General features: G+C 65.0%; 60 protein-coding genes and 1 tRNA gene (1 of these 61 cut by a window edge). 20 read left to right on the top strand and 41 right to left on the bottom strand.

Going from position 1 to position 55,351, the window contains the following annotated elements; genetic code table 11:
• Both AC1DT6_RS11185 and mutM read right to left on the bottom strand, forming a co-directional pair.
• On the bottom strand, positions 1–727 hold the 5' portion of the coding sequence (locus tag AC1DT6_RS11185) for a dynamin family protein (RefSeq protein WP_441627018.1). The gene continues 1,217 nt to the left of window position 1, outside the view; the window shows 727 of its 1,944 coding nt (coding positions 1–727); the start codon lies at positions 725–727; its stop codon lies off the left edge, out of view.
• Positions 728–1,000: 273 nt separating this feature from the next.
• On the bottom strand, positions 1,001–1,915 hold the full coding sequence (mutM, locus tag AC1DT6_RS11180; protein WP_441627016.1) for a bifunctional DNA-formamidopyrimidine glycosylase/DNA-(apurinic or apyrimidinic site) lyase: 915 nt from the start codon (positions 1,913–1,915) through the stop codon (positions 1,001–1,003).
• 139 nt (positions 1,916–2,054) lie between these two features.
• Between mutM and AC1DT6_RS11175 the strand changes: the two genes are divergently transcribed.
• The 7 genes from AC1DT6_RS11175 (at position 2,055) to pth (ending at position 8,353) form a co-directional block, all read left to right on the top strand.
• Positions 2,055–3,947, top strand: a complete 1,893-nt coding sequence (locus AC1DT6_RS11175; protein WP_441627014.1) for a tetratricopeptide repeat protein — start codon at positions 2,055–2,057, stop codon at positions 3,945–3,947.
• Positions 3,948–4,031: 84 nt separating this feature from the next.
• Positions 4,032–4,646 carry a lipoprotein insertase outer membrane protein LolB gene (lolB, locus tag AC1DT6_RS11170; protein ID WP_045241344.1) on the top strand — a complete coding sequence of 205 codons (615 nt, stop codon included), beginning with the start codon at positions 4,032–4,034 and terminating at the stop codon, positions 4,644–4,646.
• Positions 4,643–5,521, top strand: coding sequence for a 4-(cytidine 5'-diphospho)-2-C-methyl-D-erythritol kinase (gene ispE / locus AC1DT6_RS11165; protein WP_477114678.1), 879 nt, complete (start codon positions 4,643–4,645; stop codon positions 5,519–5,521). The genes lolB and ispE overlap by 4 nt, the downstream gene beginning before the upstream one ends.
• Before the next feature lie 60 nt (positions 5,522–5,581).
• Positions 5,582–5,658, top strand: a tRNA-Gln gene (locus tag AC1DT6_RS11160).
• Between the two features lie 99 nt (positions 5,659–5,757).
• Complete coding sequence (locus AC1DT6_RS11155) at positions 5,758–6,711, top strand: ribose-phosphate pyrophosphokinase (protein ID WP_477114677.1); 954 nt, start codon at positions 5,758–5,760, stop codon at positions 6,709–6,711.
• Positions 6,712–6,828: 117 nt separating this feature from the next.
• Complete coding sequence (locus tag AC1DT6_RS11150; RefSeq protein ID WP_183032821.1) at positions 6,829–7,425, top strand: 50S ribosomal protein L25/general stress protein Ctc; 597 nt, start codon at positions 6,829–6,831, stop codon at positions 7,423–7,425.
• 334 nt (positions 7,426–7,759) lie between these two features.
• Positions 7,760–8,353, top strand: a complete 594-nt coding sequence (pth, locus tag AC1DT6_RS11145) for an aminoacyl-tRNA hydrolase (protein ID WP_441627008.1) — start codon at positions 7,760–7,762, stop codon at positions 8,351–8,353.
• Between the two features lie 99 nt (positions 8,354–8,452).
• Here pth and AC1DT6_RS11140 read toward each other — a convergent pair whose 3' ends face one another.
• The 5 genes from AC1DT6_RS11140 to AC1DT6_RS11120 form a co-directional block, all read right to left on the bottom strand.
• Positions 8,453–8,713 carry a YfhL family 4Fe-4S dicluster ferredoxin gene (locus tag AC1DT6_RS11140; protein WP_035861094.1) on the bottom strand — a complete coding sequence of 87 codons (261 nt, stop codon included), beginning with the start codon at positions 8,711–8,713 and terminating at the stop codon, positions 8,453–8,455.
• Between the two features lie 68 nt (positions 8,714–8,781).
• Complete coding sequence (gene coaD / locus AC1DT6_RS11135) at positions 8,782–9,267, bottom strand: pantetheine-phosphate adenylyltransferase (RefSeq protein ID WP_035861092.1); 486 nt, start codon at positions 9,265–9,267, stop codon at positions 8,782–8,784.
• 191 nt (positions 9,268–9,458) lie between these two features.
• Positions 9,459–10,112: a 16S rRNA (guanine(966)-N(2))-methyltransferase RsmD gene (gene rsmD / locus AC1DT6_RS11130; protein WP_441627005.1), complete on the bottom strand. Its 654-nt coding sequence runs from the start codon at positions 10,110–10,112 to the stop codon at positions 9,459–9,461.
• A gap of 72 nt (positions 10,113–10,184) precedes the next feature.
• The gene (locus AC1DT6_RS11125) at positions 10,185–11,546 is read right to left on the bottom strand and encodes a M16 family metallopeptidase (protein WP_477114676.1); all 1,362 of its coding nucleotides are present in this window, start codon (positions 11,544–11,546) and stop codon (positions 10,185–10,187) included.
• Positions 11,547–11,566: 20 nt separating this feature from the next.
• The gene (locus AC1DT6_RS11120; RefSeq protein WP_441627001.1) at positions 11,567–13,093 is read right to left on the bottom strand and encodes a M16 family metallopeptidase; all 1,527 of its coding nucleotides are present in this window, start codon (positions 13,091–13,093) and stop codon (positions 11,567–11,569) included.
• Positions 13,094–13,153: 60 nt separating this feature from the next.
• Between AC1DT6_RS11120 and ftsY the strand changes: the two genes are divergently transcribed.
• Positions 13,154–14,335, top strand: coding sequence for a signal recognition particle-docking protein FtsY (gene ftsY / locus AC1DT6_RS11115; RefSeq protein WP_441626999.1), 1,182 nt, complete (start codon positions 13,154–13,156; stop codon positions 14,333–14,335).
• A gap of 81 nt (positions 14,336–14,416) precedes the next feature.
• On the opposite strand, the gene maiA is transcribed toward ftsY, so the two are convergent.
• A complete protein-coding gene (gene maiA, locus AC1DT6_RS11110; RefSeq protein WP_441626997.1) occupies positions 14,417–15,064 on the bottom strand; it encodes a maleylacetoacetate isomerase in 648 nt (215 codons plus the stop codon).
• Positions 15,065–15,068: 4 nt separating this feature from the next.
• On the bottom strand, positions 15,069–15,770 hold the full coding sequence (locus AC1DT6_RS11105; protein WP_477114675.1) for a fumarylacetoacetate hydrolase family protein: 702 nt from the start codon (positions 15,768–15,770) through the stop codon (positions 15,069–15,071).
• Between the two features lie 210 nt (positions 15,771–15,980).
• Between AC1DT6_RS11105 and AC1DT6_RS11100 the strand changes: the two genes are divergently transcribed.
• From AC1DT6_RS11100 to ybiB, 5 genes are all read left to right on the top strand, one after another.
• Positions 15,981–16,628 (top strand): ANTAR domain-containing response regulator, encoded by a 648-nt coding sequence (locus AC1DT6_RS11100; RefSeq protein ID WP_045241354.1) that lies wholly within the window; start codon positions 15,981–15,983, stop codon positions 16,626–16,628.
• 324 nt (positions 16,629–16,952) lie between these two features.
• Positions 16,953–18,272 carry a CmpA/NrtA family ABC transporter substrate-binding protein gene (locus tag AC1DT6_RS11095; RefSeq protein ID WP_045241387.1) on the top strand — a complete coding sequence of 440 codons (1,320 nt, stop codon included), beginning with the start codon at positions 16,953–16,955 and terminating at the stop codon, positions 18,270–18,272.
• A gap of 233 nt (positions 18,273–18,505) precedes the next feature.
• Positions 18,506–19,300, top strand: coding sequence for a nitrate ABC transporter permease (gene ntrB, locus AC1DT6_RS11090; RefSeq protein WP_235184883.1), 795 nt, complete (start codon positions 18,506–18,508; stop codon positions 19,298–19,300).
• A gap of 34 nt (positions 19,301–19,334) precedes the next feature.
• Positions 19,335–20,138: an ABC transporter ATP-binding protein gene (locus tag AC1DT6_RS11085; protein WP_441626993.1), complete on the top strand. Its 804-nt coding sequence runs from the start codon at positions 19,335–19,337 to the stop codon at positions 20,136–20,138.
• Positions 20,139–20,252: 114 nt separating this feature from the next.
• Positions 20,253–21,263: a DNA-binding protein YbiB gene (gene ybiB, locus AC1DT6_RS11080; RefSeq protein WP_441626991.1), complete on the top strand. Its 1,011-nt coding sequence runs from the start codon at positions 20,253–20,255 to the stop codon at positions 21,261–21,263.
• 17 nt (positions 21,264–21,280) lie between these two features.
• Here the strand turns inward: ybiB and AC1DT6_RS11075 are convergent, their stop codons facing one another.
• On the bottom strand, positions 21,281–22,156 hold the full coding sequence (locus AC1DT6_RS11075; RefSeq protein WP_441626989.1) for a pirin family protein: 876 nt from the start codon (positions 22,154–22,156) through the stop codon (positions 21,281–21,283).
• Positions 22,157–22,545: 389 nt separating this feature from the next.
• On the opposite strand from AC1DT6_RS11075, the gene rpoH reads away from it, so the two are divergent.
• Positions 22,546–23,442 (top strand): RNA polymerase sigma factor RpoH, encoded by an 897-nt coding sequence (gene rpoH / locus AC1DT6_RS11070; protein ID WP_477114674.1) that lies wholly within the window; start codon positions 22,546–22,548, stop codon positions 23,440–23,442.
• A gap of 114 nt (positions 23,443–23,556) precedes the next feature.
• Here rpoH and AC1DT6_RS11065 read toward each other — a convergent pair whose 3' ends face one another.
• The 5 genes from AC1DT6_RS11065 to AC1DT6_RS11045 all read right to left on the bottom strand — a co-directional run bounded on the left by AC1DT6_RS11065 (position 23,557) and on the right by AC1DT6_RS11045 (position 27,911).
• Entirely contained in the window at positions 23,557–24,186 is a 630-nt protein-coding gene (locus tag AC1DT6_RS11065) for an SCO family protein (protein ID WP_045241358.1), read from the bottom strand.
• A 148-nt stretch (positions 24,187–24,334) separates the two neighbouring features.
• The gene (locus AC1DT6_RS11060; protein ID WP_035861055.1) at positions 24,335–25,270 is read right to left on the bottom strand and encodes a heme o synthase; all 936 of its coding nucleotides are present in this window, start codon (positions 25,268–25,270) and stop codon (positions 24,335–24,337) included.
• On the bottom strand, positions 25,267–26,370 hold the full coding sequence (locus AC1DT6_RS11055) for a COX15/CtaA family protein (RefSeq protein ID WP_441626986.1): 1,104 nt from the start codon (positions 26,368–26,370) through the stop codon (positions 25,267–25,269). Before AC1DT6_RS11055 ends, AC1DT6_RS11060 begins: the two co-directional genes overlap by 4 nt.
• Positions 26,371–26,377: 7 nt before the next feature.
• Positions 26,378–27,034 (bottom strand): cytochrome C oxidase subunit I, encoded by a 657-nt coding sequence (locus tag AC1DT6_RS11050; RefSeq protein WP_477114673.1) that lies wholly within the window; start codon positions 27,032–27,034, stop codon positions 26,378–26,380.
• Positions 27,035–27,167: 133 nt separating this feature from the next.
• Complete coding sequence (locus AC1DT6_RS11045) at positions 27,168–27,911, bottom strand: SURF1 family protein (RefSeq protein ID WP_477102596.1); 744 nt, start codon at positions 27,909–27,911, stop codon at positions 27,168–27,170.
• An 84-nt stretch (positions 27,912–27,995) separates the two neighbouring features.
• Between AC1DT6_RS11045 and AC1DT6_RS11040 the strand changes: the two genes are divergently transcribed.
• On the top strand, positions 27,996–28,205 hold the full coding sequence (locus AC1DT6_RS11040; protein ID WP_035861044.1) for a twin transmembrane helix small protein: 210 nt from the start codon (positions 27,996–27,998) through the stop codon (positions 28,203–28,205).
• A gap of 168 nt (positions 28,206–28,373) precedes the next feature.
• Here AC1DT6_RS11040 and AC1DT6_RS11035 read toward each other — a convergent pair whose 3' ends face one another.
• The 8 genes from AC1DT6_RS11035 to AC1DT6_RS11000 all read right to left on the bottom strand — a co-directional run bounded on the left by AC1DT6_RS11035 (position 28,374) and on the right by AC1DT6_RS11000 (position 35,109).
• On the bottom strand, positions 28,374–29,234 hold the full coding sequence (locus tag AC1DT6_RS11035; RefSeq protein ID WP_441626980.1) for a cytochrome c oxidase subunit 3: 861 nt from the start codon (positions 29,232–29,234) through the stop codon (positions 28,374–28,376).
• Between the two features lie 130 nt (positions 29,235–29,364).
• The gene (locus AC1DT6_RS11030) at positions 29,365–29,577 is read right to left on the bottom strand and encodes a DUF2970 domain-containing protein (protein WP_035861042.1); all 213 of its coding nucleotides are present in this window, start codon (positions 29,575–29,577) and stop codon (positions 29,365–29,367) included.
• A 31-nt stretch (positions 29,578–29,608) separates the two neighbouring features.
• Positions 29,609–30,223 (bottom strand): cytochrome c oxidase assembly protein, encoded by a 615-nt coding sequence (locus AC1DT6_RS11025; RefSeq protein ID WP_477114672.1) that lies wholly within the window; start codon positions 30,221–30,223, stop codon positions 29,609–29,611.
• Positions 30,224–30,240: 17 nt separating this feature from the next.
• Positions 30,241–30,372 carry a cytochrome oxidase small assembly protein gene (locus tag AC1DT6_RS11020; RefSeq protein ID WP_276265928.1) on the bottom strand — a complete coding sequence of 44 codons (132 nt, stop codon included), beginning with the start codon at positions 30,370–30,372 and terminating at the stop codon, positions 30,241–30,243.
• Positions 30,373–30,432: 60 nt separating this feature from the next.
• Positions 30,433–32,037: a cytochrome c oxidase subunit I gene (ctaD, locus tag AC1DT6_RS11015; protein ID WP_035861038.1), complete on the bottom strand. Its 1,605-nt coding sequence runs from the start codon at positions 32,035–32,037 to the stop codon at positions 30,433–30,435.
• A gap of 23 nt (positions 32,038–32,060) precedes the next feature.
• Positions 32,061–33,326: a cytochrome c oxidase subunit II gene (gene coxB / locus AC1DT6_RS11010; RefSeq protein ID WP_477114671.1), complete on the bottom strand. Its 1,266-nt coding sequence runs from the start codon at positions 33,324–33,326 to the stop codon at positions 32,061–32,063.
• 58 nt (positions 33,327–33,384) lie between these two features.
• The gene (locus AC1DT6_RS11005; RefSeq protein ID WP_441627092.1) at positions 33,385–33,894 is read right to left on the bottom strand and encodes a DUF2244 domain-containing protein; all 510 of its coding nucleotides are present in this window, start codon (positions 33,892–33,894) and stop codon (positions 33,385–33,387) included.
• A gap of 264 nt (positions 33,895–34,158) precedes the next feature.
• Complete coding sequence (locus tag AC1DT6_RS11000; RefSeq protein WP_477114670.1) at positions 34,159–35,109, bottom strand: methyltransferase domain-containing protein; 951 nt, start codon at positions 35,107–35,109, stop codon at positions 34,159–34,161.
• Between AC1DT6_RS11000 and AC1DT6_RS10995 the strand changes: the two genes are divergently transcribed.
• On the top strand, positions 35,098–36,030 hold the full coding sequence (locus tag AC1DT6_RS10995; RefSeq protein ID WP_477102595.1) for a double zinc ribbon domain-containing protein: 933 nt from the start codon (positions 35,098–35,100) through the stop codon (positions 36,028–36,030). The genes AC1DT6_RS11000 and AC1DT6_RS10995 overlap by 12 nt on opposite strands.
• Positions 36,031–36,158: 128 nt before the next feature.
• Positions 36,159–36,629: a tRNA (uridine(34)/cytosine(34)/5-carboxymethylaminomethyluridine(34)-2'-O)-methyltransferase TrmL gene (gene trmL / locus AC1DT6_RS10990; protein ID WP_441626972.1), complete on the top strand. Its 471-nt coding sequence runs from the start codon at positions 36,159–36,161 to the stop codon at positions 36,627–36,629.
• A 20-nt stretch (positions 36,630–36,649) separates the two neighbouring features.
• Here trmL and AC1DT6_RS10985 read toward each other — a convergent pair whose 3' ends face one another.
• The 5 genes from AC1DT6_RS10985 to AC1DT6_RS10965 form a co-directional block, all read right to left on the bottom strand.
• Positions 36,650–37,657 (bottom strand): Bug family tripartite tricarboxylate transporter substrate binding protein, encoded by a 1,008-nt coding sequence (locus AC1DT6_RS10985; RefSeq protein WP_441626970.1) that lies wholly within the window; start codon positions 37,655–37,657, stop codon positions 36,650–36,652.
• A 140-nt stretch (positions 37,658–37,797) separates the two neighbouring features.
• Complete coding sequence (locus AC1DT6_RS10980) at positions 37,798–38,814, bottom strand: NAD(P)H-dependent glycerol-3-phosphate dehydrogenase (protein WP_441626968.1); 1,017 nt, start codon at positions 38,812–38,814, stop codon at positions 37,798–37,800.
• A gap of 107 nt (positions 38,815–38,921) precedes the next feature.
• Entirely contained in the window at positions 38,922–39,440 is a 519-nt protein-coding gene (gene secB, locus AC1DT6_RS10975) for a protein-export chaperone SecB (RefSeq protein ID WP_441626966.1), read from the bottom strand.
• A gap of 160 nt (positions 39,441–39,600) precedes the next feature.
• Positions 39,601–39,858, bottom strand: coding sequence for a glutaredoxin 3 (gene grxC / locus AC1DT6_RS10970; RefSeq protein ID WP_477114669.1), 258 nt, complete (start codon positions 39,856–39,858; stop codon positions 39,601–39,603).
• 135 nt (positions 39,859–39,993) lie between these two features.
• On the bottom strand, positions 39,994–40,407 hold the full coding sequence (locus AC1DT6_RS10965) for a rhodanese-like domain-containing protein (protein WP_441626963.1): 414 nt from the start codon (positions 40,405–40,407) through the stop codon (positions 39,994–39,996).
• Positions 40,408–40,547: 140 nt separating this feature from the next.
• Here AC1DT6_RS10965 and gpmA point away from each other — a divergent pair, with 140 nt between their 5' ends.
• The 3 genes from gpmA (at position 40,548) to AC1DT6_RS10950 (ending at position 43,874) form a co-directional block, all read left to right on the top strand.
• The gene (gene gpmA / locus AC1DT6_RS10960) at positions 40,548–41,294 is read left to right on the top strand and encodes a 2,3-diphosphoglycerate-dependent phosphoglycerate mutase (protein WP_477114668.1); all 747 of its coding nucleotides are present in this window, start codon (positions 40,548–40,550) and stop codon (positions 41,292–41,294) included.
• 165 nt (positions 41,295–41,459) lie between these two features.
• Positions 41,460–43,052 (top strand): S41 family peptidase, encoded by a 1,593-nt coding sequence (locus tag AC1DT6_RS10955; RefSeq protein ID WP_441626959.1) that lies wholly within the window; start codon positions 41,460–41,462, stop codon positions 43,050–43,052.
• Between the two features lie 51 nt (positions 43,053–43,103).
• Entirely contained in the window at positions 43,104–43,874 is a 771-nt protein-coding gene (locus tag AC1DT6_RS10950) for a HesA/MoeB/ThiF family protein (protein ID WP_477114667.1), read from the top strand.
• A gap of 7 nt (positions 43,875–43,881) precedes the next feature.
• Here the strand turns inward: AC1DT6_RS10950 and mnmH are convergent, their stop codons facing one another.
• From mnmH to AC1DT6_RS10885, 13 genes are all read right to left on the bottom strand, one after another.
• Positions 43,882–44,994 (bottom strand): tRNA 2-selenouridine(34) synthase MnmH, encoded by a 1,113-nt coding sequence (gene mnmH / locus AC1DT6_RS10945; RefSeq protein ID WP_441626955.1) that lies wholly within the window; start codon positions 44,992–44,994, stop codon positions 43,882–43,884.
• Entirely contained in the window at positions 44,994–46,061 is a 1,068-nt protein-coding gene (gene selD, locus AC1DT6_RS10940) for a selenide, water dikinase SelD (protein WP_441626953.1), read from the bottom strand. The genes mnmH and selD overlap by 1 nt, the downstream gene beginning before the upstream one ends.
• Positions 46,062–46,336: 275 nt before the next feature.
• Positions 46,337–46,816: a bacterioferritin gene (bfr, locus tag AC1DT6_RS10935; protein ID WP_035861007.1), complete on the bottom strand. Its 480-nt coding sequence runs from the start codon at positions 46,814–46,816 to the stop codon at positions 46,337–46,339.
• A gap of 111 nt (positions 46,817–46,927) precedes the next feature.
• The gene (locus AC1DT6_RS10930) at positions 46,928–47,224 is read right to left on the bottom strand and encodes a (2Fe-2S)-binding protein (RefSeq protein WP_045241377.1); all 297 of its coding nucleotides are present in this window, start codon (positions 47,222–47,224) and stop codon (positions 46,928–46,930) included.
• A gap of 244 nt (positions 47,225–47,468) precedes the next feature.
• A complete protein-coding gene (ptsP, locus tag AC1DT6_RS10925) occupies positions 47,469–49,244 on the bottom strand; it encodes a phosphoenolpyruvate--protein phosphotransferase (protein ID WP_477114666.1) in 1,776 nt (591 codons plus the stop codon).
• Positions 49,245–49,381: 137 nt separating this feature from the next.
• On the bottom strand, positions 49,382–49,651 hold the full coding sequence (locus tag AC1DT6_RS10920) for an HPr family phosphocarrier protein (protein ID WP_035861002.1): 270 nt from the start codon (positions 49,649–49,651) through the stop codon (positions 49,382–49,384).
• On the bottom strand, positions 49,620–50,075 hold the full coding sequence (locus tag AC1DT6_RS10915) for a PTS sugar transporter subunit IIA (RefSeq protein ID WP_035860999.1): 456 nt from the start codon (positions 50,073–50,075) through the stop codon (positions 49,620–49,622). Before AC1DT6_RS10915 ends, AC1DT6_RS10920 begins: the two co-directional genes overlap by 32 nt.
• A gap of 90 nt (positions 50,076–50,165) precedes the next feature.
• Positions 50,166–51,119: a glutathione synthase gene (gene gshB, locus AC1DT6_RS10910; RefSeq protein WP_441626948.1), complete on the bottom strand. Its 954-nt coding sequence runs from the start codon at positions 51,117–51,119 to the stop codon at positions 50,166–50,168.
• An 86-nt stretch (positions 51,120–51,205) separates the two neighbouring features.
• On the bottom strand, positions 51,206–52,501 hold the full coding sequence (gene gshA, locus AC1DT6_RS10905) for a glutamate--cysteine ligase (RefSeq protein ID WP_035861103.1): 1,296 nt from the start codon (positions 52,499–52,501) through the stop codon (positions 51,206–51,208).
• Positions 52,502–52,794: 293 nt separating this feature from the next.
• Positions 52,795–52,992, bottom strand: a complete 198-nt coding sequence (locus tag AC1DT6_RS10900; RefSeq protein WP_477114665.1) for a hypothetical protein — start codon at positions 52,990–52,992, stop codon at positions 52,795–52,797.
• A 28-nt stretch (positions 52,993–53,020) separates the two neighbouring features.
• Positions 53,021–54,553: an ammonium transporter gene (locus AC1DT6_RS10895; RefSeq protein ID WP_477114664.1), complete on the bottom strand. Its 1,533-nt coding sequence runs from the start codon at positions 54,551–54,553 to the stop codon at positions 53,021–53,023.
• 31 nt (positions 54,554–54,584) lie between these two features.
• Positions 54,585–54,923, bottom strand: a complete 339-nt coding sequence (locus AC1DT6_RS10890) for a P-II family nitrogen regulator (RefSeq protein WP_006159494.1) — start codon at positions 54,921–54,923, stop codon at positions 54,585–54,587.
• Positions 54,924–54,987: 64 nt separating this feature from the next.
• The coding region (locus AC1DT6_RS10885; protein WP_477114663.1) for a TorF family putative porin at positions 54,988–55,351 on the bottom strand (364 nt) is incomplete at its 5' end.

Raw genomic sequence — 55,351 nt, 5'->3', positions numbered from 1 at the left:
CATCGGCGGCGAGCATAAACACCACGACATGCGCCTCCGGAATCAGGCGCAATGTCAGTTCCGGCTCGGTGCCGATCGCGTTGAGACCCGGTGTGTCAAGGATTACCAGACCCTGGCGCAGCAGCGGATGCGGGAAATTGATAACTGCATGGCGCCAGCGGGAAATCTCCACCATGCCGTCGGCATCGAGCGCGTAGGCGGCGTCGGGATCGTTCTCGTTATACAAGCCGAGCGATTCCGCCATCTCCCGGGTGACGCGGTTGGTCTCGATCACGTGCCGGAACGCATCGAGCATCCCATCCGGCGACGAGGGATCGAGCGGCACGGTATGCCAGTGCGCGTCGACGTCGAGGAAATCAGCAGTGGAGGCTTCCTGCAGGCGCGTCTCGATCGGCAGCAGGCGGATGCACGGCGCCTCGGCCTCGTCGTAGCGCAGCTCGGTCGGGCACATCGTGGTGCGCCCGGCGGATGACGGCAGGATGCGCCGGCCATAGTCTGCAAAGAAAATGGCGTTGATCAGTTCGCTCTTGCCCCGCGAGAACTCCGCGATGAAGGCTACCTTGAGCCGGTCGCTCTTGAGCACGCCCTGGATGCGCTGGACGCGTTCGTCGGCCTGGGCGTCGTAGAGATCGTGCTGCTGCAGCCAGGAGCGGAATTCGGCCAGGGAATTGAGCACCCCGGTTCTCCAGGCGCCGTATTGTTCGAATTGAAGGGCGAGGGTTGTCATTGGCACTGGGATCGGCTTGGCGAAAAGCCCCCGCGACGGCGCTGCAGGCCTGGCGTCTTGATGTCCGATAGCCTGCACCCGGGCGGTGWCATGGTGTCTTTGTAACACTTTTTTACTTTGTTGAAGATACAGGTTTCCGGGGGATTTTTGTGAAATTCGAGTCGCCTGCGGGCCTCGCTGTTGCGCCGGCCCATCGGCCCGGTGCAACAGCATCGGGAAGTTACTCAATAAACACTTCGGTGCGGCGTCGGCCTTGAGGAGGGCGGCGCGGTTTCAGCGCTGGCAGGTAGGGCAATAGAAAGTCGAGCGCTGTCCCTGGACGATCTGCCGGATAGTGGTGCCGCAGACCCGGCAGGGATGCCCGGCACGGTCATACACGGCGCAATCCAGCTGGAAGTAGCCGCTGCTGCCATCGCTGCCGACGAAGTCGCGCAGCGTGCTGCCGCCGCGCTCGATGGCACGGGCCAGCGTGTCCCGCACCGCGACGGCAAGGCGTTCACAGCGCGCCAGGGAGAGCCGGCCAGCCGGCGTGGTGGGACGGATGCCGGCGGCAAACAGGCTCTCCGACGCATAGATATTGCCTACGCCCACCACGATGTCTCCCGCCAGGAGCACCGTCTTGATGGCTGCGCTGCGCCCGCGCCCGAGGCGGTACAGCCAGGCTCCGTCGAAGCGCGGATCGAAAGGCTCGACGCCAAGGTTGCGCAGCAGCGGATGTGTTGGCAACTGCGACTCTTCGAGCGGGCTCCAGAGCACAGCGCCAAAGCGGCGCGGGTCGCGAAAACGAAGCACCAGGCTGGTGCCGGTATCGGCGTGCGTGTCGGCGGGGTCCGCGAGGATCAGGTCGAGGTGATCGTGACTGCCCGCCGGCGGCGCTTGCGGCAGCACCCGCAAGGTACCCGTCATGCCGAGGTGGATCAGCAGCCAGCCCCGGTCATCTACTGGCGGCAGGCAAGGAGAGCCATCCGGAAAAAGGCTGGCCGCAGCCTGGCGCACACACTCCAGCAGCAGGTATTTGCCGCGCCGTTCGATGCGAGCGATCACCCGGCCGGTCAGTTGTGACTCGATATCCGGTTCAACCGGCCAGCGCAGGCCGCGATGGCGCACCACCACGTCGGCTATGCGCCGCCCCACCACGTGCGGCAGCAAGCCGCGGCGGGTCACTTCGACCTCCGGCAACTCTGGCATCGAACCTCTCCCTTTTGTGCCACTCCAACCGCCAGAGACCCAGTCATACTGGTGCCATGCGGATCAGCAAGGCATTGTAGCGGCAGGCTACAATGCCTTTAACATTCCCATCGCATTGAGTGCTGGAGCACCCACCCACATGTCGGACCGCCTGGACCGTACCCCGATGACCATCGCTCAAATTCTTCCTACCCGGCGCTCTACCCGGCGGCCGCTGCGTCACAGGCTCGCAGCCACGGCTGCGGCCGCGCTTGCGGTCTGCGCCATGGCGCCGCTTGCCAGCCATGCCGCGCCCCCGGAGGGCAGGCCCGCGATGAAGGTGGCGGCGGAAGCCATCACGCCAGTCCGCTCGAACCCGTTGCCGCCGAAGATGCCGCTGCCGGCGGTGCCGCTGAGCGCCGACATCCTGTACCGGGTCCTGGCGGCGGAAATCTCGGCCCAGCGCGGCGTGGTCGGTCCGGCTTACCAGACTTACCTGGAACTGGCCCGCAATACGCGCGACCCGCGCTTTGCCCAGCGCGCCACCGAGATCGCCTTCAATGCACGTAGCGCGCAGCAAGCGCTCGACGCTGCGCGCCTGTGGACCGAACTCGCGCCCACATCGGCTGGTGCGCGGCAAGTCCTTTCCACCCTGCTGGTCCTGAGCGGCCGCTGGGACGAAGCCGAACCCTTGCTGGCCCTGCAGCTCAATGGCGTGCCGCCAAGCCACCGGCCGGAGGCGATCCTGCAGATGCAGCAGCAGCTTTCGCGAACCAGCGATCCCGCCGGTGCCGCCGCCCTGCTGCAGCGCCTGACAGCGAGCGACGCCCGCTCTGCCGAAACCCACCTTGCCCTGGCCCGCGCCAAGGAAGCCGCCAACGACATTCCCGGCGCCCTGGCCGAACTCGACGAAGCCCAGCGCATCCGCCCCGACTATGAAGCCGCCGCGCTGATGGCGGCCGAATTGCGCGCCGACAGCGCACCGGACGAGGCCATCGCCGGCCTGAAGTCGTTCGTCGGCAAGGCCCCTGCTTCGGTCAACGGCCATATCACGCTGGCGCGCCTGTACTTGCAGCAGAACGACCTGCAAGCCGCCCGCGCCGAGTTCGAGACCCTGCGCAAGATAGCGCCCAAGGACCCGCGCGTGCCGCTCGCCCTTGGCCTGACCAGCCTGCAGTCCAAACGCTATGACGAAGCTGAGCAGTACCTGAAAGAGTATCTGCAACTGGCCGAGCAGGTGCCGGCCGCCAGCCCCGATATCGCCTACCAGTACCTGGCGCAGATCGCCGAGGAAAAGAAGGACTACCCCGCCGCCGTTGCGTGGCTCGACCGCATCGACGACAGCCGCCTGGCGCCCGCGGCCGCCGTCAAGCGCGCCCAGCTGCTTGGGCGCATGGGCAAGCTCGACGACGCACAGGCCGTGTTCAACGATATGCTGGCCGATGCCGAGGATATCGCCGAGCCCGACCAGCGCGCGCAGCGCATGACCGCGATCCGGCAGGCCGAGGTTGGCATGCTGATCGATGCCAAAGCCTACGACCGCGCCCGCAAGGTGCTGGAGGAGCGCGTCGCTGCCGAGCCCGACAATTCGGACTGGGTCTACGAGCTGGCCATGCTCGACGAGCGCGAGAAGCGCTACGACAGCATGGAAAAGCGGCTGCGCCGGGTGATCGCGATGCAGCCCGACGCAAAGCAGGGCTACAACGCGCTCGGCTACTCCCTTGCGGACCGTAACGTGCGCCTGCCGGAAGCCCTCCAGTTGCTGGAGAAGGCCTCCGCGCTGGGACCGGACGATCCTTACATCATGGATAGCCTGGCCTGGGTCAAATTCCGCCTGGGCCAGTTGCAGCCAGCTGCCGAACTGCTCCGGAACGCCTACGCCAAGGCGCCCGAAGCGGAAATCGGTGCCCACCTGGGCGAGGTGCTGTGGCAACTCGGCCAGCAGGATGAAGCACGCAAGACCTGGAACGAAGCCGCCAAGATCGAGCCGGACAACGTCATCCTGATCGACACGCTGCGGCGCTATAACGTGCCGCTCTCCGCGCTCAAGTAATCTCCCGATTCATCCGACAGCCCGCAAACCTCCGCCGGGCCGGACGCCCGGCGCCCGGCTGCGCCGGTGCGGGCGCAAGACTACATGCATAAATCCCGACGCCTAGCCCTGCTCTGCCTGAGCGCCCCCGTCTGGCTTGCCGCCTGCGCCAGCATCACGCCAACGCGGCAGTTCGACGCCGGCGAGACCGCCAGGGCGCGCGACCTCAGCGGACGCTTCGCCGCCAACTACGTGCGCTACGGCCGCGAGGAAGGCGTACAGGGCAGCTTTCAATGGCACGAGCAAGGCCGCAACGTGCGGCTGGACCTGATCTCGCCGCTGGGGCAGACCCTTGCCGTGGTCACGTCCACCCCTTCCGGCGCGACGCTCGACCTCCCCAACCAGCCCCCGCGCAATGCGCCTGAGGTGGATACCCTGCTGGAAGAGGCGCTTGGCTTCTCGCTGCCGGTGGCCGGCATGCGCGACTGGCTGCACGCGCGCCCCGCGCCGGGCAGCCCGGCGCGCACCACCCGCGACGATAGCGGGCGGCTGGCCACCCTGGCGCAGAACGGCTGGACAGTACGCTATGTGGCGTGGCAGGAAACCCCTGCCGCGGCAACCGCAGCCACGGCGCTGCCGCGCCGTATCGACCTGGCACGCGATGGCGACGGCAGCCCGCTCTCCGTGCGCCTTGTGATCGATCCGGAGCAAGCGCAATGAATACTGCCCGTACCCTGCCCCCCGCTGAACTGCGCGGCTGCCCCGCTCCCGCCAAGCTGAATCTCTTCCTGCACGTGACCGGGCGTCGTGACGATGGCTATCACATGTTGCAGACGGTGTTCCAACTGGTGGACTGGAGCGATACGCTGGACTTCCACCGCCGCGAAGATGGCCGCATCGAGCGCACCACCGAGGTAGCCGGCGTCCCGGCCGAGACCGACCTGATCGTGCGCGCCGCACGGGCGCTGCAGCAGGCCAGCGGAACCCGCTTTGGCGCCGACATCGCCATCGCCAAGCGGCTGCCGATGGGTGGCGGCATTGGCGGCGGCTCTTCGGATGCGGCCACCACGCTGCTGGCCCTGAACCACCTGTGGGGGCTGCACCTGGACCGCGATGAACTCAAGCGCATCGGCCTCGCGCTGGGCGCGGACGTGCCGTTCTTCCTGCATGGGGAAAACGCCTTCGCCGAGGGTGTTGGCGAGGAACTGACGACGGTCGCGTTGCCCGAAAGCTGGTTCGTGATCATCCACCCGCGCCAGCATGTTCCTACCGTTGCAATTTTTTCGGACGAGCGCTTGACAAGGGATACGCCCATCAGCATAATAGCGGACTTCACTGGATGCACAAACAAGTTCGGTTTCGGTCGCAACGACCTGGAAGCGATAGCAACAGTGAAGTTCGGCGAAGTTGCCCGAGCCCTTGAATGGCTGAGACAATACAGTCCCCATGCAAGGATGACCGGTTCCGGAGCCTGCGTGTTTGCGCGATTCAACGATTCGCAAACGGCGCAGCAGGTACTAGACCGGTTGCCTCCCGAATGGGATGGCAGGTGTGCGAAGAGTTTATCGCACCACCCGCTCGCAACGCTCGCATAAATAGTTTTTCGTTCGGCGTCGCAGGCAGTTGAATGTGACGATGGACGTGCCCGGTTGTGTAGGGGAGTCGCCAAGTTGGTCAAGGCACCGGATTTTGATTCCGGCATTCGAAGGTTCGAATCCTTCTTCCCCTGCCATTACATTCCTATAGTGTCCTTATGGACCCGCACGACAAAGCTGCCGGCACTAGCCGGCAGCAATCTTTCCCCCCTCCAGCAGCAAGACAGGTGCACCGAATGAGCAGCGAAGGCTTGATGGTTTTTACCGGCAACGCCAACCCCAAACTCGCGGAGGCTGTCGTGCAGCACCTCGGCATCCCGCTCGGGAAAGCCCAGGTCGGCCGGTTCTCCGACGGCGAAGTCCAAGTTGAAATCCAGGAAAATGTTCGCGGCAAGCACGTTATCGTGCTGCAGTCCACCTGCGCGCCGACCAACGACAACCTGATGGAACTGATGGTGATGGTCGATGCGCTCAAGCGCGCCTCGGCACGCAGCATCACTGCCGCCATGCCCTATTTCGGCTATGCCCGCCAGGACCGCCGCCCGCGTTCGGCGCGCGTCGCGATCTCGGCCAAGGTGGTAGCCAATATGCTGGAAGTCGCCGGCGTCGAGCGCGTCCTGACCATGGACCTGCACGCCGACCAGATCCAGGGCTTCTTCGATATCCCGGTTGATAACATCTACGCCTCCCCGGTTCTGCTGGGCGACCTGCGCGAGAAAAACTACGGCAATCTGCTGGTGGTCTCGCCCGACGTCGGCGGCGTGGTGCGCGCCCGTGCGCTGGCCAAGCAGCTGAACTGCGACCTGGCCATCATCGACAAGCGYCGTCCSMRSGCCAAAGTGGCTGAAGTGATGAACATCATCGGTGAAGTCGACGGCCGCAACTGCGTGATCATGGATGACATGATCGACACCGGCGGCACGCTGTGCAAGGCCGCCCAGGTACTGAAGGAGCGCGGCGCGCTGAAGGTATTCGCTTACTGTACCCATCCGGTGCTGTCCGGCGGCGCGGCTGCCCGTATCGCCGACTCCGAACTGGATGAAGTGGTGGTGTGCGACACCATTCCGCTGCGCGACGATGCGATCCAGTCCGGCAAGATTCGCCAACTGTCGACCGCATCGCTGCTGGCGGAGACTTTCACCCGGATCGTCAAGGGCGACTCGATCATGTCGCTGTTTGCCGATTCCTGATAGAATTCAAGGCTTTACCGCGTTTGCGGCCGTTTTTCGGGGACACCCCGGTTACGGTGCAGGCGCGATTCATCGGGCTGTCTGGTCGCGGACAGCCCTCTTACATTTGGAGTCATCATGAAAGTAGTAGCCTTCGAGCGTAGCGTACAGGGAACGGGTGCGAGCCGCCGCCTGCGCAACGCCGGCAAGACCCCCGGCATCATCTATGGCGGCGCAGCCGAGCCCAAGATGATCGAACTGGATCACAACGCGCTGTTCCATGCGCTGAAGAAAGAAGCATTCCACTCGTCGATTCTCGACCTCGAAGTGGAAGGCAAGGCTGAAAAGGCCCTGCTGCGCGCTTTCCAGATGCACCCGTTCAAGCCGCTGGTCCTGCACGTCGACTTCCAGCGCGTGTCGGCCACCGACAAGATCCACGTCAAGGTGCCGCTGCACTTCATGAACCAGGAAAACGCCCCGGGCGTGAAGCTGGGCCATGGCATCGTCAACCACATCCTGAACGAACTGGAAGTGTCGTGCCTGCCGGCCGACCTGCCTGAGTTCATCGAAGTGGACCTGGGTAACGCGGAACTGGGCCAGACCCTGCACCTGTCCGACGTGAAGCTGCCGAAGGGCGTGAGCGCCATCACCCACGGCGACGAAAACCCTGCTATCGCCAGCATCTCGCTGCCGGCCGGCGGCGTTGCTGCAGCCGAAGAAACGCCTGCTGCCTGAGTACCCTGAACGCGGCCTTCGGGACGTGCAACAGGACGGCTCTCGCAGCCGCAAGAAAAAACCGCCGGCGCGTCCGGCGGTTTTTTTTCGTGCGCCCAATCGAGTATCCTTGGCCCCTGGCAGCCCCTGCGCGATGCGAAGCGAGCCGTGAATGTTTGCCCATCCCGTATGGGGCGCCTTCTTTGCCTACGTTCTTGGCGTGACAAGAAAGTAGGTCGCCGCCCCGCAGGGGTGGTGAAACTGCCTTTGATTTTAGGCTTTTAGGCCTATGACACTGCAGTTAAGCAGTCGCAGTCAGATCCGCCTGAGTCCTCCCAACCAAGCAGTCCAACCCATGATCAAACTCATCGTCGGTCTCGGCAACCCCGGGGCGGAATACGAAGCCACCCGCCACAACGCCGGCTTCTGGCTGGTCGACCAACTGGCCCGCATGGGCGGCGCCACCCTGCGCGTTGAAGGCCGCTTCCACGGCCTGGCCGCGCGCGCGCGGCTATGGGACCAGGACATCTGGCTACTCAAGCCGTCCACGTTCATGAACCGCTCCGGCCAGTCAGTGGTATCGCTGGCGCGTTTCTACAAGATCCTGCCTGACGAAATCCTGGTAGCCCACGACGAAATGGACATGCCGCCCGGTACCGTCAAGCTCAAGCGCGGCGGCGGCGCCGGCGGCCACAACGGACTCAAGGACATTGCCGCGCACCTGACAACGCAGGACTACTGGCGCCTGCGCATCGGCGTGGGCCATCCGCGCAACTCGGCAAGCGGTGGCGGCGAGCGGGAGGATGTGATCAATTATGTATTGAAGCCGCCGCGCCGCGAGGAGCAGCAGGCCATCGACGAAGCCATCGACCGTAGCCTGGCGCCGCTGGCGCTGCTGGCCAGGGGCGAAAACGAACGCGCCATGCTGGAGTTGCACACCACCCGCTGAAGGCGCTTCGCAAGCAGCAAACCGCAGGCGGACCAATAAAAAAGCCCCGTCACCTCTCGGTGACGGGGCTTTTTTGTGCCGCAGGGCGCAATGCCCGCGTCAAGCCACCCGCTTGGCCGCCGTCAGCAGACGATAGCGCTGCATCAAGGTATCGCGCGTCTCGACCCGGTTGGGGTCGTTCGGGATGCAAGCCACCGGGCAAACCTGCTGGCATTGCGGCTCATCGAAGTGTCCGACGCATTCCGTGCATTTGTTGGGGTCGATCTCATAGATCTCGGGCCCCATCGAAATAGCTTCGTTTGGGCACTCGGGCTCACAAACGTCGCAGTTGATGCAGTCGTCGGTGATCATCAGTGCCATGGTGTTTCCTTTAAGCCAGACATGCCCGCGCCCGACTGGCCGCGGCCGACATGTCCCGAAGCTCTATTTTATTCCGGTTTGGCAATCTTCTCCTGAAGCCAGCGCTCGACCGACGGGAATACGAACTTGCTGACATCGCCGCCCAGCACCGCGATCTCGCGCACGAACGTGCCCGAGATGAACTGGTATTGGTCCGAGGGCGTCAGGAACATGGTTTCCACGTCCGGCAGCAGGTAGCGGTTCATGCCCGCCATCTGGAACTCATACTCGAAATCGGAGACGGCACGCAAACCCCGCACGATCACCCGCGCATTGTTCTTGCGCACGAAATCCTTGAGCAGGCCGGAGAAACCTTCGACTCGCACATTGGGATAGTGTCCCAGGACTTCGCGAGCGATGCCTATGCGCTCTTCCAGCGAAAAGAATGGGCGCTTGTTGGGGCTATACGCCACGCCGACCACGAGTTCATCGAAGATATTGGACGCTCTGCGCACCAGATCCTCGTGGCCCCGGGTCATTGGGTCGAAAGTGCCGGGATAGACCGCGACGACCATGCTTCCTCCTTATTCTGCCCGCTGCCGGTCCTGGATGGACCGATCGACCCCGCCCGCTATGGTTGAGGGCTGGGGCCAAGGCTGCGTGACGAGCGTTGGCAACAGCGGCGTAGTGTAACTCTAAACGCGGTACTTGGAAGCCATTGCAACACGCTTTCGCGGCAGTGCCGCATCTAGCGTGCGATGGCCGGTCATGCCGCGTCCGCGCCCCCGAATCGATTATTCCTGTGCTGCAGCAAATGGAAATGCACCGCGCCCGCGCGGGCATGCCGCACGATCTCCAGCGCCGCCGGCACTGGGGCATCCGGGCCGGTCAACGCACGATCGGTTTCCACATAGACGGCACCGCCCGGCCGCGACAGCCGTGCCGCATGCTCCAGCGCAGGGCCCAGCCAATCCTCGGCAAACGGCGGATCGAGAAAAACCACGTCGAAGCTCGCTGACGGCATCTGCGCCGCCGTAGCAAATGCATCACCCTGCACAACCCGGATCTGCTGGGCGTCGAGGCGATACTGGTTGTCGCGCAATTGCTTGGCCACGCGCGGGTTGGCCTCCACCATTGTGACCTGCCGCGCACCGCGCGAAGCGGCTTCGAAGCCAAGTGCCCCAGAACCCGCAAACAGGTCGAGGCAGGCCAGCCCCGACATGTCCTGGCCGAGCCAGTTAAACAGAGTTTCACGCACGCGGTCGGGCGTGGGACGCAGCCCTTCGGCGTGGAGTACGGGCAGCGGCGTGCGCTTCCACTTGCCGCCGATGATGCGGACCTGCGCGGGTGCCTGCCGCGGCGAGGGGGAAGAGTTTCGCCCGCTGGCAGCGGGCGAGGGAGATCGGGTACGCGAATTCATGCCGTGATTGTAGAGCCTGCGGGTCAGATCGCGCGAGCGCCAGGGACCGAAGCGCCCGCACCACTCACGCCCTCATTCCGGCCCGCCCACGATCACAGTCGCCATGGCGTCGGGACGCACGTGACGCTGGAAGGCTTCCTTGACCTGGGCTCGCGTGATCTTGCCGATCTGCCTGGTCCAGGTATCGAGGTAGTCCAGCGGCAACCTGTACCAGCCGATATTGGCCACATTGGTCAGCAGCTTGCGGTTGCTGTCGATGCGCAGCGGGAAGCCATTGATGAGATTGTCCTTGGCGGCCTTCAGTTCGGCGTCGGTGGGGCCTTCCGCCACGTATTGCGCCAGCACCTTGCGCACCAGGGCCAATGCCTCGTTGGTCTGCGCCTTCTTGGTTTGCAGGCCGATGCCGAAGGGCCCTGCCTGCTTGGCCGGGGCGAAGTAGCTGTCGACACCATAGGTCAGGCCGCGCTTCTCCCGTACCTCATCGGTCAGGCGCGAGCTGAACCCACCGCCGCCGAGGACGTAGTTGCCTACCAGCAGGGCGAAGTAATCGGGATCGCCACGCGCGATGGCGGGCTGGCCAATCGTCACGGTGGCCTGTTGCGCCGGATGCGGCACTCGCTGCTCGCTAGCCGGGATCGTTGGCTGCACGGGCGGCATCGCAGGCGGCGTGGCTCCCGCGGGCAGGCCGCGGGTTAGCTGCTCGGCGATGGTCTCGGCCTGCTTGCGGTCGATGGCGCCGATCAGCGTCACGACAGCACGCGATGGCGCGTAATTGTCCCGCCAGAAACGCTCGATATCGGCCCGTGTGATCGATTCGACCGACGCCGCGGTCGGCGAAACGCCATACGGATGGGCGGGATAGATCGCCTTCGACACCATCTTGTCGGCAATCACCCCCGGCTTGGTGTCAGCCTCGCGGATCGCCGTGATCAGGCGTTGCTTCTCGCGCGCCACCACGGTGTCCGGGTAGGCCGGGGCCTTGATCAACTGACCAGCCAGCGCAAGCGACTGGCTGAGCTCCGGCTCGGAGGTCAGCGTGCGCAGGCCGATACCGCCCCGATCGCTGCTGGCGGCACCGCCGAAATCGGCGCCCGTGTCGGCGAAGGCGTCGGCAACCTGCGCTTCGTTGCGCGCTGGCTGGCCGTCCTGCGCGGCGGCGCCCTTGTCGAGCAGGGCTGACGCGAGCGTGGCAAGGCCGGCCTTGCCCGGCGGGTCATAGCGGCTGCCGGCGTCGAAATCGATATTGACGTCGAGCATGGGGATGGACGGGCTGCGCACGAAATACACGCGGGCGCCGGTAGAGGTGGTCCATTGTTCGATCGGGATGGCAGCCAGCGCGGCCTGCGAAGCGATCAGGGCAAGCGCGCCGAAGGCAGCGCCTGCGATACGGCGCAGCACGCGCGGCGACGGGATCGTCGGGGCAAAGAGAGACATCGTCGGTCCTCTGAAAGGCTTTAGCGGAGCGAGCCGGCGTCAACCGGTGCCTTTGGCTTGTTCGGGTCGATGGGTTGCGGCAGCAGGGTCGCCACGGTCAGGTTATCGTCGTTGAAGTACTTGCCGGCCACCGCTTGCACCTGCGCAGGCGTGACTTCCTTGACCTTCTCCAGCATGCGGTCGAGCTTGCGCCAGGAAATGCCTGAAATCTCGGCCACGCCGATTTCCATGCCCTGGCCGAACACCGAGTCGCGCTTGTAGATCTGCGCCGCCACGACCTGCGCCTTGACGCGCTTGAGTTCTTCAGGCGAAACCCCTTCGCGGGCGATGCGGGCGATCTCGTCGCGCAGCGCGCGCTCGATCTCCTCGGTGGTGTGGCCATTGGCCGGCGTGCCATCGAGCACCATGATGGACTCGCCGCGATTGATGCTGTCGTAGCCCACGTTGACGTCGTCGGCAATGCGGCGCTCGCGCACCAGGTCTCGCGTCAGGCGGGCATTGTCGTAGCCGTTCAGCACGGCCGACAGGACCTCCAGCGCGTAGGGATCGACGTCCTTCTCGACATCGTGCAGGCGCGGCACCTTGTACGCCATCACGATGTACGGGTTCTCCGCGGGAGCCTTGACCCAGATCCGCTTGATGCCCTTCTGCACCGGCTCCAGCTGGTCCTTGCGCAACGGCAGGGGACGCGCCTTGAGCTTGCCGTAGATGCGTTCAGCAAGCGTCCTGACCTCGGCCGCCGTGACGTCGCCGGTAACGACGAGCAGGGCGTTGTCGGGCACGTACCAGTTCTTGTACCAGGCCTGCACGTCCTCGACGCGCATGTTGACGAGGTCAGCCGGCCAGCCGATCACGGGATGGCGGTAGGGCGCCGCCGTGAACACGGTGGCCAGCAACTGCTCGTAGACGGTGCCGCGCGCGGAGTCGTCGGTGCGCAGGCGCCGCTCTTCCATCACGACCTTCATCTCCCGCTCGAACTCATCCTTCTTGATGATGAGATTGGCCATGCGGTCGGCCTCGAGCTCCATCATCCTGGGCAGATACTGTTTGCTGATCTGCTGGTAGTACAGGGTGAAGTCGCGGTTGGTCAGTGCGTTCTCGCGCCCACCCAACGCCGCTATCTGCTTGGAAAACTCCCCCGGCCCGACCTTTGGTGTACCCTTGAACATCATGTGTTCAAGCATGTGCGCCACGCCAGTGGTGCCGCTGACCTCGTCCATGCCGCCCGCGCGGTACCAGATCTGGTGTGCTACGGTGGGCGCGCGGTGATCTTCCTTGACGATGACCCGCATGCCGTTGGACAGCTTGAATTCGGTGGTATTGGCCTCCGCCGCGGCGTTTTGGGACGCGGCGGCCTGTCCGGTGGACAGCGGCGGCGCCACCACGCCGGTCTGCGCGTAAGCGGCGCCGAACCAGGGCATGGCGATCAACAGGAGGGTGGGAATAAGGCGCCGGGAGAAAGCGGCCGGGCGAATAGCGCCGGCGCCGGCAAGAGGCGATGCGGTACGGGCGGCGCCCGACCTGGACCTGACAGCACAATGGTTCATGCGACCCCGTCTGCTAGAATTTTGGCGATTGATTCTACCGGGGTATTGACCCCTTTCCCAATGTTTAGTTTCTGGAAGAAGCGCAAGGCCGAACCGGCCAGCGCGCCACCCGAGGCGCAGGTCCCCGCGCCCGTTGCAGCGCCCGCACCAGCGCCCGCCGGTGCGTCAGCCCCGGTTCCCGCTGCTGTACCCGGCCCGGCCGCCGCCCCTCCAGCCCCGTCAGCGCACGCGCCGGCCGTCAGCGCGCCGGCCGCCCAACCGGTTTTCTCACCCGTCGTCCCGCCTGCCCATGCCGCTATCGGGGATATGGTCCTGACACCGCCACCGGCCGCCACCGCCGAGGCCAAGCGCGGCTGGATGCAGCGCCTGCGCACCGGCCTGTCCAAAACCAGCCGCAACCTGGGCACGCTGTTTGTCGGCGTCAAGGTGGACGAAGACCTGTTCGAGGAGCTGGAAACGGCCCTGATCATGGCGGACACGGGCGTCGAGGCAACCGAACACCTGCTGAGCGCGCTGCGCCGCCGCGTCAAGAACGAACGCATCGAGACCTCCGAGGGCGTCAAGATCGCACTGCGCGAACTGCTGGCCGACCTGCTGCGCCCGCTCGAGAAAACCATGGTGCTGGGCCGCGAGCAACCGATGGTGATGATGATCGCCGGTGTCAACGGCGCCGGCAAGACCACCAGCATCGGCAAGCTGTGCAAGCACTTCCAGAGCTATCACCAGTCCGTGCTGCTGGCGGCCGGCGACACCTTCCGCGCCGCCGCGCGCGAGCAATTGACGATCTGGGGCGAGCGCAACAATGTGACCGTGGTCTCGCAGGAGAGCGGCGACCCGGCCGCGGTGATCTTCGACGCGGTCAACGCGGCGCGCGCACGCGGCATCGATATCGTGATGGCCGATACCGCGGGCCGCCTGCCCACGCAGTTGCATCTGATGGAGGAGCTGAAGAAGGTCAAGCGCGTCATCGCCAAGGCGATGCCGACCGCGCCCCACGAGTCGCTGCTGGTGATCGATGCCAATACGGGCCAGAACGCGCTGTCCCAGGTCAAGGCCTTCGACGATGCGCTGGGGCTGACCGGGCTGATCGTGACCAAGCTCGACGGCACCGCCAAGGGCGGCATCCTGGCCGCGATCGCGCGCCAGCGGCCGGTGCCGGTCTACTTCATCGGCGTGGGCGAAAAGGTCGAAGACCTCCAGCCCTTCAATGCCGATGAATTTGCCGAAGCGCTGCTGGGCTGAACGCGGCGGCAACGAAAAGCCCCGCAACTGCTTGCGGGGCTTTTTCTTTACGCCTGCCAGCGCCGGACCTGCGCGCCAGGCTTACTCGGCGTCCGGCTGCGCCTTGGGCTCGGCCTGCTGGAACGCGGGCAGCGCCATGCAAGACTCGAACACCTTGGCAATCGCCGGATAGCGGCCAACATCGATATTGAAACGCTGCGCGTTGAACACCTGCGGCACCAGGCAGATATCGGCCAGCGTCGGCGTATCGCCGAAGCAGAAACGCCCTGCCTTGCCCGAGCGCACCAGGTTGGTATTCACCGACTCGAAACCCAGTTCGACCCAGTGGCGGTACCAGGCGTCCTTGGCTTCCTCCGCCACGCCCAGCGTGTGCTTGAGGTACTTCAGCACGCGCAGGTTGTTCAGCGGATGAATTTCGCACGCGACCTCAAGCGCCACCGCGCGAATGTAGGCACGATCCAGCGCGGTGCCCGGCAGCAAGGGCGGCTCGGGATGCGTCTCGTCGAGGTACTCGACCATCGCCACCGACTGGATCAATACCTGGTCATCGTCGACCAGGGTCGGCACCAGCGCATCGGGATTGAGCGAGCGGTAGGCCGGCAGCAGTTGCTGGCCGCCGTCGCGCAACAGATGCACCGGCACATACTCATAAGGCAGGCCCTTGAGCCGCAGCGCGATGCGCACCCGGTACGACGCCGAGCTGCGAAAGTAGCTGTAGAGCTTGAACATAGGCTCAGACCACCTTGACGGTCAGTTCGCCCACGCCTTCGATCTTGCACTGCATGATGTCGCCCTTCACCACCGGGCCCACGCCTTCTGGCGTGCCGCTATAGATCAGGTCGCCGGGCTGCAGCTCAAACAGCCTGGAGAGATAAGACACCATCTCGGGCACCGACCAGATCAGGTCCGAAAGATCGCCGCGCTGCTTCTCGACGCCATTGACGGACAGCGTCACCGCGCCCTTCTCCGGATGGCCGATGGCGGACACCGGCACAATCGAGCCGATGGGGGCGGACTTGTCGAAGGCCTTGCCGGTTTCCCATGGGCGGCCGGTTTTCTTGGATTCGTTCTGCAAGTCGCGGCGCGTCATGTCGAGGCCGAGGGCATAGCCGAACACGTGGCTGGCGGCGTCCGCCTCGGCGATGTCCTTGCCGCCCTTGCCGATGGCGACGACCAGTTCCACTTCATAGTGGCAGTTGCCGGTGCCCTGCGGATAGGGGAAGGTGCCTTCGCTGCCGTCGGCCACGTAGCTCACCGCGTCGGCGGGCTTGCAGAAGAAGAACGGCGGCTCGCGGTCGGGATCCGAACCCATTTCACGCGCATGCGCGGCATAATTGCGGCCCACGCAGTAAACCCGGCGCACCGGGAACTGAGCGCTGCTGCCGCGCACGGGCACGCCGTTGGGCGCCGGCGGGGCAAATACGAATTCGGTCATCCTTCTCTCCAGACTTGTGCACTGTGTTTTAGGCTACGCACCGGCATGCGGCGTCGCCAGCAGACGCCCCGCCGCGCAGCAGGGCAATAGCATACACCGGCGGTTCCCGCCGCGTATGCCGGCAAACCATTGAATCCGGGAAACCCCGCAATACAATTAGAAGCATCTCGGCGCGAATCTTGCATGGCACGAGAGATCCCAAGTGACGCCATGAACCGACGCCCCCCAGCCCCTCCCAGTCCGACGAGTCCCGCGCCCGCCTCCGCCGCGGGTTCGCGCACGCTGCGCATCCTGCTGGTGCGCGATCCCCACGACGCCGACCCGCTCAACGTCGAGACGATCCATGCCGGGCTGGTGTCGGCGGGCTTCACCGACATCGAGACGGTGGACGCCGACCTGCGGCTCCCCGACGCGATCGCCGCGCGGCAGCCGGACCTGATCATCATCGCCTCGGAATCGGCGGCGCGCGATACAGTCGAGCACGTATGCGTCTCCACCCAGCACGCGCCGCGCCCCATCGTGCTCTTTACGGACAACGACGACGCCCAGCGCATCAAGGCCGCGCTGACGGCAGGCATTACCGCCTACATCGTCGACGGGCTGCGCGCCGATCGCGTGAAGACCGTGCTCGACGTGGCGTATGCGCGCTTCGAACTGGATCAGGAGTTGCGCGCCGAGCTGGATGCCACACGCCTGCAGCTGGCCGAGCGCAAGGAAGTCGAACGCGCCAAGGGCCTGCTGATGAAAGAGCGCGGCATGAGCGAGGAAGAGGCTTATAAGCGGCTGCGCAGCATGGCCATGGAGCGTGGCATCAAGCTCGTCGAAGCGGCACGGCGCGTCATCGATGTAATGAGTTAAGGCGCGGGCGACGCCCCGCACGCGCTTGGTGCAATGCACAAGGATGGCGCTGCCGCCCTACCGCCCGCGCACCGGTACCGCCCGCCGCCCTGCCCCTTCGGGCCAGGGCGTCACCGCGTTCGCGCGAATATTGACTGCACCCTGCATAACAAGCTTGGCACGCGGCTTGCATAATCCAGACATCGGCCAACGACGGCCGATCACAAACCGATGTGCGCCGCCAACGACGGCCGCGCCGCATCACGGGACAACGGCGTCCTGAACTGCCCCGCATTCTTGGCGAAAGCGGCGCGGTTCAGGACGCTTTTCATTTGGAGCCGTGGAATGCCCTCTCGCCTGAAGATTGCCAAGCCGCTGCACGCCGCGGTTGCCACCGACGCCAGCGCCGCCGGCGCCGATGCGGTACCCGCCAGCAGCGGCCGCCGCCGCGCCCTGGCCACCATCGCCGGCGCCAGCGTGATCACGCTGGTCGACCCGCTCGTGCGCGCCGGAGCCTGGGCAGCCGGCTCGGATGCGCCGGAAAAGCCGGAAGTGCGGATCGGCTTTATCCCGCTGACGGACTGCGCTTCGGTAGTGATGGCCGGCACGCTCGGCTTCGACAAGAAATACGGCATCAAGATCACGCCCACCAAGGAAGCCTCCTGGGCCGGCGTGCGCGACAAGCTGGTCAACGGCGAACTCGATGCGGCACACGTGCTGTACGGCCTGATCTACGGCGTGCAGCTCGGCATCGGCGGGCCCAAGAAAGACATGGCCGTGCTGATGAACCTGAACCACAATGGCCAGGCCATCACGCTGTCGTCCAAACTGGCGGAAAAAGGCGTCAAGGACGGTGCCAGCCTGAAAGCGCTGATGGCCAGGGAAAAGCGCGATTACACCTTCGCCCAGACCTTCCCCACTGGCACCCACGCGATGTGGCTGTACTACTGGCTGGCCGCCAACGGCATCAACCCGATGCAGGACGCCAAGGCCATCACCGTGCCGCCGCCGCAGATGGTGGCCAATATGCGCGTGGGTAACATGGACGGATTCTGCGTGGGCGAGCCCTGGGGCGCGCGCGCAATCGCCGACAAGATCGGCTTTACCGCCGAGACCACGCAGGCGATCTGGAAGGATCACCCCGAAAAGACCCTGGGCACCACCGCCGAGTTCGTGCAGAAGTACCCCAATACGGCCCGCGCCATGGTTGCCGCCGTGCTGGAGGCATCGAAGTACATCGATGCCTCGGCCTCCAACCGCCGCAAGACCGCGGAAACGATTGCCGCCAAGTCCTATGTCAACACGGATATGGACATCATCCTGGACCGCATGCTTGGCCGCTACAGCAATGGCCTGGGCAAGACCTGGGACGATCCCGACTCGATGAAGTTCTACCAGGACGGCAGCACCAACTATCCCTTCCTCTCCGACGGCATGTGGTTCCTCACGCAGCACAAGCGCTGGGGCTTGCTCAAGGACCACCCCGACTACCTGGCGGTGGCGAAGAAGGTCAACCGCATCGACGTCTACAAGCAAGGTGCCGCGGCCGCGCAGGTGCCAGTACCCAAGAGCGACTTCCGTACCGCGAAGCTGCTGGACGGCGTGGTGTGGGATGCCAGCAAGGATCCGAAGGCCTACGCCGACGGCTTCAAGATCAAGGCCTGAGCCCTGCGCGATTTCGCCTGATATCGCGCCGGCCGCACCGTTCGCCTGCCGAGTGATTTCGATTTGATTGCCGCTTGAACGCCGGCGTGGCGACACGCCGGCCCCTGAAGGAGCCTGACGTGAATGCACTTGCCCAGCCGGCCGCCCATGCCGGCACCCAAGCCGCGCCCGCAGACAGCGGCAGCCCCGCCGATCTCGCCGCGCCTGGCGACCAGCGGGCTCATGAACGCGCTCTGCGCAGTGCGGCACGGCGCGATGCCTTCGCGGCCATCGTGCTGAAGCTGATGCCGCCTGTTGCCGGCTTTGCGCTGTTCCTGCTGGTCTGGCACGGTATCGCCACGATGATCCCCGCCATCCCCACGCCGGCCGCTACCTGGCATGCCGCCGTGCCCTTGTTTGCCGACCCCTTCTACCGCAACGGCCCCAATGACCAGGGCATCGGCTGGAACGTGCTGGCGTCGCTGGCACGGGTCGCGGCAGGCTTCGGGCTGGCGGCGCTGATCGGCATCCCGGCCGGCTTCGCGCTGGGCCGCTTCGCTTTTCTCAACGCCATGATGGCGCCCATCATCAGCCTGCTGCGCCCGGTCTCGCCGCTGGCATGGCTGCCGATCGGGCTGCTGCTGTTCAAGTCTGCCAACCCGGCGGCGATATGGGCCATCTTCATCTGCTCGATCTGGCCGATGGTGATCAACACCGCGGTGGGCGTGACGCGCGTGCCGCAGGATTACCTGAATGTCGCGCGCGTGCTCGACCTGTCGGAGTGGAAGGTGTTCACACGCGTGCTGCTGCCGGCCGTCCTGCCTTACATGCTGACCGGCGTGCGGCTGTCGATCGGCACGGCCTGGCTGGTGATCGTGGCCGCGGAGATGCTGACCGGTGGCACCGGCATCGGCTTCTGGCTGTGGGACGAGTGGAACAACCTGAAGGTGGAGCACATCGTCATCGCGATCTTCATCATCGGCGTGGTCGGGCTGCTGCTCGAATACGCATTGCTGAGCCTGGCGAAGCGTTTCAGCTACGGCAACTAAGACGGCTACCGCGCGCAGCGCCAAGGAGAACCTCATGGAAAAGTTCGTCCGTATCGAAAACGTCGGGCAGACCTTCAAGACCAAGAAGGGGCCGTTCGTCGCCCTGCGCGATGTCAACCTGTCCATCGCCAGCGGCGAGTTCATCACGCTGATCGGCCACTCCGGCTGCGGCAAGTCCACCTTGCTCAACCTGCTGGCCGGACTGGACCGTCCCAGCGCCGGCGCACTGATCTGCGCCGAGCGCGAGATCGCCGGGCCCGGCCCGGATCGGGCGGTGGTGTTCCAGAACCACTCGCTGCTGCCCTGGCTGACCTGCTTCGAAAACGTCTACCTTGGCGTGGAACGCGTGTTCGGCGGCAGCGAAACCAAGGCGCAACTGAAGGCGCGCACCCACGACACGCTGGCCATGGTCGGGCTCACCCATGCCGAATCCAAGTATCCGCAGGAAATCTCGGGCGGCATGAAGCAGCGCGTGGGCATCGCGCGGGCGCTCGCGATGGAGCCCAAGATGCTGCTGATGGACGAGCCCTTCGGCGCGCTGGATGCGCTCACCCGCGCGCACTTGCAGGACGAACTGATCAAGATCGTGGCCAAGACCCGCAGCACGGTGGTGATGGTGACCCATGATGTGGACGAAGCGGTGATGCTGGCCGACCGCATCGTCATGATGACCAACGGCCCGGCCGCCACGATCGGCGAAGTGCTGAAGGTGGACCTGCCACGGCCGCGCGAGCGCATGGCGCTGGCCGACGACAAGAACTATCACGCGTGCCGGACCGCGGTGCTGGACTTCCTGTATCGCAAGCAGCGCAATCCGGCGCTGAAGGAAGCCGCCTGAGCGGACGCCGGCAAGCGGGCGCGGCGGCATGGCAGGCCGGCATTGGCCAATGCGATGGGCACGGCCCGTCCGCTCCGCTATCATGAACCTCAAACCACATCGCCCCAGCCCGCCATGACCACCACGCCTGCCACGCCCTCCGCCCCGACTTTCGCCGCGGCGAAGTACATCAAGGAAATCGGCCGGGGCGTCAACGGCGCCCGCGCGCTGCCGCGCGAGGACGCGCAGGCCTTGTTCGATGCCATGCTGGCCGGCCGCGTGGCCGATATCGAGCTGGGCGCGGTGCTGATGGCCTATCGCATCAAGGGCGAAGCCCCGCACGAGTTGGCCGGCATGCTCGATGCCGCGCACGCGCACTGCCTGCCGCTGGCGGCGCCGCCGGACCGCATTGTTGTGACCATCCCAAGCTACAACGGCGCGCGCAAGCAGCCCAACCTGGTACCGCTGCTGGCCCTGCTGCTAGCGCGCGAGGGCATTCCCGTGCTGGTGCACGGCAGCCGCCAGTTCAACGGGCGCGTGACCAGCCTCTCGCTATTCGAGGCGCTGGGCATCGCGCCGTGCAGTTCCGTGGCGCAGGCCGAAGCCCAGCTTCGCAGCAAGGACAGCCAGCCGGGCCCGCTGGCGGTGCTGCCGATCGACGTGCTGTCGCCGGCGCTGGCCGCCATGCTCGACAGGCGCATGCAGATCGGCTTGCGCAACTCCGCGCACACGGTGGTCAAGATGCTCCAGCCGGTCGGCACCCACTCCCCGGCGGAAGCGCTGCGCCTGTACAGCTACACCCATCCCGAGTACCGGGAAACGCTGACTGACTACTTCTCCCGTGAGCCGGCCAATGTGCTGCTGGCGCGCGGCACCGAAGGCGAAGTGGTGGCCGATGCGCGGCGCGGCAGCCGCATCGACTGGCTACACGACGGACATCAGCGCACACTGGTCGATCCCACCGCGGGCTCCATCACCGAAGTGCCGGAATTGCCACCCGGCAGCGACGTGGACCAGACTGCGGCCTGGATCCGCCTCGTGCTGGACGGCAAGGCACCCGTCCCGGCTCCGATCGCTACGCAGATCGAGGCGATCCGCGACTGCCTGCAACAGGGAACGCGCGTGACCTGGGCCAGCCCGGTCTGAGGCAGGCCCGGGCGCTTTCAGCGCTTGCGCTGCGGCAGCGGGATGCGATCGTCCTCGCCGGGCACGCGCGGGAACTGGTCATCCTCCCAGCGCTGGGAGGCCGCCTCGATCGCTTCCTTGCTGCTGGCGACGAAATTCCAGAAGATAAAGCGGTGCCCGTCCGTCGGATCGCCGCCTAGCAGCATCACGCGCGAAGGCGCCTGCGCGGTCAGCGTCACTGGCACGCCAGGCACCAACACCGCCAAATGGCGTTCCGGCAATATTTCGCCATCCAGCGCAACGCTGCCGTCCACCGGATAGATGCCACGTTCGGCATGCTCCGGCGGAATCTCCAGGCTGGCACCCGCATCCAGTTCGATGGCCACATAGAGCGTGCGGCTGAACACCTTCACGGGAGCCTCCGCGCCAAAGGCATCTCCGGCGATCACCGTCATCCGCACCCCGGGGCGCTCCAGCTTGGGCAGCGTTGCGGCGGGGTGATGATGGAAGGACGGTTCGACGTTTTCGAACTCCTTTGGCAACGCCACCCAGGTCTGTATGCCATGCAGGCGCGGCCCGGCATCGCGGGCGGCCTGCGGCGAGCGTTCCGAGTGCGCGATGCCCTTTCCCGCCGTCATCCAGTTCACGTCGCCCGGCCTGATCACCTGCTTGCTGCCAAGGCTGTCGTGGTGAAGGATCTCGCCTTCGAACAGGTAAGTGACGGTCGCCAGCCCAATATGTGGATGCGGACGCACGTCCGCACCTTCCCCCGGAGGCATCGCCACGGGTCCCATATGGTCGAAGAAAATAAACGGCCCGACGGTCTGCGTTGCCGCCGCGGGTAGCAGCCGGCTGACGGCAAAGTCGCCAAGGTCACGCGTGTGCGGCTTGAGCAAGTGTTCGATAGCAGACATGAATTCTCCCCGGTTCGGTCGATGCTTGCGGATAGCGCAAATGAAAAGAGTGTAGCCGCTGTAGAAACACTGCATCTCATTTGGCGATAGAACCGAAGGGCGCGTGGTCCCTCTAATCCATGTCGGATCGTTCGAGGGCTCGCATGAGATAGTGGCCACGCCACATCACGCAAAGCCCCTCGCAGGAAACGCTATGTGAAAACAGATTTCGATTATCAGGAACTATCAACCCTATAACTACTCCAACTTAGCAGTCCACCGGCTTGAGTGCTAATATGTGTTGCAATGCAGTGCGTAGCCCCCATGGGTTGGCGTACGCGGGCAACCCACCCGCCGGATGCAAAAGGAGCAATCGAGTGAACGCGGTCCTATCTGCTGACCAAACCCAAATGACCAACCGTCTGCCCACGGTGCCCCAAGGTACCGGCACGTTTGCGCTGACGCTTCCCGGAACGCTGGGAAATCTGGACAGCTATATCCAGGCTGTCCACCGTATTCCCCTGCTCACCCCCGAGGAAGAGCAGCGGCTCGCGCGCGAGCTGCGCGAGCATGACTCCGTTGACGCTGCGCGCCGCATGGTGCTGTCGCACCTGCGCCTGGTGGTGTCCATCGCCCGCCAGTACCTCGGCTACGGCCTGCCCCATGCGGACCTGATCCAGGAAGGCAATATCGGCTTGATGAAGGCCGTGAAGCGCTTCGACCCGGACCAGGGCGTGCGCCTGGTGTCGTATGCGATGCATTGGATCAAGGCCGAGATCCACGAATACGTGCTGAAGAACTGGCGCATGGTCAAGGTGGCTACCACCAAGGCCCAGCGCAAGCTGTTCTTCAACTTGCGCAGCCACAAGCAGGGTGCCCATACCTTCACCCCGGAACAGATCGACGCGGTTGCGCGCGAGCTGAACGTCAAGCCGGAAGAAGTGATGGAGATGGAAACCCGCCTGTCTGGTGGTGACCTGGCGCTGGAAGGCCAGATCGACGACGGCGAAGAGGAATTCGCTCCCATCGCCTACCTGGCCGACAACCACAACGAACCCACCCGCGTGATCGAGGCCCAGCGCCACGACCGCATGCAGGTGCAAGGCCTGGAGGAAGCGCTGTCCAAGCTCGACGACCGCAGCCGCCGCATCATCGAAGCGCGCTGGCTGCAGGTCAACGACGACGGGTCCGGCGGTTCCACGCTGCACGAACTGGCTGAGGAATTCGGCGTCTCGGCCGAACGTATCCGTCAGATCGAAACCGCGGCGATGAAGAAGATGAAGGGAGCGCTGCAGGCATTTGCCTGAGGCACGCCGGGCGGCGGCGGGCATTTCACCCCCGCCCTTTTCCCGAAAGCAACAGGGCCGGTCTCGCGACCGGCCCTGTTTCATTTTGTCTACCGGTTACACCGGCCACGCCCCTCAGGAAGCAAGCAGTTGCTTGATGTCGTGCGCAATTGGCTCCGGTCCCTGGCCATGGCGAATGAACAGCCGCAGCTTCCCGCTGGGGTCGAACACATAGCTGCCCGCCGAGTGGTCCATGGTGTAGTTGGACGGCGATGTGCCTGGCACCTTGGCGTAGAACACCTTGAAGTCCTTGGCGACCTTCTGCAGCGCGGCGTCGTCGGCCGGGCGCATACCCAGGAAGCGCGGATCGAAGGCCGGCACGTATTGCGCCAGCAGCGCCTGCGTATCGCGTTCGGGATCGACCGTGACAAAGAGCACCTGCACCTTGTCGGCATCCGGCCCCAGTTGCTCCATGACCGCCTTCAACTCCGCCATGGTGGTCGGGCACACGTCGGGACAATGCGTATAGCCGAAAAACATCACCACCGCCTTGCCCTTGAAGTCCGCGATCGAGCGCACCTTGCCGTTGTGATCGGTGAGGACGAAGTCCTTGCCGAATTCACTGCCGCCGGTGATATCGACGTTCTTGAATGACGCGCGCTGCTGGCCGCATGCAGCAAGCAGCAGCGAGCACAACGCCAGCAGGCACAACCGGCGGAAGGTGGCGAAAGTGGGCAGGAAGCCCGGAGGGAAGCGGTTCGGCATGCGGGTTCGGGTGGTTTGGCGAGCCAGGACCGCCCGGCAATCGGCCGGGCGCGGCAAGGTCACATTAACAGATGTGAAGCAGTATCGCCGATTGGGGCCGCCGCGCGCTCAGGCCGCGACAAGATGTCGCAAGCCGCCGTCCGGCCGCTCAGCCTTGCGGCAGGAACTTGAAGTAGTGATCGACCAGCAGCGCGGCGAACAGCAGCGAGAGGTAAAGGATCGAGAAACGGAAAGTCCGCTGCGCCAGTGCGTCGGAATAGTTGCGGTACATCTTCCAGGAGTATGCGAGGAAACCGCCCCCCAGGATCAGCGCCGCCGCCAGGTAAATGTAACCGCACATCCCGTACACGAATGGCAGCAGCGTGGCCGCAATCATGATCAGCGTGTACAGCAGGATGTGCAGCAGCGTGAAGCGCTCGCCGTGCGTCACCGGCAGCATCGGCAAGCCGGACTTGGCGTAGTCGGCGCGGCGATACAGGGCCAGGGCCCAGAAGTGCGGCGGGGTCCACGTGAAGATGATCAGCACCAGGAACCAGGCTTCGGCCGGCAGTTCGCCAGCGACAGCCGCCCAGCCAAGCGCCGGCGGCATGGCGCCGGACAGGCCGCCGATCACGATATTCTGCGGCGTGGCCGGCTTGAGCAGGATCGTGTACACCACGGCATAGCCGACGAAGGTGGCAACCGTCAGCCACATGGTCAGGTCGTTGGTATAAACGTGCAGCAGCCACATCCCCGCGCCGCCCAGCACCGCCGAGAACACCAGGGTCTGGATAGTTGTGATCTCGCCGGTGGCGGAGGGGCGCCATGCGGTGCGGCGCATCAGCGCGTCGACCTTTTGCTCCACCAGGCAGTTGATGGCGAAAGCGGCACCCGCCAGCAGCCAGATACCGGCGGCGCCCCCGATCAGCACCGGCCAGGGCACCATGCCCGGCGTGGCCAGGAACATGCCTATGATGGCGCAGAAGACGGCAAGCTGCGTCACACGGGGCTTGGTAAGGGCGGCGTATTGGCGGACCAGGTGGCGAACCCGTCCGAGGGGATGTGTGTGGGTAGCAGTAACCACTGGCGAGTTCTTGTCTTTCATGTGGCGCGCGCGGCAGCCGGCACGTCCGTAGCAATGTTCGCGGACCGGGCCGCGAGCCCTATATTGTAATTGAGACGAACCAATAGCAGCAGCAAGAGCGCCGCGCCGCCGTTATGCGCCACCGCGGCGCCCAGCGGCCAGTCGAACACGATGTTCGAAAGGCCGGTAGCCAGTTGCAGCGCGAGCACGCCCAGCAGCCAGCCGGCGCTGTGGGCGAGGCCGCCAAAGCGGCGCGCCCGCAGGCCGAACCAGGCCAGGAAAGCCAGCACGACGAAGGCAAAACCACGATGCACCCAGTGGATCGCCACCAGGGCCGAGTGTGGAATGTAGTCGCCGTCGGCTGTCATGCCGAGCTGGCGCCACAGGGTGAAGCCGTGGCGGAAGTCCATGTCCGGCACCAACTGGCCGTTACACAGCGGAAAGTCGGTGCAGGCCAGCACCGCGTAATTGGTGCTCACCCAGCCGCCCAGGAAGATCTGGATGACCAGCAGGGCCAGCGCAATGCGTGCCGGCCAGCGCAGCGCGCCCGCTTGCGGCGCGATCGCCAGCGGCGGGTCGCTGCGCGAACCCAGCCAGATCAATGCCGCGAGCAGGCCCATGCCCAACATCAGGTGCGTGACCACGATGATGGGCTGAAGCTTGAGCGTCACCGTAAAGGCGCCAAACGCGCCCTGCACGCACACCAGCAGCAGCACGCCGGTGGCGAACCAGGGCGACTGCCTGAGTTCGCGCCGCTTGACCCAGGCCAGCACCATCAGCGTGATGATCAGCACGCCGACCGCCATGGCGAAGTAGCGGTGGATCATCTCGATCCACGCCTTGGTGATGGTCACGGGCCCGCTGGGCAAGGCGGTTTCGGCCGCACGGATATGCTCCTGCGCGGCATGCGGATTGGAGTGGCCGTAGCAGCCCGGCCAGTCCGGGCAGCCAAGGCCGGAATCCGTCAGCCGCGTGAAACTGCCGAACATGATCAGGTCCAGCGTCAGGAAGGCGGTGATCCACACCAGCTTGCGGTACTTGTTGCGATCCCCTTTGACCAGCACATAGCTGAGCGGGAACAGCGCGATCAGGACGCCGATGATGGCGAGTTGGAGCAGCATGCGCGCCTCACCCGATGCGAGAGTACTTGAGCAGCTTCTTCAGATCGGAACTCATCTTCTTGGGGTCCGGATCCCTGGGGAAGTGCATCATCAGGTTGCCCAGCGGATCGACCAGGAATAGCGTGTCCTCGATCCGCCCACCCTGCTCGGCCGGCAACCATTTCTGCATGGTTTCGCGATTGGCGCGCAGGAAGCGCACACCGGCATAGGGCTCGTTGTAGGCGGCCGACAGGCGCGGATCGATCGGGCCATCGTCGCTGATCAGCCATACCGGCACGATGCGCTCGCGGTCCTGTCCCTGCCCCGCACGGATCTGGCGGATGGTGAACAGCTTCTTGGCACAAGCCTCGTCACAGGCGGCGGCATCGGCCGTGACCAGCAGCCACTTGCCCTTGAAGCTATCCAGCGGCACGGTCTCGGCCCGCTCGTTGCCGATCTGCATCGCTGGCATCGGGCGCTGCGGCTCGACCAACGTGCCATAGTTGGTGGCACCGCCCGCCGGCTTGAACACGTAATAAGTGAGGTAAGAGGCAATCACAGGCGAAGCGCACACCAGCAGCAGCAACAGCATCTGGATGCGCCCGCGGCGGGTGCGGGCGTCGATACGCGAATCTTGCGGCGCGACGCGGGCGGCCTGGGCGGAAGCGGGATCTGGCTGTTGCATAGTGTTTCGTCTGTCTGTCGTTAGAGGCGGCTGCGGTCATCTGACCGCCCCGTCCCGCTGTGGTTCGCTGGTTGTTGCGCCGGCAATCCTGTCGCGTGCGGGCAAGCGCCGGCTGCCGTCGTAACCATGTCTCTCAAGCCGCCATGCGGGCGGCGCGCCGCCAGCTCAACGCCACCAGCAGCACCATCGTCAGCGCGGCCAGGCCGAACCACTGGAAGGCGTAGCCATAATGGCGATCGGCGCCGGTATCCGCCGGCGCCCAGTCGCGCGCCAGCCCGTCGCCGCTATCGGTGCGCTGCTCCAGCACGAAGGGCTGCAGCGGCACGCCAAGCTCTTTCGCGAATGCAGCAAGATCCACATTCTGTCGGATCTTCTGCCCGGCCTCCGCGTTGGCGCCCTGGCCAAGGCTGAAGACCTTGGGAACCGCGGCCAGCGCGGTGCCATCGAGCTCCACATCGCCCTCGGCGGTCGGGAATGGCGCGATGCGCGTACGGTCCTGCGCGTCGCGCGGCAGCCAGCCACGCAGCACCAGCACCGCTGGCGCGCCGGGATCGTTCGCCACGACGCGCAGCGGCGTCAGCACCATGAATCCGGCACGGCTGTCGGTGCCGTTGCCATGTGGGCGATTGTCCAGCAAAACGGTATGCGCCGCATCGAAGCGGCCGCGCACGCGCACCCGGCGCTCCGCTACCTGCCCTTCGACCAGGGCACTGCCCACCGCCAGGGGCCGCTGCGCAGCCAGCGCCTCCAGCCGCGCGGCACGCGCCAGCTTTTCATGGGCACGGTCAAGCTGCCAGTTGCCGAGCGCGCAAGTGACGGCAATGACCACCAGCGCGGCGATGGTGGGAACCGGGCTCAGCGCGCGCCAAAGCTTCACGGGCAGCTCCCGAGTGCTTCCTCGAGAGCGGCGATGCGATAATGGCACATTACCTCTAGCCGACCCCGCACTTGCGGGCCCTCCATGCGCATTGTCATCATCATCGCGTTCATCCTCATCATCGGCAGCCTGGCCTCGGCGCTATTCTTCATGATGCGCGACCGCGGCAAGACGCCGAACATGATGCGCTCTCTGATGTTCCGGGTCGGCTTTTCCGTGGCGCTGTTCGTCTTCATCCTGTTCTCTCACTGGATGGGCTGGATACAAAGCACGGGTATTCGCATGGGGCCTTGAGCCTGGCGCGCCGGCCGACGCGACTGGCCACACGCGTTCGAACTGCAAAAAACAAGCGCCGCAGTGGCTAAACTCCTGCGGCGCTTGTTTTTTTGTTGTTCTTCGCCGGGAGGAGATCTCTCCCGGCGATTCCGCCAGCATCGCCGGCGGGCACTGCAGTCGGGTGCCTTACAGCCAGTACACCACGATGTAGAGGAACAGCCACACCACGTCGACGAAGTGCCAGTACCAGGCCGCGCCTTCGAAGGCGAAGTGATGATCGGGGGTGAAATGCCCCTTCAGCACGCGCACCAGCACCACCGTCAGCATGATCGCGCCCATGGTCACGTGGAAGCCGTGGAAGCCGGTCAGCAGGAAGAACGTGGAACCATAGATGCCCGAGGTCAGCTTGAGGTTCAGTTCCGTGTACGCATGGTGGTACTCGTACACCTGGAAGCACATGAAGACCGCGCCCAGCAGGATGGTGAGCACCAGGCCCTGGATCAGCTGGCTGCGCTTGTTGGCCAGCAGCGCATGGTGCGCCCAGGTCAGCGTCACGCCGGACATCAGCAGCAGCGCCGTGTTGATCGTCGGGATCGGCCACGGGCCCATGGTCTGGAAGGACTCGACGACCCCGGCCGGGCCGAAGTTAGGCCATACGGCTGAAAAGTCGGGCCACAGGATCTTGTTGTTCAGGTCGCCCAGCCACGGCATGGCGATGTTGCGGGCATAGAACAGCGCGCCGAAGAACGCTGCGAAGAACATCACTTCGGAGAAGATGAACCAGCCCATCGACCAGCGGAATGACAGGTCGATGTTCTTGCCATACTTGCCGGTTTCGGACTCGCTGATCGCCTCGCTGAACCAGCTCTTGAGCACGAACAGGAACCACACCAGGCCCAGGATGCAGACATACGGCCCCCAGCTCTGCCCGTTTACCCAACCAGCAGCACCCCCAGCCGTCAGCAACAAGCCAAAGCTTGCCGTGATCGGATGGCGCGAGGGGCCCGGTACGAAGTAGTACGGAGCGTTTGCGCGATTCGCACTCATTCTTTTATCTCCAGCTCAGAGTCTTTGATTCAGTAATCGTTATCCGCACATCCGGCCCCGACTGCTGGCCGGCGGCATGCTTTTGCCTGCTTTTACTTCTCCCTGCCCGTTCCCGCGCGCGACAGTCTGTCTACCCCACCACCACACGCACGACGGTGATCAGCACGGCGATCAGGATGGCTACCCCGATCAGGCCGGCGATGATCACATGGACCGGATTGAGCTGTGCCATGTCGCGTTCATGCTCGCTACCCTTGCGCAGGCCGATAAACGACCAGAACACCGCGCGCAGGGTCTGCGCAAAAGACAGCTTGCGCTTGACCGCGTCCTTCATCTCATCCACGGCTACCCCTTACAACCACTTCACCTGCTACTCAAATGCCCTTGCCTGCTCCGGCCGGCTGCGCCTCAAGCGGGCCCTGCCGCGCCTGGGCCACCGGCGTACCGATCTCGAAGAAGGTGTAGGACAGCGTAATGTTCTTCACGTCTTTCGGCAGGTCCGGATCGATCACGAACACCACCGGCATCTCGCGTGCTTCCTTCGCCTTCAGCGTCTGTTCCTTGAAGCAGAAGCACTCGATCTTCTTGAAATACTGCGTGGCCAGCTTGGGCAGGTAGCTCGGGATGGCTTGCGCCGAGATATCGCGCGTCTGCCCGTTCGCCACTTCGTAGACGATGGTGGTCATTTCGCCCGGGTGCACTTCCATGCTGCTCTTGACCGGACGGAAGGCAAACGGTCCGCGCGCGTTGGAATCGAACTCGACCGTGATCGTGCGGGTCTTGTCCACCTGCGTATTCTTGACCTGGCCGCCGTACAGATCCCGCGTGGTCACCACGTTCAGGCCGGTGATCTCACAGATCTTCTTGTACAGCGGCACCAGCGCATAGCCAAACGAGAACATCAACGCCACCACCACCAGCAGACGCAGCAGCATCCCGCGGTTGAACTTCTTGTCGGTGGCATCGTTTGACTGCTGGCTCACGCTCATCTCAATACCCTGCAGCTTCAGCCGAGAAGAATCATCTTGGCGAAGAAACCCAAAAAGAAAACCATCACGATGGAGAAGAGGATCAGGCCGAGACGACGATTCGAGGCCTTGCGGTCTGCCTGCGATGGACTTTTGTTTGGATCCTGCATAACACCTTGCCTGCGTGACGCGGAAGGATGGGCCGTGCCCATCCTTCCGCGCATCATTGCTTACTTGACCTGCGGAGGAACTTCAAAGGTGTGGAACGGGGCCGGCGACGGCACGGTCCATTCCAGGCCCTCGGCGCCATCCCAAGGCTTGTCTCCGGCTGCCTTGCCGCCACGGTAGGACGGCAGCACGACGAAGAAGAAGAAATACACCTGCATCAGGCCGAAGCCCAGGGCACCGATCGAAGCAATCGCGTTGAAATCCGCGAACTGCGTCGGGTAGTCGGCATAGCGGCGCGGCATGCCGGCCAGCCCGAGGAAGTGCATCGGGAAGAAGGTGATGTTGAAGAAGATCATCGAGCCCCAGAAGTGGATCTGGCCGCGGGTTTCGTTGTACATGAAACCGCTCCACTTCGGACCCCAGTAGTAGAAGCCCGAGAACATCGCGAACAGCGAGCCCGCCACCAGCACGTAGTGGAAGTGCGCCACGATGAAGTAGGTGTCCTGCAACTGGATGTCGATCGGGGCAACCGCCGGCATCAGGCCCGTGAAACCACCGATGGTGAACACGAAGATGAAGCCGATCGCGAACAGCATGGGGGTCTCGAAGGTCATCGAGCCGCGCCACATGGTAGCGATCCAGTTGAAGATCTTCACGGCCGTCGGCACCGCGATCAGCATGGTGGCGTACATGAAGAACAGCTGGCCGGTCACGGGCATGCCGGTCGTGAACATGTGGTGAGCCCACACGATGAACGACAGGATGGCGATCGAGGCGGTCGCGTACACCATCGAGCTATAGCCGAACAGCCGCTTGCGGGCAAAGGTCGGCACGACGTGCGAGACGATCCCGAAGGCCGGCAAGATCATGATGTAGACCTCGGGGTGCCCGAAGAACCAGAAGATGTGCTGGTACATCACCGGGTCGCCGCCGCCTGCCGCCGAGAAAAAGCTCGTGCCGAAGTGACGGTCGGTCAGCACCATGGTGATGGCGCCAGCCAGCACCGGCATCACGGCAATCAGCAGGTAGGCGGTGATCAGCCAGGTCCAGCAGAACATCGGCATCTTCATCAGCGTCATGCCGGGTGCGCGCATATTGAGCACCGTGACGATGATGTTGATCGAACCCATGATCGACGAGGCGCCCATGATGTGCATGGCGAAAATCGCCATGTCCATGCCGGGGCCCATCTGCACCGACAGCGGCGCGTACAGGGTCCAGCCGGCGGCGGTGGCGCCGCCCGGTGCGAAGAACGACAGCACCAGCAGCAGGGCCGCCGGGGGCATCAGCCAGAAGCTGAAGTTGTTCATCCGCGCGAAGGCCATGTCGGATGCGCCGATCTGCAGCGGGATCATCCAGTTGGCGAAGCCGACGAAGGCCGGCATGATCGCGCCGAACACCATGATCAGGCCGTGCATGGTGGTGAACTGGTTGAACAGTTCCGGGCGGAAGAACTGCAGGCCCGGCTCGAACAGTTCGAGACGGATCAGCAGTGCCAGCGCGCCGCCAGACAGCAGCATGGTGAACGAGAACAGCAGGTACAGCGTACCGATGTCCTTGTGGTTGGTGGCGAACAGCCAGCGGCGCCAGCCGTGCGGATGATCGTGGTGCTCATCGTGGGCGTGGTCGTGCGGGTGGGCGAGCGCGTCCGGGGTAGCAGTACTCATCGCGAAAACTCCTGAAATCCTGTTCAGCCTGCCGCGCGGTCACCCGCGGCGCTTGCCTGCTTGGCAGCGGGCTTGTCTTCCGTCTTCGGTGCGGCGTCGCCGCCGCTGGCGCCGGGTGCGCCACCGCCTTCGCGGAACTTGCCGGCACGGGCGTTCACGAAATCGCTCGGTTGAATCACTTCGCCAGTCTTGTTACCCCAGCTGTTGCGGGTGTAGGTCATGACGGCAGCGAGTTCAGTATCGGAGAGGTGCTTCCAGACCGGCATGGCACCCTTGCCTTCCAGCAGGATGTGCATCTGGCCAGCATCGGGACCGTTGACGACCTTGGAGCCGTCCAGGGCCGGGAACGCGCCGCCGCCCTTACCGTTCGGCTGGTGGCAGACCGCGCAGTTGGCGGTGTAGACCTTCTCGCCACGGGCCTTGAGTTCTTCCAGGGTCCAGGTCTTGTTGGGGTCGTCGGCCTTGGCGGCGAGTTCCTTCTTCTTGCCGTCAACCCACTTGGCGTAGTCGGCGTCCGAAACCACGCGCACGACGATGGGCATGAAGGCGTGTTCCTTGCCGCACAGCTCGGCGCACTGGCCACGGTACACGCCAACCTTCTCGGCCTTGAACCAGGTGTCGCGCACGAAGCCGGGGATCGCATCCTGCTTGACGCCGAAGGCCGGGATCATCCAGGCATGGATGACGTCATTGGCCGTCAGCACCATGCGGACTTTCTTGTTCACGGGCACCACCATCTCGTTGTCCACCTCCATCAGGTAGGTGTTCGACTTGGGGGCCTCGTTGTTGATCTGTTCGCGCGGGGTGGTCAGGGTGGACACGAAGGAGATGCCTTCGCCCTCGCCCTTCAGGTAGTCGTAGCCCCACTTCCACTGGTAGCCAGTGGCCTTGATGGTGATGTCGGCATTGGTGGTGTCCTTCATCGCCACGACCGTCTTGGTGGCGGGCAGGGCCATGCCGATGACGATCAGGAACGGGATGATGGTCCAGATCACCTCGACGGTGATGCTTTCGTGGAAGGAGGCCGACTTCGCGCCCTTGGACTTGCGGTGCGTGAACACAGAGTAGAACATCACCGCGAAAACGCCGATGAAGATCACGGTGCACATGATCAGCATCATCCAGTTCAGCCAGTGAATCTGCTCGGCGATCTTGGTGACCGGCTCGGTCAGATTGAGCTGACGCACTGCGGGGCCGCCTGGCATGTCTTCCACTGCCAGGGCTGCATGACTAGTGAGCAGGGACGCGCCCACCAGACACGCTGCGGATGCCTTCTTCCACATTTTCATTTGTTATCTACCCAATTTACAGATTCAAATCTGTCACTCGCGGGGCCCTCGCTGCCTCTCAGAGATAACGCAAAGCCGATACGAGTTCCTGCGCGAACTTTCGCCGCTTGTACGGGTCCAGAAAACACCCCACCCGCACAGCGCTCCCGCCCGAGCGCAGCAACACCAGCGCTCGCAATGATTCATCCAGCTCGACCCGCACCCACAGCGGGTTGAACTCATGCCGTGTCAGCTGCCCTGCACTGACCGAAACCACTACCAGCCTGCCGTCGGCCAGGCTGACGCGTTCGTAATCCGACGCGTGCCGCCCATGCACCAGCAGGGCAATGCCCAGTCCAAGCAGCTCCAACCCGGCAAAGGGAAGGACGAGCCACGACCCTCGCCACGCAAAAAACAAGGCGATGGCAAGCGAAATGCTGACGATCGAGAGGTAAAACCAGCCAACCTGGCGTGGAGACAGCGAGCAATTCCGCTTCATCAGCCAGTCTTTGTCCGGCGCGCCGGATCCGCCGGACCTGCCGTCGGATTCGTCTTGCGCCGTCTGGAATGCGATACCCAAGTCTTGCATCGCCAACCTTGCATCGCCAACCGCTGTGACCGGATGCACGCCTGGACGATTGCGCCTGGGACGCACCATTGGGGTGCGATTTCGGGCAAATAGTGCCAGGGAGACCACTGCGACAAACTGGCGCATTATAGGGCGCTTCGCCTACACGGACAAGGCCGCCACTTGACCAACGGGCTAGCGCGCGACAAGTTTTTGTGCTTCAGCGCGGTGCGTGCGAAAGCCTGCTTGACTGCGCGAGCGATGCATGCAAGGGCGTCGGCCACGTTACTTGCGCTGCCGCGCGTGGCCGATCTTGTCGAGCGGGACGACAGCGTGTCCCAGCTCGTCGACGGCCTGCTTGCCGCGTGGCGCCAGCTTCCAGGCATGACCGTAGACGATCTCGAACGTGAGCGGGATCAGGCCGTCGGCATTGCGCCGCCGCTCGAACGCGGCCAGCAGCGCGTCGAGCCAGGCGCGCCCGCGCAAGCCCCCGCCCTTGCCGGCCACCGGCGGCAGGCGCAGGCCGCCGAAGGCCTGCACTTCACGCAGCAGGGTCCGCGGCGACTCGTAGGTGACGGTCAGGGTTTCCATGTCCATCACGGGCGTCGACCAGCCGCTGTGCACCAGCATGTCGCCGATATCGTGCATATCGACGAAACGCAGGGAATGCGTGTCGCCATCTACTTCGGCGAACGCGGCGCGCAACTCCGCCAGCGTATCGGGCCCGAACAACGAGAACAGCACAAGGCCTTCGTCGCGGGTGATCCGGTGCCATTCCGGGAAGACCCGATGCGGCTCGGGATGCCAGTGCAGCGCGAGGTTGGACCACAACAGGTCGAAACTGGCCGGCGCGAAGGGCAATGTGGCAAGATCGCCCTGCACCAGGTCGAACGTGGGGCGCTTGCCGAGCAGGCGCCCCAGCCACCCGGACTGGCGCTGGGGATCGCGCTGCGCCGCTTCGCGCAGCATGGCGCCGGAGATATCAAGGCCGGCGATCTGCGCATCCGGATACTGGGCGCGCAGCGCGGCCAGGCCGCGGCCGTGGCCGCAGCCAATATCGAGCGCGCGCGCCGGCGCCAGCCGGATCATCTGCATGCGCTCCTGCATGCGCTGGCCGATCTCGCCCAGCAGGAAATCGAGCTGGCCGAAACCGGCGCTGCGCCGGTCGAAGGCGAGGCGGGTCAGCCGCGTGGGCGGCAAATAGGCATCAGGGGAGTCGGCGTCATGCAGGGACACGGTCAAACCAGGCGGCAAGAGAATGGGGATGGCGGCCGCAGCGATGCGCCCGTCCGGGAAACGGTGCGCGCGCCAGCGGACAGCGCGACCGGACCGCAAGTATACGCGCCCGCCGCCGCGCCTGCCGGCGGCGGCCCGGCATCACATCCGGCTCCCACGCCCGCCTTGCACCTGCCAGCATGCCCCGGCGACAGCACACTGCGCCAGCATGCGCGGCGCTGGATGCGCGCGCTGCTGCCGGCGGCCTGTGCGCTGTGCGGCACGGTGCAGGACGAAACCGTCTGCGCCGGCTGCGCGGAGGAGCTGCTGGCGCCGCTGCCGCGCTGCCGCTGCTGCGCCCGCCCCCTGGGGCGCGCCGCGGGGCCGGGCAATGCGCCGATCTGCAGCCAATGCCGCCATGAACCGCCGCCCTTCGATGCCACCCTCGCGCTCGGCGACTACGCCAGCCCGCAGGACGGCACGGTGCTGGCTCTGAAATTCGGCGGCGTGCTGCCGCTGGCGGACTGGCTCGCGGGCGAACTGGCAAGCCGCTGGCAGGCCGCTTCCGCCACGTGCGGACTGACTCTGCCCGATGTGCTGGCGCCAATTCCGCTGTCCCCGCGGCGGCTGGCGCAACGTGGCTTCAACCAGTCCTGGGAAATTGCACGCCCACTGGCACGCCGTCTCGGCGTGCGCGCCGCGCCGACGCTGCTGGCGCGCCTGCGCGATACCCCGGCGCAGGCCACGCTGGACCTGCCCGCGCGGCAGGCCAACCTGCAAGACGCCTTCGGCCTCGGCCCCGGGCACGATGTCGCGGGCCTGCATGTCGGCCTGGTCGACGATGTGATGACCAGCGGCGCCACACTGGGCGAAGCGGCGCGGGTCCTGAAGGCTCACGGCGCAACGCGTGTGACGCTGCTGGTGGCGCTGCGCACACCCTAGGCCCGGCGCCGCCATCAAGTGAAGTACGCGCTGACCCTCCCCGCCACTGCCCGGCGTGACAGGCGGCCCCCGGCAGGGTAAGCTGCGCAGCGTTTCACGGCTGCGGCGCCTCCGGCCCGCCCACTCCCATGTTCAATGTCGTCCTGGTCGAACCCGAGATCCCCCCGAATACCGGCAATGTGATTCGCCTGTGCGCCAACACCGGCGCGCGCCTGCACCTCGTCAAGCCGCTCGGCTTTCCGCTCGAGGATGCGCGCATGCGCCGTGCCGGGCTGGACTATCACGAGTACGCCAGCATGCGCGTGCACGAGAACTGGGATGCGCTGATGGAAAGCGAACAGCCCGACCCCACCCGCATGTTCGCGCTGACCACGCACGGCTCGACGCCGTTTGGACAGGTCGGCTTCCAGCCTGGCGACTGGTTCGTGTTTGGCTCGGAAACGCGCGGGCTGGCGCCGGAGCGGCGCGAGTGGTTTCCCGCCACGCAGCGCATCCGCCTGCCGATGCGGCCGGACAACCGCAGCCTCAACCTCTCCAATACCGTCGCGGTCGTCGTGTTCGAAGCCTGGCGCCAGAACGGCTTTGCCGGCGGCGCCTGATCCGGGCTGACGAAAGCGCTTTATTCCGGCTGTACGCCGGCGACGCGAATCACCTTGTCCCAGCGCGCTTTTTCGCTCGCCATGGTCTGGCGCAGCGATTGTGGCGCCGTCCCTGCCGGCACGAAATACTGGGCTCGCATCTTGGCGCGCACATCCTCGCTGCCGATGATGGCCACCAGTTCGCGATAGAGCCGGTCGATCACCGGCGCGGGCGTTCCCGCCGGCGCCAGCACCGCTTGCCACGAGATCGCCTCGAAGCCGGGATAGCCGGATTCCGCCACGGTTGGCACCGCGGGCAACAGGCCGGTGCGCCCGCTGGTGGTGACCGCGATGATGCGCAGCTTGCCGGCAGTCACCAGGGGCATGGCGATGGCCGGCACCATGAAGCCAGCCTGCACCTGGCCACCGACCATGGCGGTGGTGATCTGCGCGAAGCCCGGATAGGGAATGTGCTGCAGGTCGATCCCCGCCGCGGCCTTGAGCTGCTCCATCGCCAGGTGGGAAGCGCTGCCGTTGCCGACCGACCCGTAGTTCAGCACGCCCGGACGGGACCGTGCCAGCGCCACGAACTCGCGTACGTCATGCACCGGCAGGCGGGCATCCACCACCAGGACATTGGGCGAAGTTGCCACCAGCGACACGGGCGCGAGCTGGCGCACCGGGTCGTAGCCAAGATGGCGCGACAGGGTCGGCGCCGTGACTAGCGGGCCATTGATGGTCAGCAGCAAGGTGTAGCCATCCGGCGCGGCCCTTGCCACCATGCCGGTGCCGATATTGCCGCCGGCGCCCGGGCGGTTTTCCACTACCACGGGCTGCCCGAGCGCGACGGCCAGCTTCTCGGTCAGCAGGCGCGCGATCAGGTCGGGCGAGGACCCGGCCGGGAACGGCACCACCATGCGGATCGGGCGCGCTGGCCAGGGCTGGGAGGCCGCGGGCGAAGCCATTACCGTCCCTGCCATGCCGGACATGGCGCCGGCGGCAAGGGCGATCAGGGTGCGGCGGCGGGCCGCGATGAAGTCTTGGGACATGATGCAAGGCGGTGGCAAATGCGCAAGCGTATCGCCGCCGGACTCAATGAAATCAATCAAGAAGGGACTCGCGTCCCTGGCAAATGGCAGCGACCGGCCAGGCGCGGGAGGTCCGCGATGGTTGCCGGGTCAGCATGCGCTCACTCATCGCGTGCGTCGCGCTGCAGTAGTTGCGCCACCGCGTCGGCGGCGGGCAGCCCTTCGAAGAGCACCGCGCAAACCGCACGCGTGATCGGCATATCGACGCCCTTTGCCGCTGCCAGCGCCGCCACCGCCTGCGCGCAGCGCACGCCTTCGGCTACGTGGCCCAGTTCGGCCAGGATCTGCGCCAGCGTCTTGCCCTCGGCCAGTTGCTGGCCAACCTTGCGGTTGCGCGAGAGGTCGCCCGTGGCGGTCAGGATCAGGTCGCCCATGCCCGCCAGACCCATAAAGGTTTCAACACGGCCGCCCAGCGCCATGCCCAGCCGCGTCATCTCGGCCAGGCCGCGCGTCACCAGCGCGGCGCGCGCGTTCAGGCCCAGGCCCAGCCCGTCGCTGGCGCCTGTGGCGATCGCCAGCACGTTCTTGACCGCGCCGCCTACCTCGGCACCGACCAGGTCGTCGCTGCCGTAGATGCGCATGGCATGGTGATGGAAGGCATGCTGCGCCAGTTCCGCGAGCGCGGGCGACGTGCCCGCCACGGTCAGCGCGCACGGCAGGCCAAGCGCCACCTCGCGGGCAAAGCTGGGGCCCGTCAGCACACCGTAGCTGGTGTCGTGCAGACGGCCGGCGGCATCGAGTTCTTCGCGCACCATCTGGTGCGGCAGTGCATTGGTGCCGGCCTCGAAGCCCTTGCACAGCCAAAGCATGCGCAACGCCCCGGTCTGGCGCGCGGCCAGCCTGCGCGTCATTTCGCGCAGGCCCGAGACGGGCGTGGCCACGATCACGAGACCGTCGGGTTCGACATCGGCATGCGCCGCGGCGCGCTCGAAATCCGGCTCGACCGCAAGCCGCCCGGACAACGGTACGCCGGGCAGGTAAGTGGCATTGACGCGGTCGGCGCCGATGCCCGCCAGCTGCGTGACGTCACGCCCCCACAGCACCACATCGTGGGCCGCGGCGGCATGGCTGGCGAGCGCGGTGCCCCAGGCACCTGCACCGAAGACAGTGATTTTCATGGCGTTCGCCTCGCTGGTTCAGCCTCAAAGCCGCATTCATCAAGTAACGCGGGCCGGAAAGACAAAACGGGGCCGAGGCCCCGTCTTTGCAACTGACTGCAGCAGGATCAGTGGCGAGCCTGGCTGCCGTCGGGCATCACGATGCCGCTGCTGCCGCCCTGTGCGGCTTCGGCTTCTTCCATGGCTGCCTGCAGGCGTTGTTCGTACAGCGCCTGGAAGTTGATTTCCGACAGGTGGATGGCCTGGAAGCCGGCGCGGGTGATCACGTCAGCGATATTGCCACGCAGGTACGGGTAGAGAATGGTCGGGCAAGCGATGCCCAGCAGCGGGTCGAGCTGCTCCACCGGCACGTTGCGGATATCGAAGATGCCGGCCTGGTGCGCTTCCACCAGGAAGGCAACCTTGTCCTGCACCTTGGTGGTCACGGTACCGGTCACCACCACCTCGAAGATGCCTTCCTGCAGCTGCGAGGCACCCACGTTCACCTGCACTTCCACGGCCGGTGCTTCGGTCTCGAGGAAGATGCCGGGCGAATTCGGCTGTTCGAGCGACATGTCCTTCAGGTACACACGCTGGATGTTGAAGAACGGCTGGTCTTCCTGCTGATTGTTTTGCTGGTCGCTCATGAAAGGCTTCCGGAAAGAGGCGTTGGGCACCTGGCGTACGGACCATCTGCGCCACGGGCTGGAATGGCCCTGGCAACGGCCCGGGTCGGCACCCGGTTGGAAAACGCATATGGTACATGACGCGGGTGACGAATTCACCCGCGCCGAGGCTGCGGGGCCTTCAGGCAGCCAGCAGGGGCACCAGCCCGCCCTGGCGGTCGAGCGCCGAGAGGTCGTCGAAGCCGCCCACATGAGTCTCGTCGATGTAGATCTGCGGCACGGTGCGGCGGCCTGTGCGCGTCATCATTTCCTCGCGCTTGCCGGGCTCGCGGTCGATCAGGATCTTCTCGATCGCGTCGACGCCCTTGGCCTTCAGAAGGCGCTCGRCCATCTGGCAATACGGACAAACTACCGTGCTGTACATCACAACGCGGGCCATGCGGTTCTCCTTGAAAAACGGGACTCTGGTCGTAGCTCGGGTGCCGGCAAGCCAGGACTGCGCCACACCGGACAAAGACGGGCGCCCTGCTGGCGCGGCGACGGGGCATGCCCCCGGAGCCGCTTCAGGCGCCCCTTACTTGACTAAGGGCAGGCCGGCTTGCTGCCAGGCGGCCAAGCCGCCTTCGAGCGAATAGATCTCACTGTAACCGGCTTCCTTCAAGACTGCTTGACCCTTGCCCGAGCGCTGGCCGGTCTGGCACACGACGATGATTGGGACGGATTTGTCCTTTGCAAGGCCGGCGGCACGGCTGGGAAGATCCGCGAGTGGCGCGCTCTTGGCTTGCGGCAGGTGGCCCTTGGCGTATTCGGTGGCTTCCCGGATATCCACGACCACCGCATTGCGCTTGTTGATCAGCTGGGTCGCGGCGGCCGGATTGACGGTCTTGCCGGCGGTTCCGCGCGTGATGGCGGGCCAGGCCAGCAGGCCGCCCGACACCACGGCGAGGGCGATCAAGGCAAGGTTGTTGTAGTCGGCGAAGAAATTCACGTTGGCATTCCGGTGGGTTGAGTCGGCGGCATTATAAAATAGACGGTTTCGTGCCCGCGACCCGCCATTGTCTCCTACTTGACACAACTGCGGCGGTATGTGGCATGGCGCACACAGGTTTCTCACGCTTTGGAAGCAGCATGTACAAACTCGTTCTCATCCGCCACGGCGAATCCACGTGGAATCTCGAAAACCGCTTCACTGGCTGGGTCGACGTCGACCTGACCGACACCGGCGTGGCCCAGGCCAAGCTGGGAGGCAAGCTGCTGCGCGAAGCCGGCCTGGGCTTCGACGTAGCCTATACCTCGGTGCTGAAGCGCGCTATCCGCACGCTGTGGCACGTGCAGGACGAAATGGACCTGATGTGGATCCCGGTCCGGAACGAATGGCGCCTGAACGAACGCCACTACGGCGCGCTGTCGGGCCTGAACAAGGCCGAGACCGCCGCCAAGTTCGGCGACGAGCAGGTGCTGGTATGGCGCCGCAGCTACGACACGCCGCCTCCGGCGCTCGAAACGGACGATCCGCGCGTCGCGTACGACGATCCGCGCTATGCCCAGGTGCCGCACGAGCAGATCCCGCTGACCGAATGCCTGAAGGACACGGTGGCCCGCGTGCTGCCGCTATGGAACGAATCCATTGCGCCCGACATCAAATCGGGGAAGCGCGTGGTGATCGCAGCCCATGGCAACAGCATCCGCGCGCTGGTGAAGTATCTGGACCAGGTCACGGATGACGATATCGTTGGCATCAATATCCCCAATGGCACCCCGCTCGTGTACGAGCTGGACGCCGACCTGCGCCCGCTGCGTCATTACTACCTGGGCGACCAGGAAGCGATCGCCGCCTCCCTGGCCGCCGTGGCGAACCAGGGCAAGGCACGCTGAGGCAAGGGCCGGGCGGGCGCCGCCCAGGCGCATCGCCCGGCCGCCTCATGCAGTGGATCAGGCCTTTTTCGCCGCTCCCTCTTATACTGTCGGACAAAACCGGCCGGTGTGATACGCCAGGCCGGCTCCGACACAGCACAATCCTCACACGTTCAGGCAGCCCTCATGCGTAAGACGCTCAAGAACATAAGTCTTGTTTCTGCCGGACTCGTTGCCGGCGTGCTCGCCACGCTGCAGCTATCGGCCACCGCGCAGAACTCTTCAGGGCCCCTGCCGCTGGAGCAACTGCGCCTGATGGCGGACATCTTTGGCCAGATCAAGCGCGAGTACGTAGAGCCGGTCGATGACAAGAAGCTGCTGACTGAAGCCATCAAGGGCATGGTCGCCAGCCTGGATCCGCATTCGGCCTATCTGGACGAGAAGGATTTCAAGGAACTGCAGGAAGGCACGCGCGGCCGCTTCGCCGGCCTGGGGATCGAAATCTCCCAGGAAGAAGGGCTGGTCAAGGTGATCAACCCGATCGAAGACACACCCGCCTTCCGTGCCGGCATCCAGCCCGGCGACCTGATCACCCGTATCGACGACAAACCCGTGCGCGGCCTGCCGCTCGAACAGGCTGTCAAGCGCATGCGCGGCGAACCGGGCACCAAGGTCACGCTGACCATCTATCGCAAGAGCGAGGAACGCACCTTCCCGGTGTCGATCACGCGCGCCGAGATCCGCGTGCAGTCGGTCAAGGCCAAGCTCATCGACAACGACAAGCTCGCCTGGGTGCGGCTGACCAGCTTCCAGGAGCGCACCGTGGCGGACCTGGGCAAGAAACTGGACGAACTGGCGCAAAAGAACCCGAACCTCAAGGGCGTGATCCTGGACCTGCGCAATAACGGCGGCGGCGTGCTGCAAGGCGCGGTCGGGGTAGCGGCAGCGTTCCTGCCCGATGACGTGACCGTGGTCTCGACCAACGGCCAGGTGCCCGACGCCAAGCGCGTCTACAAGACCACGTTCAACAACTACCGGCTGTCGTCCCTCGAAGACGATCCGCTCAAGAGCCTGCCGGCGCTGTACAAGAAGATCCCGATGGTGGTGCTGACCAACGCCTACTCGGCATCAGCCTCCGAAATCGTCGCCGGTGCGCTGCAGGACCACAAGCGTGCGCTGATCATGGGCAAGACCACCTTTGGCAAGGGCTCGGTGCAGACCGTGCGTCCGCTCACCAACGACACCGGCATCAAGCTGACCATCGCGTACTACTACACGCCGACGGGCAAATCGATCCAGGCCAAGGGCATCCGCCCGGACATCCCGGTCGACCAGAACCCGGAAGGCGATCCTGACGACGCGCTGATCACGCGCGAAATCGACACCGAGCGCCACCTGCATAACAAGCAGGAGTCGGAGGAGCCCGAGATGAACGAGCGCGAGCAGCGCCGCGTCGAGGAGTTGCGCCGGCTGGAGGAAGACAACGCCAAGAAGTCGCCGGAAGAGCGCGACAAGGAACGCAAGAAGAAGCCGATCGAATTCGGTTCGGCCGAGGACTTCATGCTGCAGCAGGCGATCGCACAGCTCGAAGGCCAGCCGGTCAAGCGCTCGAAGTCCAAGCTCGAAGCCGTGGCCGTGTCGGACAAGCCGGCCAAGCCGGCCTCCGCGAAGTCTGGCACCACCCCGGCCAAAGCTGGCGGCAAGACACCAGCCAGCGCCCCGCCGGCGAGCGCACCGATTGGAACGCCGCTGGGCACGCCGACCGGCAAGGCTCCCTGAAAACCTGATGGACGACAGCGGCCCCGCGGGGCCGCTTTTGCATTGCACGCCATGAACGACGATCAACTGCTGCGCTATTCGCGGCATATCCTGCTCGACGAACTCGGCATCGAGGGACAGAGCCGGCTGCTGGCCAGCCACGCGCTGGTGATTGGCGCCGGCGGCCTGGGCGCCGCAGCCCTGCCCTACCTGGCCTCCGCCGGCGTTGGCACCATTACCGTGGTCGATGACGACGTGGTCGACCTGACCAACCTGCAGCGCCAGGTCATCCATACCACCGCCAATGTCGGCCGACCCAAGGTGGAGTCTGCGCGTGAAGGCATGCTGCGCATCAACCCCGGCATCGACGTCCGCCTGGTGCAGGCTCGCGTGGGCGCCGCCGAACTGGCGCAACTGGTGGCCGGGGCCGATGTGGTGCTCGATTGCTGCGACAACTTCGACACGCGCCAGGCGGTCAACCGCGCCTGCGTGCGGCACAACGTGCCGCTGGTGTCCGGCGCTGCGCTGCGCTTCGACGGGCAGATCAGCGTGTTCGACCGCCGCCAGCCGGGCGCACCCTGCTATGCCTGCCTGTTCCCGCCCTCACAGCCGGCGCAGGAAGTGGCCTGCGCCACCATGGGCGTATTCGCGCCGCTGGTGGGCATGGTCGGCACCGTGCAAGCGGCAGAGGCGCTCAAGCTGCTGATGGGGATCGGCACCACCCTGGCCGGCCGGCTGCTGATGGTCGATGCGCTCGGCATGGAATGGACCACCATGCGCCTTGGGCGCGTGCCGGATTGCGAAGTCTGCGGCGGCGAGGCCCACGGGGACGCCGGCCACTAAGCGCCAGTCATGCGCGCGTACGCTCGCGCAGGAAGGCGAGCGCGGCGGTGCGCTCGCCGCGGAATACGATCCTGGCCTCGCGCCGCTCGCGCTGGTAGGCATACATGGGATCGTAGTATTGCCGCAGCAAAACCCCGATCCATCCCCGGTGCAGCTCGGTCTGGCCCGACTCGGCCTGGCGCTCCAGCGCCTGCCCCAGCAAGTCGGAGAGCCGCTCGTAGAGGGCTCCGCCGAGCCGCCTGGATATTGCCGCCATCGCATCCCGCAGGCGTGCGGCATAAGCGGCGAATCCCGCCTCCTCGCCAAGCGCCTCGATGAATTCCTGCGACAGGCCAAGCACGTAGTCCTCCAGCACACGATCCACGCGCGCCTCGAAAGGCTCCTCGAGCCAGACCAGCGGCGCCGCCTGCATGGCGAGGTAGAAGGACTGCGGCAGGTTCCGGGCGCCGATGAAGCGCCCTTCGTCCTCGACCACCAGGGCAGCACGCCCGCTCGCGCGGTGGCGCAACAGCGCGACCGCCAGATCGCTCTCGAAATCGATTTGCGTGGGCTGCGCGACCGCGCGCCGGCCGAAACTGGAACCGCGATGGCGGGCCTCGCCCTCCAGGTCGATGGCCGCATCCTGGCTAGCCATCAGGTCGGCGATCAGCTCGGTCTTGCCGCTGCCAGTCAGTCCGCCCAGTATCAGCAGGCCGCACTCGGCGGCGGCGGCATCGATGACGTCGATCAGGTAAGCGCGCATCGCCTTGTAGCCGCCCGTCACGCGCGGATAGGCAATGCCGGCATCGTCGCGCAGCCACTGCTGCACGATCTGCGAACGCATGCCTCCCCGGAAGCAATACAGATAGCCCTCCGGATGCGCCCGCGCAAACGCCGCCCAGGCGGCGGTGCGCGCGGCGCGGACGTCGCCGCTCACAAGGCGGTGGCCCAGCGCGATCGCGGCCTGCTGCCCCTGCTCCTGATAGCACAAGCCCACCTGGTGGCGCTCGTCGTCGTCCATCAGCGGCAGGTTCACCGCGCCAGGGAACGCACCGCGCGCGAATTCCACCGGCGCGCGTACATCGAGCAAAGCGGCACCGGACAGGAAAAGCCGGCGGAAATCGCACGCATCGTCGCGCATCAGATCACCTCGACGGCGTACTGGCCCTGCACCACCATCTCACCAACCGGTGCCAATGCCAGGCCGGACTCGGCACAGGCAGCGTGGAATTCGGCTTCGCCGGCAGGCTCGACCGCCACCAGCAGACCGCCGCTGGTTTGCGGATCGCACAGCACGGCGCGCTGCACCTCGCTCAGCGCGCCGCCCAGGTTGCCTATGCCGGCGCCAATCCGCGCGCCATAGCTATCGAAGTTGCGCTGCGTACCGCCAGGCACGCAACCGGCGTCCACATAGCGCAATACCTCCGGCAGCAGCGGCACCGCCGAGTAGTCGAGGCGAGCGGTAAGGCGGCTGCCATCGGCCATTTCAACCAGGTGCCCGAGCAGACCAAAGCCGGTCACGTCCGTCATGGCCCGCACGCCGGCCAGCTTGCCAAAACGGCTGCCGGGGCGGTTGAGCACGCACATCCAGTCACGCGCCAGGTGCGCATCCTGCGCGCGCAGCCGGCCCTGCTTCTCGGCCGTGGTCAACACGCCGATGCCCAGCGGCTTGGTCAGGTAAAGGCGGCACCCGGCGGTGGCGGTATCGTTGCGCTTCAGGTGCGCGCGGTCGACCACACCCGTCACCGCCAACCCGAAGATGGGCTCCGGGGCATCGATGGAATGCCCGCCGGCAAGCGGGATGCCGGCATCCTCGCAGGCGCGCCGACCACCGGCCACCACCTCGCGCGCCACCTCGGGTGGCAGCAACTTCACCGGCCAGCCGAGGATGGCGATGGCCAGCAACGGATCGCCCCCCATCGCATARATGTCGCTGATGGCATTGGTGGCGGCGATGCGTCCGAAGTCGAAGGGATCATCGACGATCGGCATGAAGAAATCGGTGGTGGAAACCACGCCGCGGCCGTGATCCAGCCCGTCCAGCGCGTAGACGGCCGCGTCGTCGCGGGAGGCATTGCCGACCCACAGGCGCGGGTCGAGATGCTGATTGCCGCTGCCGGCCAGGATCACATCGAGCACCTGTGGCGATATCTTGCAGCCGCAGCCGGCACCATGGCTGTACTGCGTCAGGCGAATGGGTTCTGCCATGATCCTCGGCTCCTGTTTCGTGGCGTTTGCGAATGCGTGCGCTCGCTCATCTGCACCCTATATGCTATCTGGCGCCTCTCGCCGCTGCACGCGCGGATCGCGGGCAAGCTGGCGCCGGCACGGCAACGGCGATGGCTGCGAAGCGACTGGCAAGGAATGGGAATCCGAATGAGAAGAGTTACTACCCGGATGCGGGGAGAGGCGGCAGCACCGAACGGCGCCGCGCGAGCGCGGCCACTGCGTTCTTGCGAACCCGCGGCCGACTGCTGGGCGGATTACTGCTCGCCCGGCTCCATCTGCGACTGCAGATAGTTCGGCAGACCAACCTTGTCGATCAGGTCGAGCTGCGTTTCGAGGTACTCGATATGCTCTTCGGTGTCGGTCAGGATGTCGACCAGGATCTCGCGGCTAACGTAGTCGCCCACCGATTCGCAGTAAGTAATGCCTTCCTTGACGGTGGCATGCGCGCCTTGCTCGAGCTTCAGGTCGCACTTGAGCATTTCCGGGGTGTCTTCGCCCAGCAGCAGCTTGTTGAGGTCTTGCAGGTTGGGCAGCCCATCGAGCATGAGGATGCGGTCGATCAGGCGATCGGCGTGCTTCATCTCGCCGATGGATTCTTTGTACTCCACGTCGCCGAGCTTCTTGAGGCCCCAGTGGCGGTACATGCGAGCATGCAGGAAGTATTGGTTGATCGCGGTCAGCTCGTTCTTCAGCTGCGCGTTCAGATGTTGGATGACCTTCTTGTCACCTTTCATAGGAGGCTCCTGTAGCAACGGGCCCCCGCAAAAACGCGAAGCGGCGCAAGACGCGCCGCATGCAGTCTGAACGACCGAAACCGCGCCGTAACCTGATAGTTACGGGCGAGTTCAAGCAACCAGCTCGGTACGCTGATCGTTCGCGACTGCCGGGTCCCGAGTGTCCATTATGGCACGTGGACCCGAAGGCGAACAGGAGGAAATGTCCACGACCTGGATGGTGGCGACCTTGACATTGCGGACCGCGGCGACGCCTTCGCAAAGGACCTGTTGCGCGCATTCGCGGCAACGGCCACAGCAGGTGCCCACGCCCAGCGTTTCAGCCAGCTCGTCGAGCGTGGCCACGCCAAGATGCGCGGCCCCATGGATTTCTCGGTCAGTAACCTGATTGCAGATGCAAACGTACACAAATCCCTCCTTGAGAGAGGGGTGACACCGGCATGTCACCCGCGATGTACGTCAGAATATCAGAGATCGAAAATGATAACAATTCCCATTAAGCCACAAAATGTACATGCCAACCACACGGCACTTACGCAGGAAATTGTGGATTGAGACAACGTCACAAGCCGCATTAAAGTGCCTTATAATGCTCACTGAGAGTGTTGCATTTCCCGAAAAACCTTAGTCTGTACAGGGTTGTCAGTCGCAATCAGAGCTGCTTCAGCGCGCAGGCCAGTTCCTCCGGCTCGTAGGCGCTCAGCACCTGCTCGACCAGCCGTTCCAGCCGTTCGCAGTCGGCATGCAGGACTTCCTGCTTGACCCGCAGCAACTGCGAAGGATGCATCGAGAATTCGCGCAGCCCCATGCCCAGCAGTAGCCGGGTCATGGCGGGATCTCCGGCCATTTCGCCGCACACCGCCACCGGCACGCCGGCGTGGTTGGCCTCGCGGATGGTGCGCGCGATCAGTTGCAGCACCGCCGGATGCAGCGGGTCGTAGAGATGGGCCACGGCGTTATCGGCGCGGTCGATGGCAAGCGTGTACTGGATCAGGTCGTTGGTGCCGATGGAGAGGAAATCCATGCGCCGCAGGAACAGCGGCAGCATCAGCACGGCGGCCGGGATCTCGATCATCGCTCCGACCCTGATAAACGGGTCGAAAGCCTGGCCACGGACGTCAAGCTGGCGCTTGGCCTGTGCGATCAGGTCCAGAGTCTGGTCGATCTCGCGCGCGTGGGCCAGCATCGGGATCAGCAGCCGCACCGGCCCGAAGGCCGAGGCCCGCAGCAATGCACGCAACTGGGTCAGGAACATGGCCGGCTCGGACAGCGACCAGCGGATCGCGCGCAAGCCCAGCGCGGGGTTGAGCGCGGTTTCGAAATCGTCGCCGCGCCCATCGCGCCCCTCCCGGCCATCCAGCGGCTTGTCGGCGCCGATATCGATGGTGCGGATGGTGACCGGCAGCCCGTGCATGGCGTCCACCGCGCCGCGATATGCCTGGAACTGCTCTTCCTCGTCGGGCAGTTCCCCGCGTCGGTTCATAAACAGGAATTCCGAGCGGAACAGGCCCACGCCGACCGCGCCGGCGGTCAGCGCCGCGGTCGCGTCTTCGGACATCTCGATATTGGCCAGCAGGTCGATCTCAAGCCCGTCCAGCGTCACGGCAGGCGTATGGCGCAGGCGTTGCAGGCGCTTTTTCTCCAGCGCCCGCTCGCTCTGCCTGTGCCGGTATTCCTCGAGGATGATGGCCGACGGATCGACGATGACCAGGCCGGCATCGCCATCGATGATGACCCAGTCGTCCTGGCGGATGAGTTCGCTGGCGCTTTGCACGCCCACCGCGGCAGGGATGTCGAGGCTGCGCGCGACGATGGCGGTATGGGAGGTGCGCCCGCCGAGATCGGTCACGAAGCCGTGGAACACGGTATGGCGAAACTGCAGCATGTCGGCCGGCGAGATGTCGTGGGCCACCACGATCACGCCGGGTGCCGGCTCGCCATCGGGCGCCAGGGACGAAGGCGGCACCGGGGCCGGCGCCAGCACGGCCGCGCCGGCCAGCACCTTGAGAATGCGCTCGACCACCTGGCGGATATCCGCCTTGCGTTCGCGCAGGTATTCGTCCTCGATTTCGTCGAACTGCCGCATCAGTTCTTCGAGCCGCGTGGTCAGCGCCCATTCGGCGTTATAGCGCCGGTTGCGGATCAGTGCCTCGGGCTCGCGCGCAAGCGCCTCGTCGTCGAGGATCATCGCATGCACATCAAGGAAGGCGCCCAGCTCTTCCGGGGCTTCGCGCGGGAGATCGCGCTTTAGCGTGACCAGTTCGGCCCGCACCGCCGCGCGTGCCGAGCGCAGGCGTTCCACCTCGGCCTCAAGCCGGTCTTCGTCGACCAGGTAATGGGAGACATCAAGCGCAGCAGGCGCCAGCAAATGCGCGCGCCCGATGGCGACGCCGCGCGAGACCGGGATGCCGTGCAGGGCAAATGGCATGTACCGCTCCGTCAGGAACGTTTAAAAAGTCTGGCCAGGGCCAGCAACCTTGGAAGCGGTGCCAGGATGAAACGAAGCGGCCCTGGCCAGGCGCGCCGCGGCGTTCCGTGCCGCCGCTTTCATCCCGAATCGGCTTCCTACTCTCCTTCGCCGAAGCGGTTGGCGATGAGCGCCAGCAACGCGTCCATCGCCTCTTGCTCATCGGGTCCGTCGGTCTCGATGGTCACGGTGGAGCCGATGCCGGCGGCCAGCATCATCACGCCCATGATGCTCTTGGCGTCGACTTGCCGACCGTTGCGCGACATCTTGACCTGACTGACGAAGTTACCCGCCAGTTGCGTCAGCTTGGCGGAAGCCCGTGCATGCAGCCCGAGCTTATTGATGATGTTGGTGTCCCTCTGCAGCATATTTGTCGGGATGATTTGCGATCTGGTTCTGGACGGTGGTGGAGCCTACCTGCAGCACACCCTGCGAGCCTCCCGCCAGCGCCTTGAGGGCAAGCTGGTCGAGTTTCTCGGTACGGTAGCAAATGGCACGCACCAGCATGGGAAGATTGACGCCGGCGAGCACCTTGACGCGGCCCGGCTCGGCGAGGCGGGCCGCGATATTGGCCGGCGTGGCACCAAAGATATCGGTCAACACCAGCGCGCCATTGTCTTCGCTGACCTCGGCCAGGCGCCGCCGGGCTTCGGCCAGCACGGCCGCGGGCTCGGCGTCGGGCATGACGTCGATGGCTTCAAGCCGTTGCGGCTGGCCGCAGTAGACGTGGGCGGCGCACTCGCGCAATGCCGAAGCCAGCGGGGCGTGCGCGATGATCAGGATGCCTGCCATGGTGGTGAATCCGTTGGATTGACGCGATTGTAGCAGGCACGCTGGCCGGAGATTCAGCTCGGCGCCCCGGTTTGGCGCGGCGCCAACAGCTCAGCGGCCACGGGCCTGCACGGCTTGCTCCAGCGCATCGATAAACATGGCGGCAACCTGGAAGCCGGTCTGCTGGGTGATTTCCTGAAAACAGGTCGGACTCGTCACATTGACTTCGGTGAGGTAATCGCCGATCACATCCAGCCCTACCAGCAGCAAACCGCGCTCCCACAGGCCCGGCGCCAGCGACTCGGCGATTTCGCGGTCGCGCGCGGAAAGCTCCTGGGCGCGGCCGGTACCACCCGCGGCCAGGTTGCCGCGCACTTCGCCATCCTTGGGAATGCGCGCCAGCGAATATGGCACGGGCACGCCGCCGATCAGCAGGATGCGCTTGTCGCCGTCCTTGATGGCGGGGATATAGCGCTGCACCATCAGGGTGCGCGCGCCGTCCTCGCCCAGGGTCTCGATGATGGCGCCAAGGTTCATGCCGTCCGGGCCGACCCGGAAGATTCCCATCCCGCCCATGCCGTCGAGCGGCTTGAGAATGACATCGCGATGCTCCGCATGGAAAGCGCGGATACGGTCGGCATCCCGCGTGACCAGCGTCGGCGTGATGAATTCGGGATACTGGGCAATCGCCAGCTTCTCGGAATGGTCGCGAACCGCCTGCGGCTTGTTGAACACATTGGCGCCCTGCGACTCCGCCAGTTCCAGCAGCCAGGTGCTGGTGACGTATTCCATGTCGAACGGCGGGTCCTTGCGCATCAGCACGGCATCGAAGCCCGTCAGCAGCTGCAGGCTGGCCTCGCCGGTGCGGTACCAGTCATGCGGATCGCCTGTGAGTTGCAGCGGATGCACAACCGCCTCCACCTGGTCGGCCGACAGCGACAGCTGCGACTGCAGGCAAGAAAACAGCTCGTGCCCGCGCTCGACCGCCTCGACCATCATGGCGTACGTCGAATCCTTGTAGGTCTTGAAGGTGTGCAGCGGATCGGTAATAAACAGAATACGCATGATGGCTCGTCCCGGTCGCAGGGTTGCCGCGTGGTTTGCGCGGCGCGTCAAGGCGCCGCCAGCGGGGCAGCGCCATTTCAGACATGTCAGAGAATCGGATTCGGGTCCGTCTTCTCAAGTTCCAGCGACGCCGCCAGCAAGGCCAGCCTCGCCACCACGCCGTACATGTAGAAACGGTTCGGCACCGCTGCGCCAGGCTTGGCATGGCTGTCGGGAATGCCATTGGGCGCGAAGGCCAGTGGCACGAAATGCATGCCCGGCGCATTCAGGTTCTCGTCGTTGCCGCGGCCTGTATGGACGCGGTAGAAGCCGCCGACCACATAGCGGTCGATCATGTACACCACCGGCTCGGCCACCGCCTCGTTGACCTTCTCGAAGGTGTGCACCCCTTCCTGGATGATGACGTCGTTGACCTCAAGGCCTTCCTTGACGACGCTCATCTTGTTGCGTTCCTTGCGGTTCAGCCCCTTGATTTCGGAAGGATCCTTGATGGTCATGATGCCCATGCCGTAGGTGCCCGCGTCGGCCTTGACCACCACATAGGGTGTTTCCTTGATGCCGTACTCGCGGTACTTCTTGGCGATCTTCTTGAGCACGCCTTCGACCGAGTCGGCCAGTGCCTCTTCACCCACGCGCTCGTGGAAATCGATGCCCGAGCACTTGGCGAAGTACGGGTTGACCATCCACGGATCGACGTCGATCAGCTTGGCAAACTTCTTGGCAACCTCGTCGTAGGCGGCGAAATGGCTCGACTTGCGGCGCGTCGACCAGCCCGCGTGCAGCGGCGGCAGCAGGTATTGCTCGTTGATGTTCTCCAGGATCGGCGGAATGCCGGCGGAGAGATCGTTGTTGAGCAGGATCGAGCAGGGATCGAAGTCCTTCAGCCCCAGGCGGCGACCGCGCGCGCCCAGGCGGGCCAACGGCTCCACCACCAGCGTCTGGCCGTCGGGCAACTCGATCGGGGTCGGTTCGGTGATGTCTTCGGACAGCGAGCCCAGGCGGACATTAAGACCGGCCTGGCGCATGATCAGCGACAGCCGCGCCACGTTCTGCAGGTAGAACATGTTACGGGTGTGGCGCTCGGGGATCAGCAGCAGGTTCTTGGCGTCCGGGCAGATCTTCTCGATTGCCGCCATGGCCGCCTGGACGGCCAAGGGCAACATTTCGGGCGCCAGGTTGTTGAAGCCGCCGGGGAACAGGTTGGTATCGACAGGGGCCAGCTTGAAGCCGGCATTGCGCAGGTCGACCGAACAATAGAACGGAGGCGTATGTTCCTGCCATTCCAGCCTGAACCAGCGCTCGATGGACGGCGTCGCATCCAGGATCTTTTTTTCCAGCTCGAGCAGCGGACCGTTCAGCGCGGTGATGAGATGCGGGACCATATACATCCTAGTGATCGTCTTTATCGTTCGCCCAGATTGTAGAGGAACGGCCAATTGGCTGCTGGCGCCGCCTGAATAAGCATATGCGAGCGACAGCATAAGGGATAAGGGATACGGATATGGGGGTGGGGCCCAGGAATAAAAGGGGGGGGGTGGGCGCAGGAGCAATCGGAGACACTTCCGGGCGACCTGCCGGCGAGGGCCGCGGGCAGCAAAAAAAAAGCGCGACCGGAGCCGCGCTTTCAAATGGCCTGACAGATACGGGGAGCGTTCTGCAGGTGGAGGAAACTGCCTCACTCGCACTGTATGTGCGCTACCCCCTGAAAACAATTGAAGCTTTTTAAGATCGGATTTAAGCACTTTGCGAAGAACAGCGCCGCCATCCCGGCCAATGACGGCGGGATGCGCCCCGATTCCGCCACGAAGCGTGCCGCCTGAACGAAAAAAGCCCGGCACAAGGCCGGGCGAAACTCCTGAGAGAAGATTCCCAATCAGCTCTCCAGCACAACACCATTGCGATCAGGCTTCATACGCGGTCTCGCCGTGCGAGGTGATATCCAGGCCCTCGCGCTCTTCTTCTTCCGGCACCCGCAGGCCAATCAGCATATCCACCAGCTTGAAGGCCACGAAGGCCACCACGCCCGACCACACGATGGTGGTAAGCACGCCTTCGAACTGGATCCACAACTGGCCCATGATCGAATAGTCGTCCGCCACCTTATTGGTCACGTAGTCGTAAATCCCCGTGCCGCCCAGGCTCGGCGAGGCAAACACGCCGGTCAGCAACGCACCCAGGATGCCGCCCACGCCGTGCACGCCAAAGACATCCAGGGAGTCGTCCATGCCCAGCAGCTTCTTCAGGCCGGTCACGCCCCACAGGCACAGCAGGCCAGCGGCGATACCGATCACGATGGAGCCCATCGGGCCCACGAAGCCGGCCGCCGGGGTGATGGCCACCAGGCCTGCCACCGCGCCCGAAGCGCCGCCCAGCATCGAGGGCTTGCCCTTGCTGATCCATTCGCCGAAGGTCCAGGACAGCACTGCGGCGCAGGTCGCCAGCAGCGTGTTGACAAAGGCCAGCGCAGCCGAACCGTTGGCTTCCAGCGCCGAACCGGCGTTGAAACCGAACCATCCGAACCACAGCAGCGAGGCGCCGACCATGGTGAAGGTCAGGCTGTGCGGACGCAGGGCCTCACGGCCGAATCCGATGCGCTTGCCGAACATGAAGGCACCCACCAGGCCAGCGACGGCTGCGTTCATGTGCACCACCGTGCCGCCGGCGAAGTCGAGCGCGCCCTTCTGGAACAGCCAGCCAGCCTTGGCGGTGGCTGCGGTACCTGCTGCCGCGTCGGTGTACAGGTCAGGACCGGGCCAGAACCAGACCATATGGGCCATCGGGATGTACGAGAAGGTGAACCACAGCACCACGAACACCAGCACGGCCGAGAACTTGGCGCGTTCGGCAAAGGCGCCGATGATCAGGCCGCAGGTAATGGCCGCGAAAGCGCACTGGAATGCGAAGTAAGCCAGTTCCGGCACCACCACGCCCTTGCTGAAGGTGGCAGCCACGGCATCGACGTTGAGCCCCTTCATGAAGAGCCGGTCGGTGCCGCCAAAGAAGGCGTTGCCCTCGGTGAAGGCGAAGCTGTAGCCGTAGATGGCCCACAGCAGCGACACCAGCGAGAAGATCACCAGGCACTGCATCAGCACCGACAGCATGTTCTTCGAGCGGACCAGGCCGCCGTAGAACAGTGCCAGGCCCGGCAGCGTCATCAGGATCACGAACGCCGTGGAAACCAGCAGCCACGCGGTATCGCCCTTGTTGGGCACCGGTGCAGGCGCCGCGGCGGGGGCGGCAGCCTCTGCAGGCGCAGCCGCCGCTGCCGCGGGAGCAGGGGCAGCTGCAGGTACGGCGGTGGCAGCGGCCGGCGCGGAGGCTTCGGGCGCGGGCTTGTCCTGTGCCACGGCGTGGGTGGACAGGCCGATGCCGGCCGTGCCCAGGGCCAGCGCCACGGCGCCGGTTGTCAGGATGCGCTTGAACCAGGATTTCATTGTGATTAACCTCTTGTCGTTGGGCTGTGCGTCACAGCGCGTCGCCGCCGGTCTCGCCGGTACGAATGCGGATGACCTGCTCGATGGGCGCGACAAAGATCTTGCCGTCGCCAATCTTGCCGGTCCGCGCCGATTTCTCGATCGCCTCGATGGCCCGGTCGACCACATCGTCCGGGACGGCCACTTCGATCTTCACCTTGGGCAGGAAGTCCACGATGTACTCCGCGCCCCGGTACAGTTCGGTGTGACCCTTCTGGCGACCGAAGCCCTTGACTTCAGTCACGGTGATGCCGGACACGCCCACATCCGAGAGCGCTTCGCGCACCTCGTCGAGCTTGAACGGCTTGATGACGGCGATGATCAGTTTCATCCGATTTCTCCTCTGAGCGGGACGGCCCGGCGTGCGTCCGGCGCCCGCTCAACCTGATGCGTGTTTAGAAAGTCTTGGTGATCGAAGCCCAGGCGGTAGCCTTGCCGACATAGCGGCCAGACGTATTGGTRTAGACCGASTTGTGRGCRTTGGTRTCGATATAGGCGAYCGCCAGYGCGAARCCCTTGCCCAGGTCCTTGGTCAGCCCCAGCTTCCAGTCGGTGTACGAGGCGCTGTTCACGTGTTTCACGTTCTGGTAGCCCACGTGGGCRTTCAGCGTCAGGTCCCAGAAATTCAGCGGCACATTGGCCGACAGGTCGGCGTAGTAGCTGTACTTGCTGTCGGCGAATCCGAACAGGTTGGTCAGCGCCTGCGAATACTTGAAGAACACAGGACCGTAGCCGGCGCCGACATACACTTCACACTTC

It is taken from the genome of Cupriavidus sp. 01L45, from assembly GCF_056399885.1.
This window is presented reverse-complemented; position numbering and strand designations above follow the sequence as displayed.

Bases quoted from the DNA above. Each gene is read 5' to 3' on its own strand.
- ybiB (WP_441626991.1), top strand. From the start codon at position 20,253: ATGACCACCACGCCTGCCACGCCCTCCGCCCCGACTTTCGCCGCGGCG.
- trmL (WP_441626972.1), top strand. From the start codon at position 36,159: ATGTTCAATGTCGTCCTGGTCGAACCCGAGATCCCCCCGAATACCGGC.
- AC1DT6_RS10985 (WP_441626970.1), bottom strand. From the start codon at position 37,657: ATGTCCCAAGACTTCATCGCGGCCCGCCGCCGCACCCTGATCGCCCTT.
- AC1DT6_RS11150 (WP_183032821.1), top strand. From the start codon at position 6,829: ATGAAAGTAGTAGCCTTCGAGCGTAGCGTACAGGGAACGGGTGCGAGC.
- coxB (WP_477114671.1), bottom strand. From the start codon at position 33,326: ATGAAAATGTGGAAGAAGGCATCCGCAGCGTGTCTGGTGGGCGCGTCC.
- gpmA (WP_477114668.1), top strand. From the start codon at position 40,548: ATGTACAAACTCGTTCTCATCCGCCACGGCGAATCCACGTGGAATCTC.
- AC1DT6_RS10915 (WP_035860999.1), bottom strand. From the start codon at position 50,075: ATGGCAGGCATCCTGATCATCGCGCACGCCCCGCTGGCTTCGGCATTG.
- mnmH (WP_441626955.1), bottom strand. From the start codon at position 44,994: ATGCGCGACGATGCGTGCGATTTCCGCCGGCTTTTCCTGTCCGGTGCC.
- AC1DT6_RS10950 (WP_477114667.1), top strand. From the start codon at position 43,104: ATGAACGACGATCAACTGCTGCGCTATTCGCGGCATATCCTGCTCGAC.
- AC1DT6_RS11020 (WP_276265928.1), bottom strand. From the start codon at position 30,372: ATGCAGGATCCAAACAAAAGTCCATCGCAGGCAGACCGCAAGGCCTCG.
- AC1DT6_RS11095 (WP_045241387.1), top strand. From the start codon at position 16,953: ATGCCCTCTCGCCTGAAGATTGCCAAGCCGCTGCACGCCGCGGTTGCC.
- AC1DT6_RS11125 (WP_477114676.1), bottom strand. From the start codon at position 11,546: ATGTCTCTCTTTGCCCCGACGATCCCGTCGCCGCGCGTGCTGCGCCGT.
- ptsP (WP_477114666.1), bottom strand. From the start codon at position 49,244: ATGCCATTTGCCCTGCACGGCATCCCGGTCTCGCGCGGCGTCGCCATC.
- AC1DT6_RS11140 (WP_035861094.1), bottom strand. From the start codon at position 8,713: ATGGCACTGATGATCACCGACGACTGCATCAACTGCGACGTTTGTGAG.
- AC1DT6_RS11055 (WP_441626986.1), bottom strand. From the start codon at position 26,370: ATGCTGCTCCAACTCGCCATCATCGGCGTCCTGATCGCGCTGTTCCCG.
- AC1DT6_RS11175 (WP_441627014.1), top strand. From the start codon at position 2,055: ATGTCGGACCGCCTGGACCGTACCCCGATGACCATCGCTCAAATTCTT.
- bfr (WP_035861007.1), bottom strand. From the start codon at position 46,816: ATGAAAGGTGACAAGAAGGTCATCCAACATCTGAACGCGCAGCTGAAG.
- ctaD (WP_035861038.1), bottom strand. From the start codon at position 32,037: ATGAGTACTGCTACCCCGGACGCGCTCGCCCACCCGCACGACCACGCC.
- AC1DT6_RS10955 (WP_441626959.1), top strand. From the start codon at position 41,460: ATGCGTAAGACGCTCAAGAACATAAGTCTTGTTTCTGCCGGACTCGTT.
- AC1DT6_RS10920 (WP_035861002.1), bottom strand. From the start codon at position 49,651: ATGCTGCAGAGGGACACCAACATCATCAATAAGCTCGGGCTGCATGCA.
- AC1DT6_RS11120 (WP_441627001.1), bottom strand. From the start codon at position 13,093: ATGAACCATTGTGCTGTCAGGTCCAGGTCGGGCGCCGCCCGTACCGCA.
- pth (WP_441627008.1), top strand. From the start codon at position 7,760: ATGATCAAACTCATCGTCGGTCTCGGCAACCCCGGGGCGGAATACGAA.
- mutM (WP_441627016.1), bottom strand. From the start codon at position 1,915: ATGCCAGAGTTGCCGGAGGTCGAAGTGACCCGCCGCGGCTTGCTGCCG.
- gshA (WP_035861103.1), bottom strand. From the start codon at position 52,501: ATGGTCCCGCATCTCATCACCGCGCTGAACGGTCCGCTGCTCGAGCTG.
- AC1DT6_RS11060 (WP_035861055.1), bottom strand. From the start codon at position 25,270: ATGAAAGACAAGAACTCGCCAGTGGTTACTGCTACCCACACACATCCC.
- rpoH (WP_477114674.1), top strand. From the start codon at position 22,546: ATGACCAACCGTCTGCCCACGGTGCCCCAAGGTACCGGCACGTTTGCG.
- coaD (WP_035861092.1), bottom strand. From the start codon at position 9,267: ATGGTCGTCGCGGTCTATCCCGGCACTTTCGACCCAATGACCCGGGGC.
- AC1DT6_RS10995 (WP_477102595.1), top strand. From the start codon at position 35,098: ATGCAGGGACACGGTCAAACCAGGCGGCAAGAGAATGGGGATGGCGGC.
- secB (WP_441626966.1), bottom strand. From the start codon at position 39,440: ATGAGCGACCAGCAAAACAATCAGCAGGAAGACCAGCCGTTCTTCAAC.
- AC1DT6_RS11075 (WP_441626989.1), bottom strand. From the start codon at position 22,156: ATGTCTGCTATCGAACACTTGCTCAAGCCGCACACGCGTGACCTTGGC.
- AC1DT6_RS11105 (WP_477114675.1), bottom strand. From the start codon at position 15,770: ATGACCGAATTCGTATTTGCCCCGCCGGCGCCCAACGGCGTGCCCGTG.
- AC1DT6_RS11005 (WP_441627092.1), bottom strand. From the start codon at position 33,894: ATGCAAGACTTGGGTATCGCATTCCAGACGGCGCAAGACGAATCCGAC.
- maiA (WP_441626997.1), bottom strand. From the start codon at position 15,064: ATGTTCAAGCTCTACAGCTACTTTCGCAGCTCGGCGTCGTACCGGGTG.
- AC1DT6_RS11085 (WP_441626993.1), top strand. From the start codon at position 19,335: ATGGAAAAGTTCGTCCGTATCGAAAACGTCGGGCAGACCTTCAAGACC.
- lolB (WP_045241344.1), top strand. From the start codon at position 4,032: ATGCATAAATCCCGACGCCTAGCCCTGCTCTGCCTGAGCGCCCCCGTC.
- AC1DT6_RS10895 (WP_477114664.1), bottom strand. From the start codon at position 54,553: ATGAAATCCTGGTTCAAGCGCATCCTGACAACCGGCGCCGTGGCGCTG.
- AC1DT6_RS11065 (WP_045241358.1), bottom strand. From the start codon at position 24,186: ATGCCGAACCGCTTCCCTCCGGGCTTCCTGCCCACTTTCGCCACCTTC.
- AC1DT6_RS10980 (WP_441626968.1), bottom strand. From the start codon at position 38,814: ATGAAAATCACTGTCTTCGGTGCAGGTGCCTGGGGCACCGCGCTCGCC.
- AC1DT6_RS11040 (WP_035861044.1), top strand. From the start codon at position 27,996: ATGCGCATTGTCATCATCATCGCGTTCATCCTCATCATCGGCAGCCTG.
- ftsY (WP_441626999.1), top strand. From the start codon at position 13,154: ATGTTTAGTTTCTGGAAGAAGCGCAAGGCCGAACCGGCCAGCGCGCCA.
- AC1DT6_RS11035 (WP_441626980.1), bottom strand. From the start codon at position 29,234: ATGAGTGCGAATCGCGCAAACGCTCCGTACTACTTCGTACCGGGCCCC.
- ispE (WP_477114678.1), top strand. From the start codon at position 4,643: ATGAATACTGCCCGTACCCTGCCCCCCGCTGAACTGCGCGGCTGCCCC.
- AC1DT6_RS11050 (WP_477114673.1), bottom strand. From the start codon at position 27,034: ATGCAACAGCCAGATCCCGCTTCCGCCCAGGCCGCCCGCGTCGCGCCG.
- rsmD (WP_441627005.1), bottom strand. From the start codon at position 10,112: ATGAATTCGCGTACCCGATCTCCCTCGCCCGCTGCCAGCGGGCGAAAC.
- AC1DT6_RS10890 (WP_006159494.1), bottom strand. From the start codon at position 54,923: ATGAAACTGATCATCGCCGTCATCAAGCCGTTCAAGCTCGACGAGGTG.
- AC1DT6_RS11100 (WP_045241354.1), top strand. From the start codon at position 15,981: ATGAACCGACGCCCCCCAGCCCCTCCCAGTCCGACGAGTCCCGCGCCC.
- AC1DT6_RS11025 (WP_477114672.1), bottom strand. From the start codon at position 30,223: ATGAGCGTGAGCCAGCAGTCAAACGATGCCACCGACAAGAAGTTCAAC.
- gshB (WP_441626948.1), bottom strand. From the start codon at position 51,119: ATGCGTATTCTGTTTATTACCGATCCGCTGCACACCTTCAAGACCTAC.